The organism is Arthrobacter sp. Soil_C_49, assembly GCF_057656635.1.
In genome coordinates this window covers 172,079-228,399 of sequence record NZ_JBDGJZ010000001.1, presented here as the reverse complement: position 1 = coordinate 228,399, position 56,321 = coordinate 172,079, and the positions used below count along the sequence as shown (strand labels likewise).

General features: G+C 64.3%; 52 protein-coding genes, 7 tRNA genes and 1 riboswitch (2 of these 60 running past the window's edge). Of the genes, 18 read left to right on the top strand and 41 right to left on the bottom strand.

What is annotated here, in order from left to right; all coding sequences use genetic code 11:
- The 12 genes from AC3A4Z_RS01045 to AC3A4Z_RS00990 all read right to left on the bottom strand — a co-directional run.
- On the bottom strand, positions 1 to 260 hold the 5' end (the start) of the coding sequence (locus AC3A4Z_RS01045) for an enoyl-CoA hydratase/isomerase family protein (protein WP_104187857.1). Its footprint begins 556 nt before the window's first position; 260 of the gene's 816 nt are visible here — the first part of the coding sequence; it begins with the start codon at positions 258 to 260; the stop codon falls past the left edge of the window.
- 208 nt (positions 261 to 468) lie between these two features.
- Complete coding sequence (locus AC3A4Z_RS01040; RefSeq protein WP_498709452.1) at positions 469 to 2,091, bottom strand: FAD-dependent monooxygenase; 1,623 nt, start codon at positions 2,089 to 2,091, stop codon at positions 469 to 471.
- Positions 2,088 to 3,008 (bottom strand): SDR family NAD(P)-dependent oxidoreductase, encoded by a 921-nt coding sequence (locus AC3A4Z_RS01035; protein WP_498709451.1) that lies wholly within the window; start codon positions 3,006 to 3,008, stop codon positions 2,088 to 2,090. Before AC3A4Z_RS01035 ends, AC3A4Z_RS01040 begins: the two co-directional genes overlap by 4 nt.
- Complete coding sequence (locus tag AC3A4Z_RS01030; RefSeq protein ID WP_498709450.1) at positions 3,001 to 3,621, bottom strand: nuclear transport factor 2 family protein; 621 nt, start codon at positions 3,619 to 3,621, stop codon at positions 3,001 to 3,003. The genes AC3A4Z_RS01035 and AC3A4Z_RS01030 overlap by 8 nt, the downstream gene beginning before the upstream one ends.
- 9 nt (positions 3,622 to 3,630) lie before the next feature.
- Complete coding sequence (locus AC3A4Z_RS01025) at positions 3,631 to 4,824, bottom strand: acetyl-CoA C-acetyltransferase (RefSeq protein WP_498709448.1); 1,194 nt, start codon at positions 4,822 to 4,824, stop codon at positions 3,631 to 3,633.
- A gap of 40 nt (positions 4,825 to 4,864) precedes the next feature.
- Positions 4,865 to 5,608: an NADPH-dependent F420 reductase gene (locus AC3A4Z_RS01020; protein WP_498709447.1), complete on the bottom strand. Its 744-nt coding sequence runs from the start codon at positions 5,606 to 5,608 to the stop codon at positions 4,865 to 4,867.
- Between the two features lie 70 nt (positions 5,609 to 5,678).
- Complete coding sequence (locus AC3A4Z_RS01015; protein WP_498709446.1) at positions 5,679 to 6,602, bottom strand: SDR family NAD(P)-dependent oxidoreductase; 924 nt, start codon at positions 6,600 to 6,602, stop codon at positions 5,679 to 5,681.
- 42 nt (positions 6,603 to 6,644) lie between these two features.
- Positions 6,645 to 7,403, bottom strand: coding sequence for an SDR family NAD(P)-dependent oxidoreductase (locus AC3A4Z_RS01010; protein ID WP_498709445.1), 759 nt, complete (start codon positions 7,401 to 7,403; stop codon positions 6,645 to 6,647).
- A 17-nt stretch (positions 7,404 to 7,420) separates the two neighbouring features.
- On the bottom strand, positions 7,421 to 8,371 hold the full coding sequence (locus AC3A4Z_RS01005) for an isocitrate lyase/PEP mutase family protein (RefSeq protein WP_498709442.1): 951 nt from the start codon (positions 8,369 to 8,371) through the stop codon (positions 7,421 to 7,423).
- Positions 8,368 to 8,889, bottom strand: coding sequence for a cupin domain-containing protein (locus AC3A4Z_RS01000; RefSeq protein ID WP_498709441.1), 522 nt, complete (start codon positions 8,887 to 8,889; stop codon positions 8,368 to 8,370). Before AC3A4Z_RS01000 ends, AC3A4Z_RS01005 begins: the two co-directional genes overlap by 4 nt.
- Before the next feature lie 35 nt (positions 8,890 to 8,924).
- Complete coding sequence (locus AC3A4Z_RS00995; RefSeq protein WP_498709440.1) at positions 8,925 to 10,127, bottom strand: LLM class flavin-dependent oxidoreductase; 1,203 nt, start codon at positions 10,125 to 10,127, stop codon at positions 8,925 to 8,927.
- A gap of 72 nt (positions 10,128 to 10,199) precedes the next feature.
- Entirely contained in the window at positions 10,200 to 10,736 is a 537-nt protein-coding gene (locus AC3A4Z_RS00990; protein WP_498709439.1) for a flavin reductase family protein, read from the bottom strand.
- A gap of 262 nt (positions 10,737 to 10,998) precedes the next feature.
- Between AC3A4Z_RS00990 and AC3A4Z_RS00985 the strand changes: the two genes are divergently transcribed.
- A complete protein-coding gene (locus AC3A4Z_RS00985; protein ID WP_498709438.1) occupies positions 10,999 to 12,045 on the top strand; it encodes an AraC family transcriptional regulator in 1,047 nt (348 codons plus the stop codon).
- Here AC3A4Z_RS00985 and AC3A4Z_RS00980 read toward each other — a convergent pair.
- Positions 12,042 to 13,835, bottom strand: coding sequence for a glycoside hydrolase family 15 protein (locus AC3A4Z_RS00980; protein WP_498709437.1), 1,794 nt, complete (start codon positions 13,833 to 13,835; stop codon positions 12,042 to 12,044). The two genes, AC3A4Z_RS00985 and AC3A4Z_RS00980, sit on opposite strands and share 4 nt — an antisense overlap.
- 68 nt (positions 13,836 to 13,903) lie before the next feature.
- Entirely contained in the window at positions 13,904 to 14,053 is a 150-nt protein-coding gene (locus AC3A4Z_RS00975; RefSeq protein WP_498709436.1) for a hypothetical protein, read from the bottom strand.
- A 325-nt stretch (positions 14,054 to 14,378) separates the two neighbouring features.
- Here AC3A4Z_RS00975 and AC3A4Z_RS00970 point away from each other — a divergent pair, with 325 nt between their 5' ends.
- The 8 genes from AC3A4Z_RS00970 (at position 14,379) to AC3A4Z_RS00935 (ending at position 24,339) form a co-directional block, all read left to right on the top strand.
- Positions 14,379 to 15,425, top strand: a complete 1,047-nt coding sequence (locus AC3A4Z_RS00970; RefSeq protein ID WP_498709435.1) for an AraC family transcriptional regulator — start codon at positions 14,379 to 14,381, stop codon at positions 15,423 to 15,425.
- A gap of 281 nt (positions 15,426 to 15,706) precedes the next feature.
- On the top strand, positions 15,707 to 17,158 hold the full coding sequence (locus tag AC3A4Z_RS00965) for an MFS transporter (protein ID WP_498709434.1): 1,452 nt from the start codon (positions 15,707 to 15,709) through the stop codon (positions 17,156 to 17,158).
- A gap of 751 nt (positions 17,159 to 17,909) precedes the next feature.
- Positions 17,910 to 18,995, top strand: a complete 1,086-nt coding sequence (locus tag AC3A4Z_RS00960) for a sugar ABC transporter substrate-binding protein (RefSeq protein ID WP_498709433.1) — start codon at positions 17,910 to 17,912, stop codon at positions 18,993 to 18,995.
- A gap of 181 nt (positions 18,996 to 19,176) precedes the next feature.
- Positions 19,177 to 20,274 (top strand): sugar ABC transporter substrate-binding protein, encoded by a 1,098-nt coding sequence (locus AC3A4Z_RS00955; protein ID WP_498709431.1) that lies wholly within the window; start codon positions 19,177 to 19,179, stop codon positions 20,272 to 20,274.
- An 81-nt stretch (positions 20,275 to 20,355) separates the two neighbouring features.
- Positions 20,356 to 21,924, top strand: a complete 1,569-nt coding sequence (locus AC3A4Z_RS00950) for a sugar ABC transporter ATP-binding protein (RefSeq protein WP_498709429.1) — start codon at positions 20,356 to 20,358, stop codon at positions 21,922 to 21,924.
- Positions 21,921 to 22,937 (top strand): ABC transporter permease, encoded by a 1,017-nt coding sequence (locus AC3A4Z_RS00945; protein ID WP_498709428.1) that lies wholly within the window; start codon positions 21,921 to 21,923, stop codon positions 22,935 to 22,937. Before AC3A4Z_RS00950 ends, AC3A4Z_RS00945 begins: the two co-directional genes overlap by 4 nt.
- A gap of 58 nt (positions 22,938 to 22,995) precedes the next feature.
- A complete protein-coding gene (locus AC3A4Z_RS00940; RefSeq protein WP_498709427.1) occupies positions 22,996 to 23,760 on the top strand; it encodes an SDR family NAD(P)-dependent oxidoreductase in 765 nt (254 codons plus the stop codon).
- 141 nt (positions 23,761 to 23,901) lie between these two features.
- Entirely contained in the window at positions 23,902 to 24,339 is a 438-nt protein-coding gene (locus AC3A4Z_RS00935) for a nuclear transport factor 2 family protein (protein ID WP_498709426.1), read from the top strand.
- 132 nt (positions 24,340 to 24,471) lie between these two features.
- Here the strand turns inward: AC3A4Z_RS00935 and AC3A4Z_RS00930 are convergent, their stop codons facing one another.
- Together AC3A4Z_RS00930 and AC3A4Z_RS00925 are read right to left on the bottom strand one after the other, a co-directional pair.
- Positions 24,472 to 24,783 (bottom strand): hypothetical protein, encoded by a 312-nt coding sequence (locus AC3A4Z_RS00930; RefSeq protein WP_498709425.1) that lies wholly within the window; start codon positions 24,781 to 24,783, stop codon positions 24,472 to 24,474.
- Positions 24,784 to 25,739: 956 nt separating this feature from the next.
- Positions 25,740 to 25,821, bottom strand: a tRNA-Leu gene (locus AC3A4Z_RS00925).
- A gap of 204 nt (positions 25,822 to 26,025) precedes the next feature.
- Here AC3A4Z_RS00925 and AC3A4Z_RS00920 point away from each other — a divergent pair.
- A complete protein-coding gene (locus AC3A4Z_RS00920; protein ID WP_050055425.1) occupies positions 26,026 to 26,631 on the top strand; it encodes an ANTAR domain-containing response regulator in 606 nt (201 codons plus the stop codon).
- A 142-nt stretch (positions 26,632 to 26,773) separates the two neighbouring features.
- Here the strand turns inward: AC3A4Z_RS00920 and pyk are convergent, their stop codons facing one another.
- The 11 genes from pyk to hisI form a co-directional block, all read right to left on the bottom strand.
- A complete protein-coding gene (pyk, locus tag AC3A4Z_RS00915) occupies positions 26,774 to 28,264 on the bottom strand; it encodes a pyruvate kinase (RefSeq protein WP_493971504.1) in 1,491 nt (496 codons plus the stop codon).
- Positions 28,265 to 28,328: 64 nt separating this feature from the next.
- Positions 28,329 to 29,786: a glutamate synthase subunit beta gene (locus AC3A4Z_RS00910; RefSeq protein WP_498709423.1), complete on the bottom strand. Its 1,458-nt coding sequence runs from the start codon at positions 29,784 to 29,786 to the stop codon at positions 28,329 to 28,331.
- Complete coding sequence (gene gltB / locus AC3A4Z_RS00905; RefSeq protein ID WP_498709421.1) at positions 29,779 to 34,392, bottom strand: glutamate synthase large subunit; 4,614 nt, start codon at positions 34,390 to 34,392, stop codon at positions 29,779 to 29,781. Before gltB ends, AC3A4Z_RS00910 begins: the two co-directional genes overlap by 8 nt.
- Positions 34,393 to 34,656: 264 nt before the next feature.
- A complete protein-coding gene (lgt, locus tag AC3A4Z_RS00900) occupies positions 34,657 to 35,811 on the bottom strand; it encodes a prolipoprotein diacylglyceryl transferase (RefSeq protein ID WP_498709418.1) in 1,155 nt (384 codons plus the stop codon).
- 3 nt (positions 35,812 to 35,814) lie between these two features.
- A complete protein-coding gene (trpA, locus tag AC3A4Z_RS00895; RefSeq protein WP_498709417.1) occupies positions 35,815 to 36,642 on the bottom strand; it encodes a tryptophan synthase subunit alpha in 828 nt (275 codons plus the stop codon).
- Entirely contained in the window at positions 36,639 to 37,967 is a 1,329-nt protein-coding gene (gene trpB, locus AC3A4Z_RS00890) for a tryptophan synthase subunit beta (RefSeq protein WP_498709415.1), read from the bottom strand. Before trpB ends, trpA begins: the two co-directional genes overlap by 4 nt.
- A gap of 123 nt (positions 37,968 to 38,090) precedes the next feature.
- Complete coding sequence (gene trpC / locus AC3A4Z_RS00885; protein WP_498709414.1) at positions 38,091 to 38,912, bottom strand: indole-3-glycerol phosphate synthase TrpC; 822 nt, start codon at positions 38,910 to 38,912, stop codon at positions 38,091 to 38,093.
- Positions 38,912 to 39,199 (bottom strand): HGxxPAAW family protein, encoded by a 288-nt coding sequence (locus AC3A4Z_RS00880; protein WP_050055433.1) that lies wholly within the window; start codon positions 39,197 to 39,199, stop codon positions 38,912 to 38,914. The genes trpC and AC3A4Z_RS00880 overlap by 1 nt, the downstream gene beginning before the upstream one ends.
- A 105-nt stretch (positions 39,200 to 39,304) precedes the next feature.
- Positions 39,305 to 39,964 carry a Trp biosynthesis-associated membrane protein gene (locus AC3A4Z_RS00875; RefSeq protein ID WP_493971511.1) on the bottom strand — a complete coding sequence of 220 codons (660 nt, stop codon included), beginning with the start codon at positions 39,962 to 39,964 and terminating at the stop codon, positions 39,305 to 39,307.
- The gene (locus AC3A4Z_RS00870) at positions 39,964 to 41,526 is read right to left on the bottom strand and encodes an anthranilate synthase component I (protein WP_498709412.1); all 1,563 of its coding nucleotides are present in this window, start codon (positions 41,524 to 41,526) and stop codon (positions 39,964 to 39,966) included. The genes AC3A4Z_RS00875 and AC3A4Z_RS00870 overlap by 1 nt, the downstream gene beginning before the upstream one ends.
- 153 nt (positions 41,527 to 41,679) lie before the next feature.
- Positions 41,680 to 42,135, bottom strand: a complete 456-nt coding sequence (gene hisI, locus AC3A4Z_RS00865; protein WP_498709410.1) for a phosphoribosyl-AMP cyclohydrolase — start codon at positions 42,133 to 42,135, stop codon at positions 41,680 to 41,682.
- Positions 42,136 to 42,247: 112 nt separating this feature from the next.
- Between hisI and AC3A4Z_RS00860 the strand changes: the two genes are divergently transcribed.
- Entirely contained in the window at positions 42,248 to 42,892 is a 645-nt protein-coding gene (locus AC3A4Z_RS00860) for a TIGR03085 family metal-binding protein (protein ID WP_493971513.1), read from the top strand.
- Between the two features lie 2 nt (positions 42,893 to 42,894).
- On the opposite strand, the gene hisF is transcribed toward AC3A4Z_RS00860, so the two are convergent.
- From hisF to AC3A4Z_RS00790, 14 genes are all read right to left on the bottom strand, one after another.
- On the bottom strand, positions 42,895 to 43,671 hold the full coding sequence (hisF, locus tag AC3A4Z_RS00855) for an imidazole glycerol phosphate synthase subunit HisF (RefSeq protein ID WP_498709409.1): 777 nt from the start codon (positions 43,669 to 43,671) through the stop codon (positions 42,895 to 42,897).
- 54 nt (positions 43,672 to 43,725) lie between these two features.
- Complete coding sequence (gene hisG / locus AC3A4Z_RS00850) at positions 43,726 to 44,586, bottom strand: ATP phosphoribosyltransferase (protein ID WP_050055438.1); 861 nt, start codon at positions 44,584 to 44,586, stop codon at positions 43,726 to 43,728.
- A gap of 92 nt (positions 44,587 to 44,678) precedes the next feature.
- Positions 44,679 to 44,942 carry a phosphoribosyl-ATP diphosphatase gene (locus AC3A4Z_RS00845; RefSeq protein ID WP_050055439.1) on the bottom strand — a complete coding sequence of 88 codons (264 nt, stop codon included), beginning with the start codon at positions 44,940 to 44,942 and terminating at the stop codon, positions 44,679 to 44,681.
- Between the two features lie 102 nt (positions 44,943 to 45,044).
- Entirely contained in the window at positions 45,045 to 45,533 is a 489-nt protein-coding gene (ribH, locus tag AC3A4Z_RS00840) for a 6,7-dimethyl-8-ribityllumazine synthase (RefSeq protein ID WP_493971515.1), read from the bottom strand.
- A gap of 51 nt (positions 45,534 to 45,584) precedes the next feature.
- On the bottom strand, positions 45,585 to 46,358 hold the full coding sequence (gene ribA, locus AC3A4Z_RS00835; RefSeq protein WP_498709407.1) for a GTP cyclohydrolase II: 774 nt from the start codon (positions 46,356 to 46,358) through the stop codon (positions 45,585 to 45,587).
- The gene (gene ribB / locus AC3A4Z_RS00830; protein ID WP_498709406.1) at positions 46,355 to 47,095 is read right to left on the bottom strand and encodes a 3,4-dihydroxy-2-butanone-4-phosphate synthase; all 741 of its coding nucleotides are present in this window, start codon (positions 47,093 to 47,095) and stop codon (positions 46,355 to 46,357) included. The genes ribA and ribB overlap by 4 nt, the downstream gene beginning before the upstream one ends.
- Entirely contained in the window at positions 47,092 to 47,736 is a 645-nt protein-coding gene (locus AC3A4Z_RS00825; protein WP_498709405.1) for a riboflavin synthase, read from the bottom strand. Before AC3A4Z_RS00825 ends, ribB begins: the two co-directional genes overlap by 4 nt.
- A complete protein-coding gene (gene ribD / locus AC3A4Z_RS00820) occupies positions 47,736 to 48,803 on the bottom strand; it encodes a bifunctional diaminohydroxyphosphoribosylaminopyrimidine deaminase/5-amino-6-(5-phosphoribosylamino)uracil reductase RibD (protein WP_498709404.1) in 1,068 nt (355 codons plus the stop codon). The genes AC3A4Z_RS00825 and ribD overlap by 1 nt, the downstream gene beginning before the upstream one ends.
- Before the next feature lie 224 nt (positions 48,804 to 49,027).
- Positions 49,028 to 49,177, bottom strand: a riboswitch (FMN riboswitch).
- Positions 49,178 to 49,216: 39 nt separating this feature from the next.
- A complete protein-coding gene (rpe, locus tag AC3A4Z_RS00815) occupies positions 49,217 to 49,894 on the bottom strand; it encodes a ribulose-phosphate 3-epimerase (RefSeq protein ID WP_498709402.1) in 678 nt (225 codons plus the stop codon).
- A gap of 93 nt (positions 49,895 to 49,987) precedes the next feature.
- A complete protein-coding gene (locus tag AC3A4Z_RS00810) occupies positions 49,988 to 51,583 on the bottom strand; it encodes an RsmB/NOP family class I SAM-dependent RNA methyltransferase (protein ID WP_498709401.1) in 1,596 nt (531 codons plus the stop codon).
- Positions 51,580 to 52,500, bottom strand: a complete 921-nt coding sequence (fmt, locus tag AC3A4Z_RS00805; protein WP_498709397.1) for a methionyl-tRNA formyltransferase — start codon at positions 52,498 to 52,500, stop codon at positions 51,580 to 51,582. The genes AC3A4Z_RS00810 and fmt overlap by 4 nt, the downstream gene beginning before the upstream one ends.
- On the bottom strand, positions 52,497 to 53,111 hold the full coding sequence (def, locus tag AC3A4Z_RS00800) for a peptide deformylase (protein WP_498709395.1): 615 nt from the start codon (positions 53,109 to 53,111) through the stop codon (positions 52,497 to 52,499). The genes fmt and def overlap by 4 nt, the downstream gene beginning before the upstream one ends.
- Before the next feature lie 88 nt (positions 53,112 to 53,199).
- Positions 53,200 to 54,060, bottom strand: coding sequence for a cytochrome (locus tag AC3A4Z_RS00795; protein WP_498709393.1), 861 nt, complete (start codon positions 54,058 to 54,060; stop codon positions 53,200 to 53,202).
- 94 nt (positions 54,061 to 54,154) lie between these two features.
- Positions 54,155 to 54,226 (bottom strand) — tRNA-Val (locus tag AC3A4Z_RS00790).
- 352 nt (positions 54,227 to 54,578) lie between these two features.
- Here AC3A4Z_RS00790 and AC3A4Z_RS00785 point away from each other — a divergent pair.
- The 7 genes from AC3A4Z_RS00785 to AC3A4Z_RS00755 form a co-directional block, all read left to right on the top strand.
- Positions 54,579 to 54,651, top strand: a tRNA-Gly gene (locus AC3A4Z_RS00785).
- Positions 54,652 to 54,698: 47 nt separating this feature from the next.
- Positions 54,699 to 54,769, top strand: a tRNA-Cys gene (locus tag AC3A4Z_RS00780).
- Between the two features lie 42 nt (positions 54,770 to 54,811).
- Positions 54,812 to 54,883: transfer RNA gene (locus tag AC3A4Z_RS00775), tRNA-Val, on the top strand.
- A 54-nt stretch (positions 54,884 to 54,937) separates the two neighbouring features.
- Positions 54,938 to 55,010, top strand: a tRNA-Gly gene (locus AC3A4Z_RS00770).
- A gap of 41 nt (positions 55,011 to 55,051) precedes the next feature.
- Positions 55,052 to 55,123: transfer RNA gene (locus AC3A4Z_RS00765), tRNA-Val, on the top strand.
- Positions 55,124 to 55,295: 172 nt separating this feature from the next.
- Entirely contained in the window at positions 55,296 to 55,550 is a 255-nt protein-coding gene (locus AC3A4Z_RS00760; RefSeq protein WP_050055608.1) for an antitoxin, read from the top strand.
- A 159-nt stretch (positions 55,551 to 55,709) separates the two neighbouring features.
- A protein-coding gene (locus AC3A4Z_RS00755) for a benzoate/H(+) symporter BenE family transporter (protein WP_498709389.1) crosses the window boundary here: on the top strand, positions 55,710 to 56,321 show its beginning. It continues 612 nt past the right edge of the window; 612 of the gene's 1,224 nt are visible here — the first part of the coding sequence; the start codon lies at positions 55,710 to 55,712; its stop codon lies beyond the right edge, outside the window.

Sequence of the window (56,321 nt, the reverse complement as noted above, 5' to 3'; positions counted from 1 at the left end):
GGTGTGACCCAGTTCTTGTTTTCAATCGGGGCTTCCTTGTCGATGAAGGTGTCGCCCGCCCCGGTAATGATGACAACGCGGTTCCCCCTGTCCCTGCTGATGTCATCCCAGAGCGATGAAACGTTGTCATGGACTCCTACACCCCAGACCACGTCACTGCCATCCGTGTGGAACGTGACCAGCAGAATGCCGTCTTCATCACGCTCCAGTTTGATGTGCTGGTACTTGTCCTTGTAGTCATCAAACGTTATCCACGCCATCGTGAATCTCCTTATTTCTGTGATTGAGCAATGAGTTGCGGCTACATCACGACTTGTCCGGCTACCAACCGCACTCTCGTAATATGAACCTTATATACAAATAGCGCAAGTTCTCAATAGTAGAGATTGAAAAAGCGCCGGGAATAGCCATGTGTTCGGACCGCCTGTCATCAACTTCCCGGCGGTGGCAGGTCGAGTTCCGCCGGAATCATTGAGCTGTGGTCCGGCCTGCGTAAGCAAGAAGGGCGCGTTCCACGGCGTGGGGCTCGCTGCCGTCCAGGCGGGCAAGCACGTGACCGTCGGGCCGTACAAGGATGGCCTCGTCCCCGTTGACGCGGTAAGCGGCCGCCCACTCCGCCTCGGCAGCAACGAAGTCCCCCAAGTGCCCGAACGTCACCGAGCGGTGTGGAATGCCGTGGATCTCTGCTCGCCGGGCTGCCTCCCTTGCAGGCTCCGAACCGGAGCGCGAGAGGATGGTCAGTTCACGCCCGAACAGATCAAGCGTTGAGAGCGTGCCTTCAGCGTTGAGCCAGACGTGCGGGGCGCGCTCACCCACGGCGGCAGTCGGGGTGAAGGTTCCCACGGGCCAGCCGGCCTCCGGCGTTGTGGCTCCGACAACCGCACCGTGGTCGTAGCGGAATCCGATGTCCAAGCCGGGGTGCACAAAGTTTTCCGGGCGGAAGGAGCGCGGGCCTTCATCGGCGTTGCCCACAATGGACCGGAAGTTCCGCACAGCTTCAGCCATGTTGAACACCGCCACCGGCCGCCGCTCCACTTCATAGGTGTCCAGGAGGGCAGGATCCGCCCAGCCCTTGAGGACGGCAGCCAGCTTCCAGGCGACGTTATGGACGTCCTGGATGCCGGTGTTCTGGTTGAACCCGCCATAAGGAGGCATAACATGCACTGCGTCTCCAGCGAGCAGGACCCGGCCGGACTGGTAGCGGTCAGCCACCCAGGCGCCCACGGTCCAGGTCCGGGCGTCCATCAACTCCACCGACTCATCAGGATCGCCGATCGCGTCGCGTATTTGCGTCGTCCAGTCAATGTCTTCGAAGGCCATCCTGTCCATGACCAGCGGGCGGCCCAGCATCGCCACGCGGTCGGTTGCGTCCACGGGAGCGATCACCACAGCCCCGATCGTGTCCGGATTGTCGAGATAGATGAAGCTGGACGGGTCGCCCGTGCGCCGCTGGATGACAGGCGAACGGAACAGCACGCTCACCGCCGTCTGCAGGTCCTGATCCCCGGTGGTCCCGATCCCCAAGGCGGTGCGCACCTGGCTGGCGGCGCCGTCGGCTGCGATCACATACTTTGCTGCGACGACTTCGGGGCCCTTGTCACTGGTGACGGACACGAGGACCTCTGCCCCTGTGTCGTTCACCGTCGACACCGTCTTGCCGAACTGGAGGGTGACGCTGTCCTCGGCCTGCGCCGCGTCAACGAGGATGGGCTCAAGCGCGTCCTGCGAGCACAGAACTACGTCCAGCGTCTCCGGACCGAGGCTGGTGTCCGCGGGTCCACTCGCATGCGCGTTGCTGGTGACGACTGAGCGCCACGGCGATACGGCATCGCTTCCGAGCAGGCGGCGTGGTCCGCCGGGAAGCGCCGCTGCCCGAACTTCTTCGGTGAGGCCGAGTTCGCGAAACACCTCCATGGTGCGGCAACTGACCGCGCGTGACCTGGGGTGGCGCGACCGCTCGGTCCGTCGCTCGACCACGAGCGTGTCGACGCCGAACCGCCCCAGGAGGATCGCCGCCGAAAGCCCGACCGGACCGGCTCCGATGATCAGGACGTCGACGGTGCGCTTCGCGGGTTCGTTCCGCTGGTTCACTGGCTAACTCCTGCAAACTCCGTCAGTTCGGGCTCTGTGCTGCGGGAGTCCATGTACGTCAGTTGGCCGCACGGCTGCATCCTGGCGCGGAGCACGTCATCAAACGCCGCGCTGACATCAAGCGGTGTCCATGTCTCGCGGGTGAGGGCGGAGTCGACGATGGCGGGGTGTGACAGCAGCATCAGGTCATGCCCGTTCGCAAAGCGGACCACCTGGCCGTTTACTCCCTTGCTGAGGTCGGACAGGAGGTAGAGAACCACTGGAGCGTTCGTGGAAGGCGGCGGCGCAACAGGGTTTCCGCCAAAGAATTTCGTGTACGCCTCGGTTCCTGCCGTCATCATCGGTGTGTCGGCGTGGGGCGCCATGGCGTTGACCCGGATGTCTCCACCTTCGGCGCCGAACTCGGTGGCCCAGGCAAAGGTCAACGAGGCGATCGCCGCCTTGGCTGCAGCATAGGCGCTCATCATCCGAAGACCCACAACCGCGCCCGAGGTCACATTGACAATCGACCCCTGTCCCTCCATGGCTGCGAGACCGTGGACTGACATGAAGTAAGTACCGCAGACGTTGATGTCGACGTGGCGGCGAATGTGCTCGTGGGTCTCCTGTCCGGCAGTCACGGTCTCCAGGTAGCCGGCGTTGTTGACCAGGCCGTCCAGCTTCCCGAAGCGTTCCACCGCAGCAGCGACCAGCCGCTGGCAACTGTCCCAATCGGTGACGTCCGCCGCGACGGCTAATGCTTCCCCGCCCTCGCGGTTGATTGACTCCGCCACGGCCTCGGCGCTTTCAGCATTAATGTCGGAGACAACCACCCGGGCGCCTTCCGCTGCGGCTGCGCGCGCATACGCCTCGCCGAGGCCGCGGCCGGCGCCGGTAATGAGGACGTGCTTTCCAGCGAGGATTCGATCGCTAGTCATGGAGATGCTCCTTTGCATTCGTAGTCTGGACCGGGGATGCTTTTCCCCAATCCGTGGCATAGGTCGGATCGTGCGGATAGCGGTCACCGAAGTTGGAGGTGGGCGGGATGCCGAACAGCTCGGCGACGTCCGCTTCCGGGGCGAGTCGTTGCGCCCCATCCCAGACGCAAGTCCTCGCGAGCACCTTCCACTCCTCCTTACGCCGCTCGCACAGATCCCGGTAACGGCCAAACAGCAGGTCGGTAGGGCCGCCGTCGGCCGGCATGGCCAGGTAGATAAACGCCGTTTCACGCCTGGCCTGGTTGCCGTTCAGTTCAATGAGTATGTTGGTCACGTAGTGGCTGGCCTTGTGAGCGGACTCCCGCCGCATGGAATACACCCAGTCGCAGAAGTCATGGGACAGGCCCACGAACATGCCATGATCTTCAGTCGCTTCAGGCCAGTAGGTGGACTTCATCAGGTCAAGGTCTTTTCGGTCCATGCCCCGGCAATAGCGGATCATGTTCTCGTTCAAGTCCTGCTTGGCAACAAGGACACGCAGTTGCTGCAGTTCGGCGGCCCAGTCCACCGTGTTGCCGTTTTTCGACGCAGCCTCCTTCATCGGCTCAATCACTCCAGTCACCTACAAGCTCAGGGACAGGAGCAGCGCCTCGCCCTGCCCGCCTCCACCACAGAGGGCGACGGCGGCCTTGCCCCCTCCGCGGCGCTGGAGTTCATACACGGCCGAGACGACGACGCGTGCCCCGGAGGCGCCGATGGGGTGTCCGAGAGCAATGGCACCGCCGTTGACGTTGACCCTGTCCATCCCAATTCCGAGTTGCGCCGCAGAGTGGAGTCCAACGGAGGCGAACGCTTCGTTGATCTCCACGAAGTCCAGCTCCTCCACGGTCCAACCTGCGGTTCCGAGGGCCTTCTCAATGGCCTGGGCTGGTTTGTCCGGCAGTGATGTGTCCGGGCCGGCGATCTGTCCGTGTGCCCCGAGTACCGCCACGACGTCTAAACCGTGGGCTTCCGCATAGCCGCGTGTGGTCAGGACGACGGCGGCAGCGCCATCCGTGAGCGGCGAGGCGTTGCCTGCCGTCACGGTACCTGCGGGGGAAAACGCCGGCCGGAGTTTGCTGAGGGACTCGGAGTTGCTGTCCGGCCGGACACCCTCGTCGCTGCCTGCCAGTTCAGGCGCTCCCCGACGACGCGGCACCTTGACCGGAACTATCTCCGTATCGAAGTACCCTGCGTCCTGGGCCGCTGCTGCCCGCCGGTGGGAGTCTGCAGCGGCCTTGTCCTGCTCGGCCCGCCCGATGCCGAGTAAGTCATTGGCACGATCAGTGTTGAGGCCCATTGACTCGTGGTCGAAGGCATCGGTGAGTCCGTCGCGGGCAAGGGCGTCTGTCAGCGCGGCATCCCCGTAGAGATGCCCGGCGCGGGAACCGGGAAGCAGATGCGGGGCATTGCTCATCGATTCCTGTCCGCCTGCGATAACCACTTCCGCTTCCCCAAGCTGGAGCAGCCGGCTGGCTTCGATGATCGCGCTCAGCCCGGACAGGCACACCTTATTCACGGTGACGGCGTGGGCACTCAGCGGTATCCCCCCGGCTACCGCTGACTGCCGTGCGGGATTCTGGCCGGCCCCTGCCTGGATCACCTGGCCCATGACAACGGCGTCAACAGCATCAGCACTGATGCCTGCCCTGTCCAAAGCGGCAGCGATTGCAACACCGCCCAACTCGACGGCGGACACCGCGGCGAGCTGGCCCATCAACCTGCCCTGGGGAGTCCGGGCAGCCCCGACGATGACTACATCTTCCTTACGGTTCACTTCTGCTCCTTGGCCTGTGGCCACCGGGACTTTGGCACGGCTAGCTGTAGATGGCCCGGTTGAGCCGGACAAGGTACTCGAGGCTGACATCCGTGTAGCTCGTGAAGCGTTCTGTGATGGCCGAAATCACGATGTCGCGCCGTTGCGGGAGCCTGGCCCTCTCGGCGGCAGCAAGGGCCTCGGGTAATTTCTGGCGGGTGAGGTCGGTGCAGTAACTTGGCGCTCCGGGCTGCTGGCGCCAGGAGTCCGCCAGGGATCCGGCGTCGACGGCGTCAAACCCGGTCTCCTCGACGAGGGCCATCGCTACCGCCTTGTCGTGATCGCCGTCCGCGGCCACGGGGATGGCGATCCGATCGGGATCGCCCGCTTCCCGTCCCTTGACCTCGAAGGACCCCGCCGTGATAGCGTTCCAGGCCTTCGCCACCGGACGCCCGAGCTGTTCGGTAATCCAGACACTTTCGACCTGCCCGTCATCAAGGGCTTCCACCCGCCCATCACGCAGGGGGTAGTAGTTCGACGTATCGACAATTACTGCGCTGGCCGGGAGGTTCGTGATAAGGGTTTTCACCTCGGGCATCCGGCTGAGCGGTATGGACGTGATGAGGACATCGACGTCGGTGACAACGTCGCTGGCCTCGACTGGCCGAGCTCCTGCTGCCACAATGTCGGAGCTGATGGTTTCGGGGCCGCGGGAGTTTGCGACCTTAACATCGTGGCCGGCGCCACTCAGTTTGCGGGCGAGTGTCGCGCCTATCGAACCTGCTCCTAGAATGCCGATTTTCATGAAAGTCCTACTCGTTTGGTTGGCCGGTTATTGGTCCTGGCGTTGCTGCTCTTTACGGGTTCCAGCAGGCTCACCTGGAGACGTCTGCCGCGTTGGCAGGGAGGACCTCGTCCAGTTCCGGCGCCAAGTACACCATCTGGTCGCGGAACGACTCGCTCGCGTTGCGGAATGCCCGCAGCTCGCCGTCCTTCATGAGCGCCTCTCCGCTGTCGGCCCAGCTCTCGGGCGTGGGTGTTTCGACCTTCATGCGCGGCATGCCGGCAATGGCCACGCGGCCGGCTGCGACTCCGGCGATCTCAAACGTTTCGCCGAAAACTGTTGTGTCCTGGTGGGCCAGCCACGTTACGAAGGCAGACACCGAGCTGGCCGGCACCGTCGTGCGCATGGCGTCCTTGATGACGGGGTTGGGGAAGGCGTCCTCGGTCATCGGCGTCAAGGCAACCGGCATCAGGGTGGTGACTTGAACTCCGACCTCGCGGGCCTCTGCTGCGAGGGTGATGCCGAGTCCCCAGATGGCGGCCTTGGCGGCGTTGTAGGCTGAATCCGTCGGCACGCCCATGACCCCGTTTGACGAGATGTTGATAAGCCGGCCGCTGCCTGAGGCAATGAGGTGCGGCATGGCAGCACGGGAGACTCCGACAACGCCCTTGACGGCGACGTCGAAGATGCGCCACCACGTATCGGATTCCATCTCCCAGAAGCGTCCGAATGCGTTGATCCCGGCGTTGTTGACCACGATGTCGAGCTGCCGAAAGGAGTCGAGCGCGGTCTGGACGATCTCAGGCGCCTCGGTGACCACGTTATGGCTGTCAACCACTGCGGTTCCGCCTGCGTTGGTTATTTCGGCCACAGCTTCGGCCGCGTTCACCGCGTTGACGTCGTTGACGACGACGCGCGCGCCGCGGGAGGCGAGCATCTTTGCGTGCTCGCGCCCCATTCCCTGTCCTGCCCCGGTGACGATTGCCACTCGGCCCTTGAAATCAAGATTGTTCATTTTCAGTTGCTCCATTTCTTTTAAGCCGGATGACCGTGCCACTTACTTTCCGGCCAGCCAGCCGCCGTCGACTGCCAGGGAGATTCCGGTAACCATCCGGGCCTGCTCAGAGCAGAGCCACACAACCGCATCTGCCTGGTCCTCGGGTTCGGCCAGCCCGCGCATCGGGATTGCCGACAGAATCCTTTCCCGGAATTCGGGCGGGTTCTGCTCGAAGGCGTTTTTCATCATGGGACTCGTCGTCGACCCCGGGGTAAGGGCGTTGATGCGGATGCCAAGGGGGCCGTAGTCCATGGCCGCGTTCCTCGTGATCCCGACGACGCCGAACTTCGAGGCGGTGTACGGGGCATTGTTGGCGATTCCGACGAGGCCCGCCGCAGAAGCAGTGTTGACGATCGCACCGCCTCCGGTCTTCAGCATCGCGTTGACTTCGTGCTTCAGGCAGTAGAAGGTGCTGTACAGGTTCACCTTCATGACCCGGTCCCAGGTCGCGCTGTCGGTCTCCCCAATAGGTGCGAAGACCCCGTTCATCCCGGCATTGTTGAAAGCGAAGTCCAGCTGCCCGAAATTCGACACCGTCGCATCGACAAGGGCCTTGACCTGCTCCTCGTCGCTGACATCGCACTGGACCAAGACAGCCTTCCCACCAGATGCTGCGATGATCTCCACCGTTTCGCGCCCGGCTGCCTCATCAATATCGGACACCACTACGCGCGCGCCGTTCTTTGCGAACGCCAAGGCACCTGCCCGGCCAATGCCCGAGCCCGCGCCGGTAACGAGACCAGCTTTGTCCTGCATCATCAGTTTCTCCGCATTCACTAGTAGCTCTCCCCAACGTGCACGTTATTGTCATAATTACGGCGGGATTCCTGAGGGAGGAACCTGTCCTCGGTTTCACGCACATAGTCGGTGAGGGGACGACCAAACATTGCGCCCCAGCCGATGCTGTCGGGGCCATCGTTCAAGTGTTCGATGTAATCGCCGATGGGTGTTGCCTCGCCTGATTCCTTGACCTGCATCAGCAGGCGCCAGACCTCTTTTACCCCGGGAAGCACAAAAGCCACGGGCTGAATCGCCTGGCCAATCGCTGTCATCTGGGCAACGGTCTTACGTCCGATCAGCGGAACCCCGACGGCGTATGCCGGCCCGGGGGTCTCCTTCAACGCGAGTTCCGCCTGCTCCCAGGTATGGAATCCCTCGTAGAAGATGACGTCCGCACCGGTCTCGGCTTTGTAGAGCTGGGCGCGGCGGATCGCCTCGTCCACGCCGCCGCCGGCGGCACCGTAGCCGTCGGTACGGGACACGATAACGAAGTCGCTGTCCAACTTGTCCCGGGCATCGACGGCGGCGTTCAGTCGTCCGATCGCCTCGGCGTCCGAAACCAGTTCGATCCCGGCCACACCGCCCGATTTCTTGGGCTCCCGCTGGTCCTCAATGTGGATCCCGGCGACGCCCGCGTCGATGAACTCGGACACCGTGCGCTGCACGTTGATCGGCGCACCGAAGCCGGTGTCGGCGTCGCAATAGATGGGAATGTCAGCGGCGCGGGCAGTGCGCTTTGCATGCTCAACCACCTCGGTCAGGGTGAGCCATCCCGTGTCGGAGACACCCTGCCACCAGGCGGACATACCGCCGGAGAGCTGGAACGCGTCGAAGCCAGCGTGCTGCGCCATCTGCGCATGGAGCGGCAAGGCGCCGAACGGCACCAGCGCCGTCTCGGGACTGTCGAAGACTGCGCGAAGCGCTTTGCCGGGTGAGGTCAGGCTCACGACGCCGCCTCAGGGGTGTTGAATCCAACGGTGACGACGACATAGACGCAATCCTCGTCGTACGGGTTCTTCCAGGCATGCGGTACGCCGGCCATGACGAGCAAGTCTCCCGGAACGAGCGTGCGCTTCTTCCCGCCGGGGAGTACGAGGTCAACCTTGCCCGAGATGACCACCTCGTAGTCGATGGTGTCGCTCGCATGCATCCCGGCGTCGCCGTCGTCGTCGGTGGCGCTCATGCTTTCGTCCAAGGTAGCCGCGTCCACCTCGCCTGACGAGTGCGCCGGGAAACTGCTGATGCCGAAGGTGGATCCATTGGGTCCTGCCAGGGCGACTTTGCTTGGCGGGGCACCGAAGTTTGTTTTGCTGTGGCCCCCGTTCACGGCCCAGTAAAAGGCACCCGCTGCCACGCCGGGGAAGTCGAACTCGGCGGCCGGGCCGACGTCAAGGAAGTCGGCTTCGCCGGAGTCGTTCGTTCCCGCGACGACGAGCTGGAATTTTTTGGGATCAGGAAAACTCATCTGTGTTCACTCCTTTGTGGATGGACGATTCGTGGTCAGGCGCGGAGGCCTGCCTCGCGCATCAGCGGGAAGACCTGCTCGTTGAGCCGGTCGAGGCCCTCGTCATAGTCGACGAGGCCGGTGCAGATGCCGGTGATGCCTGAGGCCTGCAACTTCTGCAGCTCCTCGACCACCATCTCGGGGGTGCCCGTGATCGGCATGAGCGCCGCGCGGCCAAAGGCCCTCACGGACTCGTCACGCTTATAGTCCTCGGACTGCTTGTACTCATCCCAGTTGAAGCTCTGGGTGCCGCTGCGGATGATTTCGCGGTAGCGAAGCGCGCTCTCCCAGTCGGTGCTCTCTGTCACGTAATCGGCGTAGGCGCGTGCTTCCTTCTCGGTGTCCTTGACAATGATGTGCGCGCCCGCCCACAGGCCGAGGTCCTCGCGACCAGCCGCGTTGGCTTTCTGCCGGATTTTGGGCGTGAGCTCGCCGCTGTGCTCGACGCTGGCAACCGACGCGAACAGGACGTTTGCGTGCTTGAAGGCGAACTCCTGCCCTGCGGGGCTGGAACCGGCGCTCATCACCATCGGGCGGGGGGACTGCACGGGCTTCGGGTGCGCCTGCGCACCCTTCAGGTTGAAGAATTTACCGTCGAAGTCGAACTCCTGCTCCTCGTTGGCCCACAGGCGTTCGGCGATTTCAATCCACTCGTCGGCGAGCTCGTAGCGGACGTCGTGCTCCGGGAGCTCCACGCCGAAGATGTCGTATTCGGGCTTGAAGTAGCCCGCGGTTACGTTCAGCCCCATGCGGCCGCCGCTGATGTGGTCAATGGTGGTCACCATTTTGGCCCCCATCACTGGGTTGATGAACTGCACGTTGCAGGTGGCGATGATCTGGATGTTCTGCGTCACCGCGGCGAGTCCCGCCGCCCAGGTGAACGTCTCGAACTGGCGGCCCCAGGGCCGGTCCGGACCGGCGAGTCCCTGCCACCGGGCGATGGGAATGAAGCCGTCCACGCCGTACCGGTCCGCCTTCTGCGCGAGATGCTGCACTTCACCCCAGTTGCCAAGCTTGATGCTGTTGTCGGCGAAGTTCAGGCCGCCTTGCCCCGTGGACACGTTCGCCCCGAAGATCGCGACCTTGAAGGCGTTGTCGCCGCCAACCATTGGGCCATTGTCACGCTGGACTGTGTAATCCGCGACAAAGTCGCGGTCAACAAGGTGGTCGGTGGATGTTTCGTTGGATGCGATGCTCATAATCGCGGTCCTTTCGGGAAGAAGTGAAATTGGTGTTGATCGGGTTGGATTTCTTATACCGGCAGGCCCGGTTCAGATCTGGGATGCGTCCCCAAGGGTGTGCCAGCGCCGGTTGTGGTAAACAAGCGGACTTCCGGGTGCCACGTCGCCCGACAGTGCCGATGACGCCTGCAGTGCCTCGACGGCCACGATGGACGAACCGCCAGCGGCCATCGAGTTGATGATCCTGCCTCGGATCCAGGCTTGTGCCTGGACAAAGTAGGGCTCGCCTGTCTCCAGGCGCGACCAGAGAGAGGTGTCAGCAAAGCGGTCGATCCCGCTGGTGGCGCAGAGTTTGGCAATGTCCACTTGTTCAGCACTCAGTAGATGCACAACGACGGTGTCTGCGCCGAGAATGGTCGGAGTGCTGGACGAAAGTTCCGATACTGAGAATGCGAGGATCGCAGGTTCGGCACTGGCCGAAATGACAGACGTTGCTGTCAAGCCGACCGGCCCGTTGCCCGCATCAGCCGTGATGACAGCGACACCACCGGGATGGTTGCGGAATGCGGCCTTGAATTCGTTGGCAGTGATTGCCGGTTCAAGGCTTTGGGTGATGGATAAGCTCACCGGATCTCCTTTGATATCAGTGCGCCGGCTTCACTGCCGGCCCTTGCTCAGGGCTTCAACGTTAGGTGCGCAGGGAAGGTAAGTGGCATGGCAAGACATGCCAAACAGATGGGAAACTGCGTCATGCCGGGGCCGCTTGTAAATACATGGCGTGGGATGCAAAGCTGGTGACGTGCTTCACATGCCGAGCCGCTGCGACTGCTCGTCCTGAGTTCCTTTAGACGCCGGAGCGCCTCTTCGTCAACGGTGAAAGGGGGCAGCAGTGAAACTGAGCTCTTATCAGAATCTGCGATTACCCAACTTCAGCGTTCACGCACTATGCGAAGTGTTGAAGGACGCGGACCTTGATTGGCAAACTGCGCTCAGAAACGCGGAAATCGACCCCGATGCGATCGACCGCCACGGGGGCACTATTCCCGCGAAGAAGGAGTTGGCCTTCCAGCTGCAGTTCGTCGCTCTCACCAAAGATCGTGTCGACCTCTGGGTGAAGGCCGCGCAGGCCTACACGCTAGGGTCCTTCGGGGTTCGCGGATTGGCCCTTGCTACCGCGCCGACCATTGCCGCCTGGGTAGAAGCTGGCAGCTCAACGGACTATGCCCCCGGACTGATGGAAATTGCGCCGCTCCGGACGTTGGACGGCACGGTGACCGGCATGGAGTTCACCTATCCCGATACCCCTGCAGAGCTCATCCCGTTCAGCGTCTACCGCGATTTTTGCGTCATTGCCCGGACTTTTACGTGGATGTACGGGGCCCCTTTCCCCTTCACCAAGGTCGAATTCCCTCTTGCAGAAGCCTCCCCCGAGGTTTTTCCCTTCGTCCCGTGCGCCATCGACTGCGGATCCGACGCACTGCGCCTCTGGTGGGCTCCTGAAACATCGATGGAAGAACTCCCCTTCGGCAACACCTTTCAACACGAAGCGTGGCTCAAAGCGGATCACCAGATCCTTGACAATCTCAGGGCAACCGGCGACTGGCCGGACACTGTTATGAAGACCATCAGAGCCGCCCCAGAGCTGAACCGCAAACTGGCAAATGTGGCCGCAACACTGCGGGTCTCCCCCCGGACACTGCAACGCAAGCTCGAACTCACTGGAGACGACTTCGCCCAGCTCCGGGACAAAGCCCTGCGTGACCTCGCTGCCGATCTGCTTTCGAAAACGGATCACTCCATAGCACGAATATCCCGCACACTGGGCTACACAGACCCAACGAGCTTCACCATTGCCTTCAAACGATGGAATGGGATGCCACCGACGGTCTACAGGGAAGCATCCCGCTACAAGAACAACGCAAGGCCCAAGGCTTAGACGCCCTCGCTGATCATGGCGTCTGCGGCCCGTATCAGGGCAAGGTGGGAGAAGGCTTGTGGGAAGTTTCCCGCCATCCGTTTGTCGTACATGGAGTATTCTTCGCTGAGCAGGCCGAGGTCATTGCTAAGTCCCACCAGTGCGCCCATTAAATGCTTGGCGTCTTCCCGTCTGCCTGAGCGTGCGTACTGTTCCACCAGCCAGAAGGAGCAGGCAAGGAAGGGATGCTCCCCCGGCGCCAATCCGTCGACGCCGGTCTCGGTGCGGTAGCGCATCAGCAGACCCTCAGGAGTGAGTAGCTCCTTCTCCAGCTGGGCGACTGTTCCCAGCATCCGCACATCGTCGTAGGGGAGGAAACCGACCTGCGGCAGGACCAGCAAGGCCGCGTCCGTCTCCTCGCCGCCGTACGTCTGGGTGAAGGAGTTAAGGTCACGGTTGAATCCACGATCCGTTATTTCTGCGGCCAGGCGATCCCGATGCTGCTCCCAGTGTCCGATCGGCCCAGGAAGTCCGTGGTCCCGGACAGCCCGTACGCCGCTGTCATATGCTGCCCACATCATGACCCGGGAATGCGTGAAATACTGCGGAGCGCCCCGCATTTCCCACAATCCCAGGTCCTTGTCTTCGAAGTGTTTGTCCACTGATCCCAGGAGGGCACGCTGCAGGGCCCAGGAGAAATGGTCCTCCTTGCCCCCGGCCAGGCGGAGCCTCTCCAGTACCACCATCACCTCCCCCACAACATCGGCCTGATGCTGGAAGACGGCCGCGTTGCCGATTCGAACGGGTTTGGCGTCCTGGTAACCAGGCAGGTGCGGGAGTTCCTTTTCCGTCAGGTCGCGTTCGCCCCCTACGCCGTACATTATTTGCAGTTTTTCCGGATCCCCCGCGAGCGCACGCAGAAGCCAATTCCGCCATTTCAGGGCTTCGGATTCGTAGCCGTGTGTCAACATGGCTTCGAGTGTCAACGACGCATCGCGCAGCCAACAATAGCGGTAGTCCCAGTTGCGGGGTCCGCCAAACTCCTCCGGCAGGGAAGTGGTGGGAGCAGCAACAATGCCGCCCGTCTCATAGTGGGTTAGAGCACGCAAGACCAGAAGTGAACGTTTGACCGCACTGTGATAGGGCCCCTCGTAGCGGCAATTGCCTGCCCATGTGGTCCAGTAGTGGATGGCGTCGTCCAGGGCTGCGTCAATGTTGATGGCCGGCGGCACGTCCTGGTAGGAAGGGAACCATGTCAGGTGGAAGTCCACATTCCGTCCCTGCTGAACCGTGAACTCCCCTGCGTGCCGGTGGTCTTCGGCCTGCGGAAGAGGGGCGCCCCGCAAAGACAGAGCGTCCGGACCGGACATGGCGAGAAGTATTTCCGCTCCGGGGTCTGCACTGTCGCGGATCCTGCTCACCCACGGCAGGACGGTGGCGTACTGGGGCCGAATCCTTATCTCCTGATGCATAGGAACTGTCCCGCTGAGTCCGGTGACCCGGCGGACGAGTGATGGCTGGGCGCCACCTACTGGCATGAAGTCCGTCACCATCACCTTGCCCGAATTGGTCTGCCACTTCGTTTGCAGTACGAAGGTCGAGCCCACATAGTGACGATCCGTCACGACGGCCTCCGGCGACCCCGGGGCTAACAGCCACCGGCCATGGTCTTCATGCCCGAGCAGGGAGGCAAAGACAGAGGGCGAGTCAAAACGCGGGAAGCAGAGCCAGTCCACACTGCCCTGCCGGGAAACAAGGGGTCCGGTGTGGAGATCCGACAGCAGCGCATAATCCTCAATCGGGGCAGCCATGCTTCACTCAACCACAAGATGAAAGATCCCCATAGGCCTTGCGGCCAAAGCTACGAACGCAGGGTCAATTACCGTGCTTGCCCATTGCGTTGGCCCGGTGCGCAGACAAAGAACTGCGGCTGCGCGACCGGTGCAAACGGAACAATGAGCCACTGGTTGCCGTAGAGCTCCACGTAGGAGTCGGAAGGGCAAAGTGTGAAGGCTTCTTCGCGTGTCATCTCGTTCCCTCTCCTTTTTGCGTTGTTCGGCTCCACTGCGGAGCCTTGTTCAGCTTCAACGTTAAGAGCCTGCCGCGCTGGACCGGCATGACAAGGGACGCCAAGTAGATGGGAAACTGCGCCAAACGTGACCGCTTGTGTGTTGGTGGCCCGCCGGGGGTGCAAAGCTACTGACGTACTGCACGAGCCTTCTGATACTCGGATTGCCGTCGCGCTTTCGAGCAGGGGCCCGTCCCTCCACAAAGACGAGGAGAGCGATGCATCCCCGAACCGGTCCTGAACTTACTGAGGCGCTCCGCCATGCCTGCGCCAGAAGGTGGCAAGGGTGAAAGGCGGAACCTATCAGAACCTGCGGGTACCAAACTTCAGCGTTCACATACTGCGTGGACTGCTTGAGGATGCGGACCTGGATTGGCAGACCGCGCTGGCGAATGCGGAAATAGATCCCGATGCGGTGAACCGGCCCGGAGGCACTATTCCTGCGAGGAAGGAGCTGGCTTTCCAACTTCAGTTCGTTGGTCTCACACAAGACCGTGTCGATCTCTGGGTGCGGGCCGCGCGTGCCTACTCACTGGGCTCCTTTGGGGTTAGAGGATTGGCGCTGGCTACTGCGCCGACCATTGAGGCATGGGTAGACGTTGCAAGTACCACGGACTACGGCCCTGCCCTGTTCGAGCTGGCATCGCTGAGGACACCGGACGGCGCGGTAACCGGCATGGAGTTCACTTACCCAGATGCCCCGGAAGAGTTGGTCCCGTTCAGCGTTTACCGCGACCTTTGTTTCATTGCCCGGAATTTCACCTGGCTCTACGGCAGCCCCTTTCCCTTCACCCGGATTGAATTTCCTCTCGCAGAAGCTTCCCCCGAACTTTCGGCGAACGTCCCGGGCAGCATCGACTGCGGCGCCGAAACGCTGCGGTTATGGTGGGACCCGGCAACGTCAGCGCAGGAACTTCCGTTCGGTAACGCCTTTCAGCACGCGGCATGGATTAAAGCGGATACCCAGATTGTGGACACTCTCAAGGCGACAGGAGACTGGGCCGACACTGTAGCGAAAACCATAAGGGCGGCCCCCGAGCTCAACCGCAAACTGGCAAATGTGGCCGCAACACTTCGGGTTTCCCCCCGGACCCTGCAACGCAAGCTCGAACTCACTGGGGACGACTTCGCCCAGCTCCGGGACAAGGCTTTGAGCGACCTCGCCGCCGATTTGCTCTCGAACACGGATCTTTCGGTGGCGCGGATATCGCGCAAACTTGGTTACACAGAGCCGGCCAGCTTCACCATTGCATTTAAGCGGTGGAAGGGGATGCCGCCGTCGGCCTACCGGGAAGCTTCCCACTACAAAACCAACGCCAAATCCAGAGCTTAAGCCTGCCACCGCGTCCTCCCAACCCTGACGCACCTTGGCGTACTTTCCCATGTGAACGGCGTTGAATGCCGTGCCGGACGGGGGCCGGCCCAACTTAACGTTGAAGCCTGCACAAGCCCGGCAAAGAAGCCGGATTCTTCCGGGGAACACAACGTATGGCGTCGACGACGTCGGCACATCGACCCAATGATGCGCGCCGAGTCCCTCCGATCTCATGCACTGCTCTCCGCAGTCAGCAACGACCCCAGCGGCTGCTGGGTAAAAACAAAAGGTAGTCAAAGATGACACAAACAATAGCGGTCGAGTCCCGCACCGGCCGAAGCACACCGATAATTGCCCTGCTCCTGCTGAGCGGCATAACGCTCGACATCCAGTACGGAATCCTGGCTCCACTCATCGGAGTCATCGCGACTGAGTCAGGGCTGACGGGCTCGGAAATCGGTTGGGTCCTCAACGCGCTGATGATGGGCAGTGTGATTTCCGTCAGCCTGACCGCCCGTATGGGTGACATCTTCGGGCATCGCAAAGTCCTCATCGCGCTGATCGTCCTGGCACTGGTGGGATGCGCCCTGGGTGCAACCGCCAACGGCTTCTGGCCTCTGGTCGCGGGCCGATTCCTGATGGGCCTCGCGGTCACCATTCCCCTGAGCTGGGGGCTCCTGCGTCCACGCGCGACGGCCCGGCAGATCCGCCTGGTCTCGCTGGTGCTCTCGACGGTAATGGCAGTTCTCACACCGCTTGCACTTATTGCCGGCGGCCTCATCGTTGGACTGGGTCTGCCCTGGGAGACCGTCTTCTGGGTGACCTTCGCGTTGTACGGGCTCATGCTGATCCTCGCGCTGATCTCACCTGAGACGCCCCTTGCCGCCCGCGCTGTGGTGCAGCTGGACTGGTTCGGCGCATTGGGGCTCGGCGTGTGGGTCACGGCACTCCTGGTCGGAATTGCTGAAGGCCCCGGCCAAGGCTGGACCTCACCGCTGGTGCTCGGGACATTCATCGTCAGCGCCGTGACACTGGCTGCCTGGATCATTCAGCAGCGACGCACCCAGGAGCCCCTGGTGTCATTCCGCAACATGGATATCCGCCAAACGCTTATCGGCTACTCCGGAATCCTCCTGATAAGCCTGGTTGGCCAGGGTATCTTCATCGTGCTGCCGGCATGGCTGCAGACCCCGGCTTCGTCCGGGTACGGCCACGGCCTCTCTGCCCTGGACTCCTCTTACGTGCTCCTCGCCATGATTCCCGGGGCGGGACTGGGATATCTCTGGACCCGATGGGGCCTTCGGCGCCTGGGACCGAAGACCGTCCTGGTCATTTCCGGATCCGCTGCGGTCCTCGTCTTCCTCGGACTCGCCCTGGCCCACGGCCATGTGTGGCTGTCCTGGTTGTGGGTGTTCCTGTACGCGCTCACGATCCTCAGCTGCCTGACCACCGGGTACACCCTCGTTGCAGCCGCCGGACGCCAGGACAACATGGCGGTGACCGTTGGCATGCAAAACATCATCCAGTTCGTCGGAGCGATGATCGCCGTCGCAATTATCTTGAACGTGCTCGTCCCCGGCGCCGACGGATTCATCCCGCAGGCGACGTTTGCCGGCATCTACATCGCATCGGCGGTGATCATCGCTGTCTTCGTGATCGTCTGGGCGTTGCTGGCACCCAAGCGCATCACCGATCTTCATGCAGTCGACACAGAGACCGATCCCACGAAGGTCCATGTTGCCGGCCACTAGAAGGACCTAAGGCTGATCCTGGCGGCGTGCCTCCAGGAGGCGGGCCCTGTTGCCTGGGGCCGGTGAGCAGTTCGCGCATTCATAACCGCGGGTTGCTCACCGGCCTCGCGGGCGCGTGGGCAACCGATATTCAGGGCTCCGCCCGCCGCCCGCTGCTCTTTTGGGCGGGGGGCAGCCGCGGCAGAAAAACACGATCAAACGGACACCCAATGACCTACCACAAGCAGGATGACTGGCTTCCCCTAGTCGGGGAAGCAGTGCAAATAAGGCAATATGGCCAATTTGTCCGCACAGGGATTGTTGACGCTGTTACGGGCGACGACGGGATCCTTTGGCTTGCAGCGGACGGCGTGAACCAGCGTCGGCTGATCAGCAGAGCCGACGGTTTCGAGGTCTGGATGACCTATAAATGGGAGACCGCCGGAACCCGAAGGTGAAGTTCCCGCCGATCTAACAACGGGGGTGAGTACACGTCAAGGAGAGCGTCAGCAGCAGTAATGCATCACTGGCTTTTCCCCGATTGAATCGATCTAAAGTATCGCATCACGAGAGCTCTTCACAAATAGTGTAACTTTTCTATTGACGTGCTGCCTTGTGCACACGTACCGTCGGCATAGCACCCACCAAGATCGCCAAGCAAAGAAGCTGGCGGCGAGCACCCCGCATTCCGGTCGTCAACGGCGCCGGCCGGATACATGGGAGGCCAGGGGCGCACGCTTCACAGCATGCGAAAGAAACTCGAGGAGCAAAAATGCGAACAACGAAGTCGCGAATGATGTTGGCTGCTGGATCGACGGCGGTGCTGCTGGCTCTGGCTGGTTGCGCTGAAAGCGCGAACAGTCAAATAACCGCGGACACGGTTGCTATCGATGTCGGCAATAACATGAAGGTCAATCTGAAGACCAGCCCGAACCTCAAGGTCGCCGTATTCATCCCGGGCGTGGCCAATGCATACGGGCAGGCCCAGGAGCTTGCGGCGAAGGAGACAGCCAAGGAACTCGGCATGGAGATGACCTTGTTCGACGGGAGCTACGACCCGAGCCAACAGCTCAACCAGATGCAGACGGCGCTGGCATCCGGGGACTACGACGCCGCCGTGGTGCAGGCGCTCGACGGCACGGTGGTGTGCAAGACCATCACCGAGGATTACCCCAAGGCCAACATTCTGGTGGTCAACAACGTCACGCCGTTGTGCGAACAGGGCATCAATCAGACCGGTACATCGGTTGAGGAGGTCTGGGCGCCGGGCACCATGAACTTCGTCGGCAGCAACAACACCCGCGCCTACATCGATGGCTGGTTTGCCGCTGCGGCCGAGGCGAACCCCGGCAAGCAGAAGGTAGTTGCTGTTCTTGGTCCCGCAGTCGCCGCGCAAACGCGCGTCATTGAGGTTGCCCTGGCCAAGTTCGCGAAGGACAACCCTGACTACACGGTGGACAAGGTCTACACCGACTACACAACGACCGGCACGTTCAACGAGACCCAGACCTATCTACAAGGTCACCCGGACACCACCCTCCTCCTGTCCATGTACACGCCGGATATCTCTCGGGGCATCATTGAAGCCGTAGACGACGCCGGCCTTCTCGGCAAAATCCACATCGTGGACCAGGGTTTCGGCGAGTTTTCGATTGAACAGATCGAGGCGGGAAACATCCAGTTCTCAACGCTCTTTTTCCCTTACAACGGGATAAAGGTATCCCTCGAGGCCATCGCGGCAGCCCAACGCGGGGATGCCGGCCCTCGTTTTGTGGATGACTCGGTCATTGGCACTGCGAAGAATCCCTTCACCCTCACGAAGGACACGATCTCCGAACTTCCCCCCGGACTGCGCTAGCCCCACAGGGCCCATCGGAGGGGCGCTTGAACGACGTTCACGGCACGTTACCCCCGTCGGCGCGCTGCCACTCCCCAAGTAGCGTCGGCTATCCACTTCACGATCGCGAAGCAAAGAAGCCCGCGACACATCACCTACATCCGGACCGCCGACGGCACCGGAACGAGCACTCAGGAGAATTATGCGTACAACGAAGTCGCGGGCAATGCTGGCTGCGGGATCCACAGCAGTACTGCTCGCCTTGGCCGGCTGCGCGGGAAACAGCAGCGGCAACCCGGGCAATCAGGGTCCAGCCGGCACAGTCGCCATCGACGTCGGCAATGACACGAAGGTGAACCTGAAGACAGACCAGGGCCTCAAGGTCGCTGTTTTCATCCCGGGTGTCGCCAATGAGTTCGGGCTGGAGCAGGAGCGGGCGGCGAAGGAGACTGCGAAGGATCTCGGTATGGACCTGACCCTGTTCGACGCAGGCTATGACCCGAACAAACAGCTCAACCAAATGCAGACAGCGATGACATCCGGAAACTTCGACGCCGCGGTAGTAATGGCCCTCGACGGGGTGATGTCCTGCAAGCTCCTCACCGAGGATTTCGCGAAGGCCAATATCCTAACGTCGATTTCGGGCTCACCCCTGTGCGATGACGGCACAGATCAGAGCGGTAAGTCGGTTGACGAAGTCTGGGTTCCGGGCACGTTGAATTTCGTGGGCAGCAACACCACCCGCGATTACGTCGACGGATGGTTGGCAGCCGCGGCAAAGGCTAACCCGGGCAAGCAGAAAGTGGTGGCGGTTCTTGGCCCGGCGGTCAACACCCAGACGCGCGTCACAGAAGCCGCACTGGCAAAGCTCACGACGGACAACACCGACTATTCCGTGGACACGATTTACACCGACTGGGCGACGACTGACGCGTACAACAAGACCCAGACATACCTGCAGGGGCATCCGGACACCACCCTCATCCTGTCGGCGTCCTCTCCCGACCTCACCCAAGGCGTCATCCAGGCTGGAAAAGACGCCGGTCTTTCCGAAAAGATCCACGTCGCGGACGTCGGTTTCGGCAAATTCCAGCTCCAACAATTGGAAGCCGGCAACGTCCAGCTCTCCACAATGCTCTTCCCCTACAACCAGATGAAGGCAAACCTCAACTCCATCGCCGCCGCGCAACGCGGGGATGCCGGCTCCCGCTTTGTGGATGACTCCGTCATTGGCACCGCGAAGAATCCCTTTGTGGTCACGAAGGAAACCATCACAGAACTGCCCGCTGAGCTGCGCTAACACCGCAGTTCAGCCCGCCTTGGGCTGGGGCGGCGTTCCCCCGAACGCCGCCCCGGCCCAGTACAGAAAGTAGAACTGACAATGGAGCCTTCGCAGTCGGACCCGGCTATCGCCGTCGCGCTTAAAGCGGTATCGAAGACCTATGGCGCCACCCGTGCATTGATCGACGTGGACGTCGAGATCCACGAAGGAACAGTACATGCACTGATTGGCGAGAACGGAGCGGGAAAGTCCACGGCATTGGGTGCGATCGCCGGCCGCGTTGACTTTGACGGAGGTGTCGTCGAAGTCTTCGGTGAACCGCTTGAACCGGGAAACCTTCGCGCTGCACGCCGGAGCGGCGTCTCGGCCATCTATCAGGAACTGACGATCATCCCGCATCTGGATGCAACAGCGAATGTATTTCTTGGATCCGACCTGGCCCGGTTCGGCGTTCTCTCGAGCCGCGAAATGCGCCGCCGCTACGAACAGCTATGTACTGAGCTGGACGTCCGGGTCATACCTGCCGGCGTTCCCGTTGGCTCCCTCTCGGTGGCCGAGCAGCAGCTGCTTGAGATCATGCGGTCCCTGGTCATCGATCCGCGCGTCATCCTCTTTGATGAGCCCAGCGCCTCGCTTGCCGTCGAGGAACGGGAGGCGCTCTACAAGGCGATCGAAGGGTTACGCAAGCGCGGTGTCACCATCGTGATCGTGAGCCACAACTTCGACGAGATTGAACGGCTCGCCGACTGGATAACGGTCTTCCGGAACGGCCGTGCCATCACCACGAGCAGGCGTGCGGAGAAATCCCGGGCCGAACTCGTGCGCGCAATGCTCGGTGACCAGCGGGGTGACCAGACGCTGAGCCGGGTTCTCCTGGACAAGCCCGTGGAAATGCACTCGAGACCCGTCGAACCGGCCGTTGCCCCGATTCTTGAGGTGGTTGGGCTCACCGTTCCGGGAGCCATTGAAGATATCGATCTGGAAGTGAAGCCCGGGGAAATACTGGGCATCGCCGGTCTGGTGGGTTCTGGCCGCTCTACATTGCTGCGGGCGATCGCTGGCGCGGAACCCACCGCGCGGGGAACCATGCGCTTGGCTGGTGCCGGGTCCGCTTGGCCGCGGACTGTGCGGGCCGCGCGCAAACTCGGAATCGGTTTGATCCCCGAGGACCGCAAAGGAGAAGGGCTCGTCCTGCTCCGCAGCGCCGCGGACAACATCGCCCTCTCCAACCTTGGTTCCGCATCAACCGGCGGCGTGATCGGGCGAAGGAAACTCCGTGCCATGGTCGCCGAGGCAGCCTCCAGGCTGAACTTCCCGGTAGCCCGATTAGGTGAACGCAGCGACAGGTTCTCCGGCGGCAATCAGCAGAAGTTGCTGATGGCACGGTGGTTGTACGACCGACCCCGCGTGCTCCTCGCCGACGAGCCCACACGCGGCATCGACGTCGGCGCCAAGGGCGAGCTCCTGGAAACGTTACGCCTGATGGCGGCCGAAGGCGTTGCCGTGATCATGGTCTCGTCCGAGCTTGAAGAAGTGCTGGCGGTGTCCGATCGGGTGCTCGTCATTGCCAAGGGCCGCAGCATGGGGCTCCTTGAGCGGACCGGCGATCAGCAGATCGCCATGGAAGACGTACTGCAAGCAGCATTTGGATTGAAGGAGCACGCATGAGCGCCACCATCGACCGGGATACCACCCCGGAACGAACCGTTATTCCTGCTGTGACAGCAGGCAAAAAGGTCAACCTGCGGGAGAGAGCAGCAAGCCTCGGGATGGTCTGGGTGCTCATCATCCTCGTCATCACGGCAATCATCCTCAATCCCCGGTTCCTCAACCCGGGAAACCTGGTCAACATCCTGACCCAGAACGCCCCCGTCGGCATTATCGCGGTAGGGATGACGTTCATCATCATCGCAGGAGGCTTCGACCTTTCGGTCGCCGCCGTCCTGGCTATCGGTGGAGTGTCCTACGCAACGCTGTCCCACATGATGCCTGCGGGGCCGGCGATACTCATCACGCTGGCGATCGGATTCCTCCTCGGCCTGATCAATGCCCTCCTCATCACAAAAGCGAAAGTGAACGCGTTTATCGCAACTCTCGCGACCGCTTCATTATTCAGCGGCCTGACCTTGCTGTACACAAACTCCAAACCGGTTTCCATGGCAACGGGCGGCTACGATTTTCTGGCGGATCAGGACTTCCTCGGAGCCCCGCTCTCCGTCTGGCTTCTAGCGGTCCTCGTCGCAGCAGGATGGTTCGCACTTTCCAAAACCGTCTACGGCCGGGGAATCTACGCAATCGGCGGCAACAACGAAGCCGCCCGGCTGGCCGGACTGCCCGTAACCTCACTGCGCGCAAGTACCTACGTGCTGACCGCTATGCTCGCCGCACTCGCGGGAATCGTCCTGGGGTCGGTCATCGGCGTCGGACAGCCAGGCGTAGCCGTCGGAGTCACACTCAACTCCATCGCGATCGTTATCATCGGCGGAACTTCACTGCTCGGAGGAGAAGGCGCCATGTGGCGAACCCTCGTCGGCATCCTGATCTTCGGAACCATCAACAACGTCTTCGACATCCTCGCATTCCCGCAAGCAACACAAGAGGTCGCCCTCGGCGTGATCGTACTCGCCGCCGTATCCCTCGACGCCTACACCCGGTCACGGAAACGCTCAGGAGAAGCCTGACCTGCCGCGACAATGATGGCTTTGCTGAAGAATCCCCTATCAGAGAAGGAATAAGAATATGTCACGATTGGCCGGCAAGGTCGCCATCATTACGGGTGCAGCCAGCGGACTGGGGCTCTCCGCCCTCAAGCTCTTCGTGGCCGAAGGGGCCCGGGTAGCGGCTACGGACATCTCCGCGGAGGCACTGCAGCAGGCGGTCGATGAAGTTACGGCTGACGGTGGCGAGGCAATCGCCCGCACTCACGACGTCTCTTCCGTTGAGGACTGGAATCGTGTGGTTGATGACGTCCTGGCGGAGTGGGGCACGATCGACATCCTGATCAACAATGCTGGCATTGCCCTGCCAAAGGGTATTCTCGACGCCGGGCTGGAGGACTGGAACAAGGTCATGGCCATCAACGCCACCGGACCCTGGCTCGGGATGAAGAGTGTAATCCCCACCATGCAGGCCGCCGGCCACGGTTCCGTCGTGAACGTCTCGTCGATCGCCGGGATTATCGGTGGTGGCGCCGGGGACGGCGGCGGCGCGGCATATTCCGCCTCGAAGGGTGCGGTCCGGTCCCTGACAAAGCACGCTGCCCAGTGGTTCGCAAAGGACAGCATCCGGGTAAACTCGGTGCATCCCGGTCCGATCGACACCGGCCTGACCCGTGGTTACGGGTTCACCAGGGAAACGCTGGCCAACCCCGGAACTGTTCCTTTGCCGCCCCACGCCGGGGAGGCCTCCGACATCGCGTACGGCATGCTCTACCTTGCATCGGATGAGGCGAAGTTCATCACCGGAACTGAGCTGGTAATCGACGGCGGATTTATATCTCAGTGAGGCCACTTTCTCACTAAATCAGCGGGGCATCAGTCGATGACTCTCGCTTCGATTGCTCGATGACAATCGCAACGTTTACCGCTAACTCCCAGATACTACGGGACGCGCCTCCCCTATCCATAGCCTGACGAAGGACTTGATATGACATACGCTGACGACATGTGGGCGATTCACCGTCTCTGTTCCCGTTTCGCCTCGACCCGGGATCTGAATCAGCATGACGAGTGGGTGTCGCTGTTCACCCCGGACGGATCTTTCGAGATCCCCCGTCTCGGGCCGCGCAGCGGGCACCACGACCTTCGCATTCTGAGCGAAGAGCTGCAGCTTCCCAACGGCGTCGAAGCCAAGCACTACGTCTCAAACATCGACGTGGCGATTGACGGAGACAAAGCTTTCGGAACCGCCTACTTCCAGTTTTTCAAGATTGTCGACGGCGCTCCTATCCTCGCGGCGATTGGCACCTATGTCGATACGTTCCGCCGAGTCGAGGGAGAGTGGAAGTTTTCTTCGCGAGTGGCAAACTCCGAGACCAGCGCAAGTCCCAGGGTGAGCCTCAGGGCGTCTTCCAAACGATACTGAGACATCTTGGTAAGACGTAGTGCATGCAGGAACAAAAGCGACGAGTATTCTCCAAACTGACTATCACAGCAAGAAAACGAAGAGTTGCGCAGGGGCTACAGAACCGCCGGTTCGGTAGTCCCTGCGATTGTTTTACATGTCGATGTCGAGGATGGCGATGTCGGTGTTCTTGCGAAACTCGAGGATAAACATGGCTACCTCCATGTGGCTGGGGTCCTTTGAAAACACTTCGAGCGGGGGCGCAACTGGGGCCGACAGGTCTGGCTCCTCGGGAATGTTGTAAAGCTTCTGCTGCGGATTGGTGTGGCAGGCCGGGGACGATGGCCAAGACAACCCCAGTTGGCAGCTGTATGCCGTTTCACCTATAGAAATTGAGTTCTGGCAGGACGCCATGACCGCAAGCACATCCGACACATTTCGGCCGAAGCCAATGCGGATGCTCATGAGCGCATTGACGATGGATGCTCACGGCCGGGAAGAGATTCCCTGTTGCATGTATAGGAAGCCTCAACCGGCTCTAGCTCTAACCCTCGCCTACCGCACAAAGCTTGAAGCATCCGACTGATCCGGCAACTCGACGTATAGTACGGAACGCTTGTGCCACAGGGAGCGGTGCCGAGGGCACACGGGCGAATCCTAAAAGACGATGTAGAGCATTGGGTAGCATTCGCTCTGAGCAGCACTGGTCCAAGTCCACTTAGGGAACACCCAAAGCTGACATCTGCATGCGGCCATAGGATCGAAATCTAACACTTCTGTTTCGGCCCGAAACGGGAGCGAAGCTACACGTTTAACTGAGTCGGTTACGGGGCGGGAGCATTGCCACGATCCGCCACCTGTCCCAGCGGTTCACGGTGGCAGGTCGAGTTCACTCCAAGTGAAGGCGCCCCGCTCCCCACAATTTTGGGACGACCAAGGTCTTCTGTTCCTGGGACTTGCCCAGCGCAGTCAGAGCGCTACATACCGCTCGTGATTCTCAACGCCTTCCGCGCTCCAGCGCCACCATGGGACTCCTATAAAGCAGACGTAAGTGTGGACAGTGTCCACACCCCCTTTGGCAGGACAAAGCGTCCAGCCGCAGCTCCCGTAACGTCTTCGAGGAGCCCTTCAAGAAGAATTTCGTACCAAAGTCGGTGATGTCATGTTGTGTCCGCCACCCAGGACCATGAATAGGTGTTGGCCACCCCCGACCAACCCGACAGAACCGGAACGAGGAACCATATAGCCGCGCCATAGCAGGCGGAAGACCCCCAGCCAAGGTCCTGACCCCGCCACCCCACACACCTGAACAGGCTCAGCGCAAGCCAAGCCACAGGCTGCGCACCTAGCGTCAGAGGGACGCCACCACAAGCCATGTCAACACGTCAAAGCAAAAACCCCTCTGACGAGGGGATCTACTGTGCCCGAGGTGGGACTCGAACCCACACACCTTTCGATACCGCATTTTGAGTGCGGCGCGTCTGCCAATTCCGCCACTCGGGCGCGGATTACACGAAGCAAAGAGTACGCCCACAGCTGATTGTGAGCAACGCGATCGCTTCACGTACGCGGAATTACTCTACATGCAGATAGGCTGAATTCCAGAATCGCGCCGCCGACGCCGCAACCGACCATGCAGATCAAGTACTGGAGCGGGCGCACACCTAAGATAGTGATGTCCCCGCCGTACCTTTCCAAGGAGATCCCGTGACTGAACAGACGGAGTCAAAACCATCGTCCCAGCCGGCGCGCCGCGTCATTGTGGCCGAGGATGAAACCCTCATCCGCCTCGACATCATCGAAATCCTGCGCGGCGAAGGCTATGACGTCATCGGCGAAGCAGACAACGGCGAGAAGGCCGTCCAGCTGGCCGAGGAACTGAAGCCGGACCTGGTCCTGATGGACGTCAAGATGCCCGTCATGGACGGCATCTCCGCAGCCGAAAAGATCGTCAAGGCCCGTATCGCCCCTGTGGTCCTGCTGACCGCTTTCAGCCAGAAGGAACTCGTGGAGCGCGCCCGCGACGCCGGCGCCATGGCCTACGTAGTGAAGCCCTTCACCCCCGCGGACCTCATCCCGGCTCTGGAAATCGCGCTCTCCCGCCACGAGGAGATCAAGGCACTCGAAAGCGAAGTCTCCGACCTCCAGGAGCAGTTCGCCACCCGCAAGCTCGTCGAGCGCGCCAAGAGCCTGCTTACCACCAAGATGGGCCTCACCGAGCCCGAGGCCTTCCGCTGGATCCAGAAGACCTCCATGGACCGCCGCCTGAGCATGCGCGAAGTGGCCGAGACCATCATCAACCAGGTCAACTAACTTCGGCTGCCCGGCAGGTAACGTACGACGGCGACCTGCCGGGCTCCCGTCACCCGCCACCACCAGCAGGGCCAAACACCCGAAGAACAAGCAAAAGGACCCCCGCCAACCGGCGGGGGTCCTTTTGCGTATCTCAGAAAGCCTAGGCCTTCTTCTTCTTTTCCGGCCAGGGGCCGAGCTTTTCCTTGTTGCTCGTGACTTCACCGGCGCGGGTGGAGTCGGCGAGGTCGCCCACCTTGTGCACCTTCAGCGAGTTGGTGGAGCCGGCTTTTCCGGGAGGGGAACCGGCGGCGATGACCACCAGGTCACCGTCCTGGACCAGTTCCATCTCCATGAGGCTGCGGTCAACCTGCGCGGTCATGGCGTCAGTGTGGTCCACCATCTGCACCAGCACCGGCTGGATGCCCCAGGTCAGCGCGAGCTGGTTCCAGACCTGCTCCACCGGGGTGAACGCGAAGACGGGCTTGATCGGGCGCAGGCGGGACAGGCGGCGTGCCGAGTCGCCGGACTGGGTGAAAGCACAGATGTACTTGGCGTCCAGCTGGTCGGCGATTTCGACGGCGGCACGGGTGATGGCGCCGCCGCGGGTCTTGGGCTTGGTGCCCAGCGGGGGGACGCGCTCCAGGCCGTGAACCTCGGTGGATTCGATGATCCGGGCCATCACCTTAACGGTTTCGATCGGGTACTTGCCCACGCTGGTCTCACCCGACAGCATTACGGCGTCGGCACCATCAAGCACCGCGTTGGCGCAGTCGGATGCCTCGGCACGGGTGGGGCGCGGGTTGTCGATCATGGATTCCAGCACCTGGGTTGCCACGATGACTGGCTTAGCCCAGCGGCGGGCCAGTTCGATGGCGCGCTTCTGCACGATCGGCACTTCCTCGAGCGGGAGCTCCACACCAAGGTCGCCACGGGCCACCATGATGGCGTCGAACGCGTCGATGATCTCGGGCAGCTGCTCCACGGCCTGGGGCTTTTCGATCTTGGCGATCACCGGCACGCGGCGGCCTTCTTCGTCCATGATCTCGTGGACGCGCCGGATGTCGGAGGCGTCACGCACGAAGGACAGTGCCACCAGGTCAACGCCGCGGCGCATGGCCCAGCGGAGGTCGTCCTCATCCTTTTCGCTCAGTGCGGGGACGTTGACAGCCACACCCGGAAGGTTGATGCCCTTGTTGTTGGACACCATGCCACCGACGGTCACCTCGGCGACAACCTTGACGTCGTCGACGGCCGTGGCACGCAGGGCCACCTTGCCGTCGTCGATCAGCAGCGCGTCTCCCACATTGACGTCCTCGGTGAGGCTCTTCAGCGTGGTGGAGCAGATGTCCTTGGTGCCGGGAACGTCCTCGGTGGTGATGGTGAAGGTGTCACCGACGGCGAGGGCGTGCGGGCCGTCAACGAACCGGCCCAGGCGGATCTTCGGTCCCTGCAGGTCGGCCATGATGGCGACAGCTTTGCCAAGATCGGCGGCTGCCTTCCGGACGTTTTCGTAGGTGTTGTCATGCACGGTGTAGTCGCCGTGGCTCATGTTCATACGGGCAACGTCAACACCGGCTTCCAGCACCGCGAGGGTGTTTTCATAGCTGGCAATTGCCGGGCCGAACGTAGCCACAATTTTTGCGCGTCTCATATACCTACCCTATTGGTCTCTTGCATTGGTTAAGTTGTCGAAGAGGTGAACCCTTGGTGCAGCTCTACAGGACGGCGATGGCCCGGTCAGTCGGCGCCACGGGTGCGGGCAGGATGGTGCTGCCCATCAGGTACTTGTCCACGGCTGCGGCAGCGGCGCGTCCTTCGGCGATGGCCCACACAATCAGGGACTGTCCGCGGCCCGCGTCGCCGGCCACGAAGACACCCTCGGTGTTGGTCATGTAGTAGCCGTCGCGGGACACATTGCCGCGGCCGTCGAACTCGGCGTGCACCTGTTCGGTGATGCCCGCAGGCTCCGCACCGGTGAAGCCCAGGGACAGGAACACCAGGTCGGCAGGGATGATCCGCTCCGTCCCGGCCTTGGGCAGGCGCTTGCCGTCCACGAATTCCGTCTCGGCAACCTTGACGCCGGTCAGCTTGCCGTTTTCGCCCACGAACTCCACGGTGGAGGCGAGGTAGGTCCGCTCGCCGCCTTCCTCATGAGCGCTGGCAACTTCGAACAGCGTGGGGAATGTCGGCCAGGGCTGGTGGGTGGCGCGCTCCGCCGGCGGCTGCTTGCCGATGGCGAGGGTGGTCACCGAGGCAGCGCCGTGGCGGTGGGCGGTGCCGAGGCAGTCCGCTCCGGTGTCCCCGCCGCCCAGGATCACCACGTGCTTGCCCTGCGCGTGGATCTGGTCCTCAATCTGCTCCCCCGCAACCACGCGGTTGGCCGGCACCAGGTAATCCATGGCGAAGTGGACGCCGTTCAGGTCACGGCCCGGGATGGGCAAGTCGCGCGGCACGGTGGCACCGGTGCAGACCACGACGGCGTCGTAGCGCCTGCGCAGCTGCTCCCAGGTCACGTCCGTGCCCACGTTAACACCGGTGCGGAAGCGGGTACCTTCCGACTTCATCTGCTCGATGCGGCGGTCAACCTGCTCTTTTTCCATCTTGAAATCGGGGATGCCGTACCGCAGCAGGCCGCCGATCTTGTCGTCACGCTCGTACACGGCAACGGTGTGGCCCACGCGGGTCAGCTGCTGCGCCACGGCCAGGCCGGCAGGGCCGGAGCCGACGACGGCAACGGTCTTACCGGTCAGGCGTGCCGGCGGCAGGGGGTTGACCCAGCCGTTGTCCCACGCTTCGTCGATGATGGAGACTTCCACCTGCTTGATGGTGACGGCGGGCTGGTTGATGCCCAGCACGCAGGACGCCTCGCACGGAGCGGGGCACAGCCGGCCGGTGAACTCCGGGAAGTTGTTGGTGGCGTGGAGCCGCTCAATCGCTTCCTCGCCCTTGTCCCGCCACATGAGGTCGTTCCACTCGGGAATGAGGTTGCCCAGCGGGCAGCCCTGGTGGCAGAACGGGACGCCACAGTCCATGCAGCGGCCGGCCTGGGCCTTCAGCGTGCCCTTTTCCTGTGCCTCGTACACTTCCTTCCAGTCCATGATGCGGACGGGAACGGGACGGCGCGGCTGGGTTTCACGCTGACGTACTTTCAAAAATCCGCGTGGATCAGCCACCGGTTACCTCCAGGATTCGAGACCACACTTCTTCGCCGTCGGGGTCCAGGCCCTCTTCAATGGCGTCGAGGCGGGTTTGCAGCACAGCCGCGTAGTCCCGCGGCAGCACCTTGGTAATGCGGGCAGCGGTGTCATCGAAGTTCTCGAGGAGGCGCGCCGCCAGCTGGGAGTCAGTTTCTTCAACATGCTTGACCAGGAGGCCGTGCACGATGTCGCGGTCCTCGGCGTCCAGCTCGCGGAGCTGGAGTTCACCGGACTGCAGGGCGTCCTTGTTGACCTTGGCAGTGTCCAGGTCCAGGACGTAGGCGGTGCCGCCGGACATGCCGGCACCGAAGTTGCGCCCGGTGCGGCCGATGATCAGCGTCTGGCCGCCGGTCATGTACTCGCAGCCGTGGTCGCCGATGCCTTCGACGACGGCGGTGGCGCCGGAGTTGCGGACCAGGAAGCGTTCGCCCACCTGGCCGCGCAGGAACATCTCGCCGCTGGTGGCGCCGTAGCCGATCACGTTGCCGGCAATGACGTTCGTCTCGGCCTTGAACACGTTGGTGCGGTCCGGCCGGACGATGATGCGGCCGCCGGAGAGGCCCTTGCCCACGTAGTCGTTCGAGTCGCCGAACAGCCGCAGGGTGATGCCCGCAGGCAGGAAGGCGCCCAGGGACTGGCCGGCGGTACCGCTCAGGGTCACATCAATGGTGTCCGTGGCCAGGACGTCCGTGCCGAACGTCTTGGTGACCACGTGCCCCAGCATGGTGCCCACGGAACGGTCCGTGTTGATCACGTCAACGGAGATCTTCACCGGGCTGCGGTCCGTCAGGGCCTCGGTGGCCATGGTGATGAGCCGCTGGTCGAAGTGCTTGTCCAGCTCGTGGTTCTGGCCGGTCATGTTGCGCAACGGGGCGTCGTCGTCGAACTCCAGCCCGTGCAGGATGGGATCCAGGTCCAGGCCGTCGGCCTTCCAGTGGTTGACCGCCTCGCGGGCGTCGAGGACCTCGGCGTGGCCGATGGCCTCTTCAAGGCTGCGGAAGCCCAGCTCGGCCAGAATCTCGCGGACTTCCTCGGCAAGGAACTCGAAGAAGTTGACCACGAACTCGGGCTTGCCGCTGAAGCGTGCCCGCAGTTCCGGGTTCTGGGTGGCCACACCCACGGGGCAGGTGTCCAGGTGGCAGACGCGCATCATGATGCAGCCTTCCACCACCAGCGGCGCGGTGGCGAAACCGAACTCTTCACCGCCCAGCAGCGCGGCGATGACAACGTCGCGGCCGGTCTTGAGCTGGCCGTCCACCTGCACCACCACGCGGTCGCGCAGGCCGTTGAGCATCAGCGTCTGCTGGGTCTCGGCCAGGCCGAGCTCCCACGGGACACCGGCGTGCTTGAGCGAGTTCAGCGGCGAGGCGCCGGTTCCGCCGTCGTGGCCGGAAACGAGCACAACGTCGGCCTTCGCCTTGGTCACGCCCGACGCCACCGTGCCGATCCCCACCTCGGAGACGAGCTTGACGTGCACGCGTGCCGAGGGGTTGGCGCGCTTGGCATCGTAGATCAGCTGCGCCAGGTCCTCGATGGAGTAGATGTCGTGGTGCGGGGGCGGGGAGATGAGTCCGACGCCGGGCGTCGAGTGCCGCGTCCGGGCCACCCAGGGGTAGACCTTCTGCGCCATGAGCTGGCCGCCTTCGCCGGGCTTTGCGCCCTGCGCCATCTTGATCTGGATGTCGTCGGCGTTGGTCAGGTAGAGGCTGGTGACGCCGAAGCGGCCCGAGGCGATCTGCTTGACCGCGGAACGGCGCTTGGGGTCGAGGAGGCGGTCCACGTCCTCGCCGCCTTCACCCGTGTTGGACTTGCCGCCCAGCTGGTTCATGGCGATGGCCAGCGTCTCGTGGGCCTCCTGGGAGATGGAGCCGTAGCTCATGGCACCCGTGGAGAACCGCTTGACGATGCTGGAGACGGGCTCCACTTCCTCGAGCGGAACCGCGGGGCGCTCGTTCTTGAACTTGAGCAGACCGCGCAGGGTCATCAGGTTCTGGGACTGGTCGTCCACGCCCTTGGTGTACGCCTTGAAGATGTCGTAGCGGCGCTCACGCGTGGCGTGCTGCAGCCGAAACACGGTCTCCGGGTTGAACAGGTGCGGCTCGCCGTCGCGGCGCCACTGGTACTCACCGCCGCCCAGCAGGGGGCGGTGGGGCTGCTCGATGCCGCCCTCGGGGTAGGCCATCTGGTGCCGCGCGGAAACTTCGGCCGCGATGACGTCCAGGCCCACGCCGCCCAGCTGGGAGTGCGTGCCCGCGAAGAATTCGTCCACCAGCTCCTGTCCCAGGCCCAGCGCCTCGAACGTCTGCGCGCCGGTGTAGGACGCAACAGTGGAGATGCCCATCTTGGACATGATCTTCAGGACGCCCTTGCCCAGGCCCTTGATCAGGTTGTAGACGCCGTCCTGCGGGGTGACCCCGGTGACGTCGCCGGCAGCGATCAGCTGTTCCACGGATTCCATGGCCAGGTACGGGTTGACGGCGGATGCGCCGTAGCCGATGAGCACGGCCACGTGGTGCGTCTCGCGGACGTCGCCGGCCTCGACCACCAGGGCGGTTTTGGTGCGGTTGGCGCTGCGGAGCAGGTGGTGGTGGACGGCACTGACGAGCAGCAGTGACGGGATGGGGGCCCACTGTGCGTTGGAGTCGCGGTCGGACAGCACGATGTACTGCACGCCGCGGTTGATGGCGCCGGAAACCTGTTCGCAGATTTCGGTCAGCCGGGCACGGAGCGCGTTCTCGCCGCCTTCGGGGCGGTACAGGCCGCGGACCTTCATGGCCACGCGGTTGCCGTCGGCGTCCTCGATGTTGGCGATCTTGGCGAGCTGGTCGTTGTTGATCACCGGGAACGGCAGCTGGACCTGGGGCTGGCGGACCTGCTTGGTGTCCAGGAGGTTGCCGTTGGGTCCGATGGCACAGGTCAGCGACGTGACGAGTTCTTCACGGATGGCGTCCAGCGGCGGGTTGGTCACCTGCGCGAAGGACTGCACGAAGTAGTCGAAGAGCAGCCGGGGGCGCTTAGACAGCACGGCCACCGGGGTGTCCGAGCCCATGGCGCCGAGGGGCTCGGCACCGGTGCGGGCCATCGGGCCCAGCAGGATCTTCAGTTCCTCGGTGGTGTAGCCGAAGGTCCGCTGGCGGATGTTCACGGACGCGGCGGTGTGGACTACGTGCTCGCGCTCGGGAAGCTCGTTGAGGTCGATCAGGTTGTCCTTGACCCACTCCGCCCACGGGTTGGCGGCGGCAACTTCAGCCTTGACCTCTTCATCGTCGATGATGCGGCCGGCTTCGGTGTCCACCAGGAACATCTTGCCCGGGGACACACGGCCCTTCTTGACCACCTTGGAGGGCTCGACGTCGATCACGCCCACCTCGGAGGCGAAGACGATCAGGCCGTCCTCGGTGATCCAGAAACGCCCGGGGCGCAGGCCGTTGCGGTCCAGGGTGGCGCCCACGAGGTTGCCGTCCGTGAAGGAAACAGCTGCGGGGCCGTCCCACGGCTCCATCAGCAGGGAGTGGTACTCGTAGAACGCACGCCGTGCCGGATCCATGGTGGCGTGGTTTTCCCAGGCCTCGGGGATCATCATCATGATCGAGTGCGTGATGGGGCGGCCGGAGAGCCAGAGCAGCTCGGCTACCTCATCGAAGGAAGCGGAATCGGAGGCACCCGGGGTGCAGATCGGGTACAGCTCTTCCGGCGAGTCCCCCAGCAGCGGGTTGGCAAGCTGGGACTGGCGGGCGCGCATCCAGTTCCGGTTGCCCTTGACGGTGTTGATTTCACCGTTGTGGGCGATGGTGCGGAATGGCTGGGCCAGCGGCCAGGACGGGAAGGTGTTGGTGGAGAAGCGCGAGTGGACGATCGCCAGCTTGGTCTTGAACCGCTTGTCGGAGAGGTCCGGGTAGAACGGCTCCAGCTGCGCGGTGGTGAGCATGCCCTTGTAGACGATGGTCCGTGAGGACAGCGACGGGAAGTACACGCCGAACTTGTTCTGGGCACGCTTGCGGATCCGCCAGGCGCGCGAGTCCAGCTCGTTGCGGTCCAGTTCCTCGCCGGTGGCTGATGCCAGGAAGGGCTGGGAGAAGTAGGGCATGCAGGCGCGCGCCATGGCACCGACGAGGTCGGCCACGATGGGCACTTCGCGCCAGCCGAGGACCTTCAGGCCCTCGTCAGCCGCCAGGCCTTCGATGCCGGCCTTCGCGGCGTCGGCTTCGCGCTGCTCCGCGGGCAGGAACGCGGTACCCGCAACGTACTGCCCGGGGGCGGGAAGTTCGAACTCGGTGACAGCACGGAAGAACTCATCCGGGATCTGCATGAGGAGGCCTGCGCCGTCACCGGTGCCTTCGTCCGCACCCACGGCACCGCGGTGCTCGAGGTTGCGCAGGGCGGTGAGGGCGGCGTCGACGATGTCGTAGCCGGGTTCGCCGCGGAGGGTGGCGATAATCGCAAGACCGCAGGCGTCCTTCTCCTGCTCGGGGTTGTACAACCCGCTGGCCTCCGGCAAGGCCGCGAAGCGCTTGAACGGCGACATGGCAGTCTCAGGCTGATCCGGTTCAGACCAGCTGGGAGTGTGAAGAGTTTGGGTCATGGGAGACGTCCTTCCTCCTGATCGTGCGTATGGAAGGGACACCGTTGGCCCCACTCGTCGGGCGCCGCTCACATGGGCACAACAAAGTGTTACTTACTGGAAATTGTAGGTCAGCCCGGCCTGCTGAACTAACGGTTACGCAGGCCCCTGCCCAGGGCTTCACCTGACAGCAGCTCTATGCTGTACAGATTTGGCCCCATGCCACGACACTGTGGTTTTCGGGAGCTTCGAGCGGTGGCTCTGCTGCCCTTTTGGGCCGGCGGTTTACTTGCTGGTGCCGGCCTCCGGTGCGGCTCCTGTGGCTGTACTGCCGGAATGTCCGGCAGACGTTGCATCCTGTTCCGGCTTGACGCCGGCCGGTGCTGCCGAGGCCTTTTCCGCGGGGACGGAATCGGACCTGGAACCGCTCTGGTTATCAGGGAGATTATCACGCGATTCACTATCTGAGACAACAGGGTCCGTATCACGGACCGAATACTCGCTGCCTGTTACGGCTTCCCCGCCCTGTTTTTCCGCAGGTTCCCGGCCCGGCAGATACACCGTGTCCGGCTCGGTCCTCTTCTTCAATCCCAGCAGGATGAACGCCGCCAGTGCAGCGAGGAAAACGAAGATGCTGGTCCAGACATTCAGCCGGGTGGTGATGCCGAACAACGAGATCTGCTCCGCATCGTCGATGCGCATGGCTTCGATCCAAACGCGGCCCAGTGTGTAGTACATGGCGTAGAGCCAGAACAGCCTGCTGCGGCGGAAGTTGAACTTCCGGTCCAGGGCGAGCAGGATGGCGACGCCGGCCAGGTTCCACAGCGATTCGTACAGGAACGTGGGGTGGAACAGGGTGTCCGCGGCCACTCCGGCGGGGAAGTTGGGGTTGTCCGCGTCGATCTGCAGCCCCCAGGGCAGCGTGGTGGGCCCGCCGAAGAGTTCCTGGTTAAAGTAATTGCCCCACCGGCCCACGGCCTGGGCGAGCAGCAGCCCGGGGGCGGCGGCGTCCAGGAACGCACTGAGCTTGACGCCGGAACGGCGGCAGCCGATCCACGCACCCACCACGCCCAGGACCACGGCGCCCCAGATGCCCAGGCCGCCGCGCTGGATCTGCGGGATCAGGGAGAGGTCGCCGGTGCCGTCGAAGCCGGGGCCGAAGTAGGCGTCCGGCGAGGACACCACGTGGTAGAGCCGGCCGCCGATGATACCGAACGGGATGGCCCACACCACGATGTCCCAGACACTGCCTTCAGGCGCGCCGCGCTTGGCCCAGCGGACCGACGTGAGCCACAGGCCCACCACGATGCCCGCCAGGATGCACAGGGCGTAGGCGTGGATGCGCAGCGCTCCCCAGGGCAGGGGAATATCGAACCCGGACCAGTCCGGGCTGGGAATGCTCGCCGGCACCAGGGCCGCCGCCTGAAGGAGCGTCTGCATGGATTAGGCTTCTTCCCTGGTCAGGCCGGTTTCCCGGGTCAGGCCAGTGCTGAGGTCCTTGGTGAGAGCGGCAACGGCGTCCACGCCGCCGTCGCGGATGGCGGCCACCAGCGCGGTGCCCACGATCACGCCTTCCGCGTAGGCGGCGATCTCGCGGACCTGTTCGGCATTGGAGACGCCCAGTCCCACGCACACTCGCTCGGCGCCGGCGGCATGCGCTGCGGCCACCACGTCCTTGGCAGCAGTGCTGACGGAGGTCCGGGCGCCGGTGACACCCATGATGGATACGGCGTAGACAAAGCCGCGGCTGGCATCCACGGTGCGCTGCATCCGCTCGGTGGTGGAGGACGGCGCCACGAGGAACACCCGGTCCAGGCCGTACTTGTCTGAGGCTTCCATCCACTCGGCAGCCTCGTCAGGGATGAGGTCCGGGGTGATGAGGCCGGCGCCGCCCGCTTCGGACAGGCGCCGGGAGAACTCGTCCACGCCCATCCGGACTACGGGGTTCCAGTAGGTCATCACCAGGACGGCGGCATCGGTTTTGCTGGTGATGCCGGCCACCACGTCAAAGACCTGACGGACGTGGAAGCCGTTGGCCAGGGCCTCGGTGGTGGCAGCCTGTATGACCTGGCCGTCCATCACGGGGTCCGAGTACGGGATGCCGATTTCGATCAGGTCGGCGCCGTTCTCGGCCAGGGCGATACCTGCGGCGATGGTCTCCTCCACGCTCGGGTATCCGGCGGGAAGGTAGCCGATCAGGGCGGAGCGGCCTTCGGCGCGTGCCTTGTCGATGGCCGCGGCCGACTTGCTGGTGGTCTGTGCGGTGCTCACAGCTGCTCCCCCTCTTTGCCGATTTCAGACTCGGCGGAATTCTTATCCAACAGATCGAACCATTCAGCGGCGGTGGCCACATCCTTGTCCCCGCGGCCCGAGAGGTTCACGATCACGATCTTGTCCTGCGCGGTCCCACCGGCCTCGGCGGCTTCAGCAGCAAGCCGCTGCCCCACCTTGATGGCGCCGGCCAGGGCGTGCGCGGATTCGATGGCGGGGATGATTCCTTCGGTGCGGCAGAGAAGGCGGAACGCTTCCATGGCTTCGCTGTCGGTGATGGGTTCGTAGCTGACCCGGCCGATGTCCGACAGGTAGGAGTGCTCCGGACCGACGCCGGGGTAGTCGAGGCCGGCGGAGATGGAGTGGGACTCGATGGTCTGGCCGTCGTCGTCCTGCATGAGGTACGAGCGGGCGCCGTGCAGGACGCCCGGCTTGCCCAGCGTGATGGTGGCCGCGTGGCGGCCTGTTTCCACGCCGTCGCCGCCTGCTTCGAACCCGTAGATCTTCACGGACGGGTCGTCCAGGAAGCCGTGGAAGATGCCGATGGCGTTGGAGCCGCCGCCGATGCAGGCGCAGACGGCGTCCGGGAGCCGGCCTTCCTGGTCCAGGATCTGGGCGCGTGCTTCCTCGCCGATCACCTCGTGGAAGTAGCGGACCATCGCCGGGAACGGGTGGGCGCCGGCGGCGGTGCCCAGGAGGTAGTGGGTGTTGTCCACGTTGGCCACCCAGTCCCGCAAGGCCTCGTTGATGGCGTCCTTGAGGGTCTGCGAGCCGCTGGTCACGGGGATGACGGTGGCGCCCAGGAGCTCCATCCGGGCAACGTTCAGCGCCTGGCGGCGGCAGTCTTCGGCGCCCATGTACACCACGCACTCCAGGCCCATCAGGGCGGCGGCGGTGGCGCTGGCCACGCCGTGCTGGCCCGCGCCGGTCTCGGCAATCACGCGGGTCTTGCCCATGCGCTTGGCGAGCAGCGCCTGGCCCAGGACGTTGTTGATCTTGTGCGAACCGGTGTGGTTCAGGTCCTCGCGCTTGAGGAAGATCCGGACTCCCCCTGCGTGCTGGGAGAAGCGCTTGGCCTCGGTCAGCAACGATGGACGGCCGGAGTAGTTTTTGTTCAGGTCAGCGACCTGGGCCCGGAAGTCGGGATCGTCCTTGGCCTTGTCGAACGTCTCTTCGAGCTCGTCCAGGGCGGCGATGAGGGACTCGGGCATCCAGCGCCCCCCGTAGCTGCCGAAGTACGGCCCCGGGGCGTGTTTCAGGGAGCCGCCCTGCAGGAATGCTTCCGCGGCCTTGTTGTCAGCGTTTCCTGAGGGTGCGTCGGCCATCAGTCCCGTCCTGTTCCAGTTGATCGTTCGGTAAGTTGTGGTGTTCCCGCCGGTGGGCCGGAACAAAACCGCCTCAGGCGGCAGGCAGCCCCTGTCCGCGCTGCCGCGGCCAGGGGCGCTGCGTCAGCTGCGGGCGGCGATGGCGGCGGCGCCTGCCGCCGTGAACTCGGCAATGCGTTCGCGTGGGGTGGAGTGGCTCACCAGGGCCTCCCCCACCAGGATCGCGTTGGCGCCGCTGGCGGCATAGTGCGTCACGTCATCCACGCCGCGGACGCCGGATTCGGCGACCACGAGGGCCTCAGCCGGAATCAGGCCCGCCAGGGACGCGAAAACGGAACGGTCGACGTCGAGCGTCTTCAGGTTGCGCACGTTCACTCCGATGATGCGCGCCTGGGCGGCGACCGCCCGCTCGATCTCCTCTTCGGTGTGCGTTTCGACGAGGACGTTCATGCCCAGTTCCCGGCTCAGCGCCGAGAACTCGTTCAGCTGGGCATCGGACAACGCGGCCACGATCAGCAGGATCAGGTCCGCGCCGTGGGCCCGGGCCTCCCAGATCTGGTACTCGTCGAGGGTGAAGTCCTTGCGCAGCAAGGGCACGTCCACCGCGGCGCGCACGGCGTCGAGGTCCGCCAGGGACCCGTTGAAGCGGCGCTGTTCGGTGAGGACGCTGATGACGGAGGCACCGCCGTCGGCATACTGCCGGGCGAGGGAAGCGGGATCGCCGATGGCCGCGAGGTCCCCTTTGGAAGGGCTGCGCCGCTTGATTTCCGCGATGACTTTCAGCTGGTCACGCGACGGGGAGGTGCCGCCGAGCGCGGCCCAGGCGTCGCGGGCGGGTGCCGCGCCCTGGGCCAGGTCCTTCAGTTCAGCCAGGGAAACGAGGCGTTTCCGGGCGTCCATATCCTCCCTGACACCGGCGTTGATGTCATCGAGAACAGTTGCCATCAGTGGCCGGAGTTCTTCAGCTTGCTGCCTTCGACGCCGTAGCCTGCCTTGCGCATGATGTAGCCGAGGATGAGGCCGAGGACCATCACGCCGGCGCCCGCAATGAAGATGGGGGTGCTGGCGATCACGAAGGCGATTGACGCGATGAGGGCGCCCACGAGCATCACAATGACGCAGGTCCAGGCCGCGGGGCTGTTGCCGTGGCCGAGTTCCTGGCTGTGGTCAATGGCGCCGGGGGCAACCGTGCGGGTGCCTGACTTGGAAACGGATGCAGGTGCTTTGCTCATGGAAAATCTCCTCAGGGTGGATACTGCTTACATTCTGCCATTTTTTGGCCGCGGCCCGCGTATCGGCGGCATGGCAGCCAGGGCTTGTCCGGCGCCGGCGGTCAATCAGGTGGGATCGTCGCCCCGTGAGAGCCTGTCCCAGCTGTCGATCTCGTCGACCGGTCCTGATGTTGCGGCGCTGCCGCCGAGGGCGGGCGCGTCATATTTGGTCCGGGTTTTCCAGTGCCGGCTGGCCGGAATGATGAGCAGGCCGGCGATGGCCAGCAGGCAACCGGCGACGACGGCGAGGGCTGGGAACGCGGTGACGGCCACCTGCGCCTGACTGCCGGTGATGCCCGTGGCGGCCGCGATGGCGCCCTGGGCTGCCGCCAGCGGGTCGGCCAGGACGGTGGCCGCGGCGGCGACGATTCCCGCTGAGGCCAGGACGATGATGGCGGTGATGATCCACCGGGCGATGCGGCCGGCGATCGCGGCCGCGAGGCCCCCGGCAAGGGCCACGAGCGCCAAAGCCGTGACGGCTGTGGCGGCTTTACTGCCCTGGACGTCCAGCGCCGACTGCGCGGCACCGGCCTGGCCCACCTGGTTCGGGTCCAGCGTGACAGTCATCCAGGTCTGGGTGGTGGTGCCGAAGACGGCCAGTGCCAGGACGGCCACCAGCAGTATCAGCGTGGACTTGCGGGCCCAGGCCGGCGTTGCACGCTTTGTTGGTGTCCCGGGCTGTCCGGCCGCGGGTCCAGCCCTGCCGGGGACAACAGGACCGGACATCAGGAGTCCGTCCGGCCGGGCAGTGAGTCCGCAGAAATGTTTTGCAGCGAACCTGCCGTGTGCACGGCGCGGAGCGGGGCGGCTGCCTTGTTCACGGTTTCGAGCGCTTCGGCGGGGTTGACGGAATCGGCCACAATGCCGCCGCCGGCCTGGACGTATGCCCGGCCTTCGCGCAGCAGCGCGGAGCGGATGGCGATGGCCATGTCCATGTCGCCGGCGAAGTCGAGGTATCCCACCACTCCGCCATAGATGCCGCGGCGGTGCGGTTCCAGCTCGTCGAGGAGCCGCAGGGCGCGGGGTTTCGGGGCGCCGGACAGGGTGCCTGCCGGGAAGGTGGCCTTCAGCACGTCGTAGGCCTTGGCCCGGGGCGAGAGCTGGCCCACCACGGTGGACACAAGGTGCATGATGTGGCTGAAGCGCTCCACCTCCATGAACTGCGTAACATCCACCGTTCCCGCCACGCAGACCTTGGACAGGTCGTTGCGGGACAGGTCCACCAGCATCAGGTGCTCGGCGCGTTCCTTCTGGTCCGCGAGCAGCTCCTCGGCCAGGGCCTTGTCCGCTTCCACCGTTTTGCCGCGCGGGCGGGACCCGGCGATGGGGTGGGTGATGACCTCTTCGCCGGTCACGGTGACCAGGGCCTCGGGCGAGGAGCCCACGATCGAGTACTCCCGGCCTTCGGCGTCCTCCAGGCTGAAGATGTACATGTAGGGGCTGGGGTTGGTGTTGCGCAGCACCCGGTAGACGTCCAGGGCCGAGGCCTTGCACTCCATTTCGAAGCGGCGGGAAATAACCACCTGGAACACTTCGCCGTCCACGATGGCTTCCTTGCCGCGGTCCAGTGCGGCCAGGTACTCGGCTTCGTCCCAGCGTTCCTGGACGCTGGAGGCAAAGTCCAGCGCGGCCGGGGCCAGCACCGAGACGGGCTGGGCCACCGGAGTGCTGACCTTGGTGAGAAGGGCCTTGACCCGGGCGACGGCGTCGTGCCAGGCCTCGTCCACGCGTTCGGAACTGTCATCAAAGTTGATCGCGTTGGCGATCAGCAGCACGGTGCCGTCCACGTTGTCGTGGACCGCCATGTCCGTGACGAGGTTCAGCGCCATCTCCGGCAGCTGCAGGTCGTCCTCGGGCGGGCTGACCAGGCGTTCCCAGTGCCGCACGGTTTCCCAGCCGAGGAAACCCACGAGGCCGGAGGTGAAGGGCGGCAGGCCCTCGAACCGGTCGGTGCGCAGGGCTTCGATGGTGTCGCGGATGGCGTCCACCGGGCTGCCGCCCACCGGGACTCCCACGGGCGGCTCTCCCAGCCAGTGGGCGTTGCCGTCCTTGGTGGTCAGGGTTGCCCGGGACCGGGCGCCGATGAAGGAGTAGCGGGACCAGGCCCCGCCCACGGCTGCCGACTCCATCAGGAATGTTCCGGGCTGCCCCTGGGCGAGCTTGCGGTACAAGCCAATGGGCGTTTCAGCGTCGGCGAGTACTTTGAGCCGGACGGGGATGACGCGGCTGTGGCCGGCCAGTTCCCGGAACTCCTCGAGGCTTGGGCTGATGGTTCCAAGGTCCTGCATGGCTATGCTGTTCCGCCTGTTCTCGTCGGGGCCGGTCTGGTTCTGGTGGCCGGCGCCTCATTGGGCCTGCGCCGGTACCTGTTGCTCGATGGTTGCAGGGGTGGCCAACCCTCCCCTGCCTGCCGCAGGTGGCCTGCGGTCAGTGGAAGTAATTCAGAGTGCCTGGCCTGTGGTGACAGCCAGGTCCCTGCCGTCGAAGCAGGTGCGGGTGCCGGTGTGGCAGGCGGCACCAACCTGGTCCACGCGCACCAGGAGGGCGTCGCCGTCGCAGTCCATGGCTACGGACTTGACCCACTGCACGTGCCCGGATGTGTCTCCCTTGCGCCAGTACTCCTGGCGGGAACGTGAGTAGAACGTGACTCGCCCGGTGGTCATGGTGCGGTGCAGTGCTTCGTCATCCATCCAGCCAAGCATCAGCACCTCATTGGTATCGAACTGCTGTACGACGGCGGCCACCAGCCCTGCGCTGTCCCGCTTCAGCGCGGCGGCCAGATCGGACGGCAGGGGGCTGGCCGCAGGGGCGCCTTCGGAAGTTCCGGCCGGGCCCGGCAAGGGTGCTGCGGGCAGGGCGGAAGCAGGGGCGGGGACGGGGGCGGGCTGCTCAGACATCAAATCAAGTCTAGTGCCTTTGCCATGCCCGGATCCGTGTGTGAACAACGGCACGCCAGCACCGGTGGCCGCGCTGCCCAACTGCTGGGCTGTCGTGCTAGTTTCACAAGTGATGCATTTCGTCGATCCGTCCCGAGAAGTCCTGGCCGAAACCCTGCTTGCGGCCGGTCCTGACGCGCCCACGCTCTGCAAGGGCTGGCGCACCAGGGACCTTGCCGCACACCTGTACCTGCGTGAGCGCAAGGCCGCTGTGGGCCTGGGGCTGATCATCAAACGCCTGGCCAAGGCCTCGGACCAGGCCACGGCCAAGCTGGCAGCAAAGCTGACCACACCGGAGGCGTACTCGCGGCTGGTGAATACGTTCCGGGCGGGACCGCCAACGCTGTCCCCCATGAAGATCAAGGCCTTGGACGAAAGCTCCAACCTGATCGAGTACTTCGTGCACACCGAGGACGTCCGCCGCGCCGTGGACCGCTGGGCGCCCAGGGCTCTGGACGAGGCGTACTCGGAGGCGCTGTGGGATGAGCTGGTGAAGCGTGCCGCCATCCTGTACCGGGGCGTCGATCTGGGCATTGTGCTGGTGCGGCCCTCCGGTCCCCGGCACGTGGCCAAGCGGGCCCCTGTTTCGGTGGCCATCGTGGGCGAGCCGGGCGAGCTGCTGATGCACGCCCACGGCCGCACGCGCCATGCCCTGGTCACCTTCGAAGGCCAGCCCGACGCCGTCGCCCTCCTCCAGTCAGCCGAAGTAGGGCTTTAACCTCAGCGGACTTCGAAGCCTGCTTCGCGGATCGCCTTCTTGACCTGGGACATCATGTCGTCCGGGCCCCAGTGGAAGATCGATGCGGCCAGGACCGCGTCAGCACCGGCGGCGACGGCCAGCGGGAAGTGCGCCGGCTCCCCCGCACCGCCGGAGGCAATGATGGGCACTTTGACGGCGGCGCGGACCAGTTTGATGAGTTCGAGGTCGAACCCGTCTTTAGTGCCGTCGGCGTCGATGGAGTTCAGCAGGATCTCCCCGACGCCGCGGTCCGCGGCTTCCTTGGCCCAGGCGATGGCGTCGATCCCTGTGCCGGTCCGCCCGCCGTGGGTGGTGACTTCAAAGCCCGACGGCGTGGGGTGGGATCCGGGGCGGGTCCGGCGTGCGTCCACGGACAGGACGAGGACCTGGGAACCGAAGTGCCGGGTGATCTCGTCTATGACGTCGGGCCGGGCAACGGCTGCGGTGTTAATGGAGGCTTTGTCCGCGCCGAAGCGCAGCAGCTTGTCCACCTCGGCCACACCGCGCACACCGCCGCCGACGCACAGCGGGATGAACACTTCCTCGGCGGTCCTGCGGACCACGTCGAAGGTGGTTTCGCGGTTGCCGGAGGAGGCGGTGACGTCAAGGAAGGTCAGTTCGTCGGCACCGGCGTTGTCGTACCGGTGGGCGAGCTCCACAGGGTCGCCGGCGTCGCGGAGGCCCTCGAAGTTAACGCCTTTGACGACGCGCCCGGCGTCCACGTCGAGGCAGGGAATGACGCGTACGGCTACTGCCATGGGAAACTCCTGGAAATTCTGTGGTGGATGTCGCGCTGGATCCGCTGGGTGGAATCAGATGCGGCAGGCGTGGATGCTGCTGACCAGGATGGCGCGGGCCCCGAGGTCGTACAGCTCATCCATGATCCGGTTGGTTTCGCGCTTGGGCACCATGGAGCGGACGGCCACCCAGTCCGAGTCGCGCAGCGGCGAGACCGTGGGCGATTCCAGTCCGGGTGTCAGCGATGCGGCCTGTTCCACGAGTTCCTTGCGGATGTCGTAGTCCATGAGGACGTACTGGCGCGCCACGAGCACACCCTGCAGGCGCCGGATCAGTACCTCGATCTCCTTGGCTGTGCCGTTCGCGGCACCGCCGGCGCCGGTGCGCCGGATCAGGACGGCCTCGGATTTGAGGATGGGCTCGCCGAAGATTTCCATCCCGGCAGCCTTGAGGGTGTTGCCGGTTTCCACGACGTCGGCGATGGCATCAGCAACACCGAGCCGGACCGAGGACTCCACGGCGCCGTCCAGCCGGACCACCTTGGCGTTGATGCCGCGTTCGGCGAGGTAGCCGCGCAGCAGGCCGTCGTAGCTGGTGGCCAGGCGCTTGCCTTCCAGCTCCTCAACCTTGCCGAAATCCCCGACGGGACCGGCGAACCGGAACGTGGAGGCGGCGAATCCCAGCGGAAGCAGCTCCTCTGCCTCCACCTCCGCGTCCAGCAGCAGGTCGCGTCCGGTGATGCCGACGTCAAGCGTTCCCTGGCCCACGTACACGGCGATGTCGCGGGGACGGAGGAAGAAGAACTCGATGTCGTTGTCCGGGTCCACCATCACCAGCTCACGGGTATCACGCCGCTGGCGGTATCCGGCTTCGGACAACATCGCGGAGGCGGCTTCGGACAGGGAACCCTTATTGGGGACGGCTACTCGCAGCATGGGGAAATCTTTCTAAATGTGGAAATGTCCAGGTGTTCAAGCAGTGCAGGCCACGGCAGGCACCGGCGGCACAAGGCGCGCCGGACTGGTGGCTACAGATGCTTGTAGACGTCTTCCAGGGTCAGGCCTTTGGCGAGCATCAGAACCTGCAGGTGGTACAGCAGCTGGGAGATTTCCTCGGCCGCCGCTTCATCGGATTCATATTCGGCAGCCATCCACACTTCGGCTGCTTCTTCAACGACTTTTTTGCCGATGCCATGGACACCGGAGTCCAATTCAGCGACGGTGCGGGAGCCTTCCGGGCGGGCGGCTGCCTTCTCGCTGAGCTCAGCGAACAGCGTCTCGAAATTCTTCACGCCCTCCAGCCTACTTGCTGCGGCCCAAAGGGCGCTTGTCGGGCCGTTGCATGACGGGCGCTATGTGAGTGAACACACACGCGCCCGCCATCTGCCCCGGTGCTAGCTGCGGTACTGCTTCAGCACCACGGCGGTGGCGAGGGCCGCGGTCACAGCCTCGTGGCCCTTGTCTTCCTTCGAGCCGGGGAGGCCGGCACGGTCCAGGCCCTGCTGCTCGGTGTCGCAGGTCAGGACGCCGAAGCCCACGGGGACGCCGGTGCGAACGCTCACGTCGGTGAGTCCCGACGTCGCGGCCTGGCAGACATACTCGAAGTGGGGCGTGCCGCCGCGGATCACGACGCCGAGGGCCACCACGGCGTCGAAGTGCGGCGCGAGGCGCGCGGCTGCCACCGGCAACTCAAAGCTGCCGGGCACCCGCAGGACGGTGGGCTCGGCGATGCCGGCGTCCTTGGCCGCGCGCAGGGCACCGTCCAGGAGGCCGTCCATGATCTGGGTGTGCCAGCTGGCCGCGACGATGGCCAGCTTCAGCTGGGACGTTTCGGCCGGGTTGAGGGTGGAGAGGTCGATGTCGGGGGCGCCGTGTCCGCTCATAGGTCAGTACTGTTCCGTTCGTTGTGTTGGGTCAGCAGCGAAATGTGCTGTTCAGTCTTGTTCGTGCTCGAAGCCGGCGCCGGGACTGGCTACCGGCACCGGGCCCACGTGGGAGCCAAGCACCAGGCGGTGCTCCATGCGGTCCTTCTTGGTCTGCAGGTACCGGATGTTCTGGTCGCGCGAGGGCACCTCGGTGGGGACCATTTCCACCACCTTGACGCCGGCCTTCGCCAGCCTGTTCTGCTTGTCCGGGTTGTTGCTCAGCAGTCGCACCTCGTGCAGCCCCATTTCGGCCAGCACCTGGGCGGCGGCCTTGTAGCACCGGGCGTCCACAGGCAGGCCAAGCTGTTCATTGGCCTCCACTGTGTCGAAGCCGGCCTCCTGCAGGGCGTAGGCCTTGATCTTGTTGGCGAGGCCGATGCCCCTGCCTTCCTGCCCGCGCAGGTACAGCAGCGTGCCGCCGTGTTCGCGGATCATTTCCAGGGCGTAGGCAAGCTGCTCGCCGCAGTCGCAGCGGTACGAACCAAAAACATCTCCGGTGAGGCATTCGGAGTGCAGCCGGACCAGGGGCGCTTTTCCATCCTTGGGCGGGTTCGGAGAGCTGACCGCCAGGTGCTCATGGCCAGTGACCAGATCGGTCCACGCCTGGGCCACGAAGTCGCCGAAGGCTGTGGGCAGCTGCACGATGGGCCCGCCGCTGACCGGATGGGGTACCCGGCTGCTGGCCGATTCCGCCTGGGGATGGCTGTGTGCCGGTTCGGCCTTGTGGTGGCCGTTGCCTGAGTCAGGCAGGTGACCGTTGCCCGAAGCTCCGGAAGCCGTCATCGTATCTCCTCTTCTCCGCCCGTGCGTCCTGCCCGGGTGTTGCCGTCAGCCGTGGTGCCCGCCGTGCCGAGGTAGGTCACCAGGTCCTGGATCGAAATCAGGGGGCATCCGTGTTCAGCAGCGAAGGCACGGAGCCCGTCCAGCCGCATCATTTCGCCGTCGTCGTAGACAACTTCGGCGATCACAGCCACAGGTTCCAGGCCGGCCAGGCGGCACAGGTCCACTGCGGCCTCGGTGTGGCCGGGACGTTCCCGCACACCACCGTCAACCGCTCGCAGCGGGAAAATATGCCCGGGCCGGGTCACGGACGACGGCCCGGACTGCGGATCCGCGAGCACCCTCGCAGTGAGCGCCCGGTCCGTAGCGGAAATCCCTGTGCTGACACCGGTAGCGGCATCGCAGGACACGGTGTAGGCGGTGCCCTTGGCGTCTTCATTCACTTCCACCATGGGAGGCAGTGCCAGGGCATCGGCACGGTCACCGGACAGCGGGACGCAGATGACGCCGGAGCTGTACCGGATGGTCCAGCCCATCAGTGCCGGTGTGGCGAACTGGGCCGCGAAAATGATGTCGCCCTCGTTTTCCCGGTCCTCGTTGTCCACGGCCAGCACGGGTTTGCCCGCGGCGAAGGCCCGGACGGCTTCCTCGATGGTGCTCAGCCGTAGTGTGGGGTTCTGCTGAGGGCGGGAGTGGTCAGCAGTGGCCACCTCGGGTTCGACTCGTACGGCGGCGTTCATCGTGTTCCTCCTTCAACAGCGGCGGGCGCCGCCGTGTTGAACGCCAGCAGGCGTTCGGTGTACTTGGCCAGCACGTCAACTTCCAGGTTCACCCTGCTGCCGGTGGTCTTGGTACCGAGGCCGGTTTCAGCCAAAGTGGTGGGGATCAGCCCCACTTCGAACCAGGGTTCCTGCTCCGCGGCAGGGCTGACGGCCGTTACGGTGAGGGATACGCCGTCGATGGCAATCGAGCCCTTTTCCGCAATGTAGCGGGCCAGGTTCGCGGGGACGCCGAAGCGGAGCCGGTCCCAGTTGCCCAGCGGCTCGCGCTCCAGCAGCACGCCGACGCCGTCCACATGGCCCTGCACCACGTGTCCGTCGAGCCGTCCGCCGGCGGGAACGCAGCGTTCAAGGTTGACGGGATCGCCCGGTGCAAGTTGGCCGATGGTGCTGCGGACCAGGGTCTCGCCCATCACGTCAACGCTGAACTCCTTGCCGTCGATTTCAGTGGCAGTAAGGCAAACGCCGTTGACGGCGATGGATCCGCCCAGGGCGAGCCCCTCGGTGGTGCCGGGTGCGTGCAGCCGGAGGGTGGCGCTGGCGTCGCCGTCCTTTTCCACGGACAGGACCTGCCCCTGCTCGGCAATAATTCCGGTAAACATCAGTAGCCTCCCTGGGCTTGCTCCGCGGTGGCGCGGGACGGTTGTGGGTCGAGGGCAACAGTGCGTTGCGGTCGGAGATGGAGTCTTAGGTCACGGCCCAGTGTCCGGACGGCACCGCCGTCGGATGCGTCCCACTCCCAGTGCTGTGCGTCAGCGAGGGTGCTGATGCCCAGGCCGGTGAGGGCAGGGGTTCCGGAGCCGAGCAGTGTGGGCGCCAGGTAGACAATGAGTTCGTCCACCAGCCCGGCCGCGAGGAAGGCGCTGAGGATGCGGGATCCTCCTTCGACCATCAAATGGCGGGTTCCCGTCTCATACAGGCGGCTCAAGGCCTCGCGGGGATCGCGGGTGGCGAGATGCACTACACGGCCATCGGTCCCGTGGACGGCGGCGTCCGCGGGAATGTCGCGCAGCCCCATAACAGCGCGCACGGGTTGTTTGGTGGCCGGGGTGCCGGCAGCGTCCCTGGCGGTGAGGCGCGGGTTGTCCACCAGCACGGTCTGCGTGCCGACGAGGATGGCATCGATGCGCCCCCGGACGGCGTGGTTGTCGGCGAGGGATTCCGGGCAGGAAATCCACTGGCTGGTGCCGTCTTCGGCAGCGATGCGGCTGTCCAGGGTCTGGGCGATGTGCAGGGTGACGAACGGGCGTTTTGCCGCCACCGCCTCGAACCATTGGCGGTTCAGGTCCAGCGCTTCACCGGCACCAAGGCCGGCGCGGACACGGACACCCGCCTGCCGAAGGGTGGCAGCGCCGCCCGCTGCCGGATCATGCGGATCGTCCACGGCGTACACGACGTCGGTGATGCCGGCGTCAATGATCGCCTGCGCGCAGGGGCCCGTGCGCCCGATGTGGTTGCAGGGCTCCAGGGTGACCAGCATGGTGCAGCCCGAGAGATCGATTCCGGCAGCCGCTGCCTGCGCTATCGCGTCCACTTCGGCGTGGGCGGTGCCGGCACCGCGGTGGAACCCGCTCACCAGTTCGCGCCCTTCAGGATCGACGACGACGGCACCCACCAGGGGATTCGCGCCGCGGGGACCGTTGAGGGCCGCCTTCAGGGCGGTTGCCATGGCGGTGGTTTCAGCAGCGGTAAAAGCCGTGACCACCCCCGCCGTCACGCGGCGGCCCCGCTGGTTGGGCCGGCAGGCATGCCGGCAGCAGGAATAGTGGCCTCAAAGAGCCATCGCAAACGGTTCATGATGCTTGTGTCGTTCCTTCCCTCTCGAACCGCGATGGCTCCGGGGGTATACGACAGCAGAACGCCGCGGCGTCACAGGACGCCGCAGAAACAGCTGTACGTGCTTCTCTCATCCAGACTTTAACTGTCGGTACCGGAATTCCACCGGTTCAACCGTCTGCCGGTGTCCTCCCGAAGGAAGCACCGGCTCGCGGGTCGCGGACTGTCACCGCCGGTTCGGACTTACACCGACCCCGGAGCACGTATGTGTGTTGCTATTGTGCCACAACGACAGAGGACTCCCTGTTATTCCGCCGCGGAACGTAACGTTTCGCTGCCTGACTGCCGCAGCCGGTCAATTGCGGCCGCCGGATCATCGGCACCGTAGACGGCAGAGCCGGCCACAAAGACGTTGGCACCGGCCTCGGCCGCGCGGGTGATGGTGTCCTCGGTAATGCCGCCGTCCACCTGGATGGCCACTCCGATTCCGGAACCGTCGATCGCTTTCCTGGCGCGCCGGATTTTCGGCAGGGTCACATCCAGGAAGGCCTGCCCGCCGAAGCCGGGCTCCACCGTCATGATCAACAGCACGTCCAGCTCTGACAGCATGTCCAGATACGGCTCCACCGGGGTGCCCGGCCGCAGGGCCATGCCTGCCTTGGCGCCCCTGGCCCGCAGTTCGCGTGCAAGTTTGATGGGGGCAATGGCGGCCTCAGCGTGGAACGTGACGGACGCCAGCCCGGCATCCGCGAAGCCGGGCGCCCAGCGGTCGGCGTCGGCAATCATCAGGTGGGCATCGAGGGGCACAGGGCTGACTGCCTGGATCCGTTGCACCACCGGCAGGCCGATGGTGAGGTTGGGCACGAAGTGGTTGTCCATCACGTCCACGTGCACCGCGTCCGCATTGCTGATGCGCTTGAGCTCAGCCTCAAGGTTGACGAAGTCGGCAGAGAGGATGCTCGGGTTGATGCAGCATTGCGTCACGGGGGTACCTTTCACGGGCAGGACTCCGGGGAGCCGGTGCTTGTTGCGGATCAGTGCTAAAGATCAGGGCTTTACTGGTCAGTGCTTCACAGATCAGGGCTTTTTGCGGATCAGGGCAAGGAACATGGCGTCGGTGCCGTGGACGTGCGGCCACAGCTGGGCGGTGGACTCGTGCCCTGCGCCAAGGTTCCCGGTCAGGCTCACACTGTCCAGGACCTGTCCGGCCTCCAGCAGCTCCAGGTCATCGCGCTTGCGGAGGGCGTCGCTGACCACGGCGGTGGTTTCGGCCGGGTGGGGCGAGCAGGTCACGTAGGCCACCACGCCGCCGGGGCGGACAGCAGCCAGTGCGGAGGCGAGCAGTTCACGCTGGAGCGGGCCGAGGTCGGCCAGGTCCTTGGGCGTGCGGCGCCAGCGGGACTCCGGCCGCCGCCGAAGCGCGCCCAGGCCACTGCAGGGGACGTCGACCAGGACGCGGTCAAACGACTCGGGCTTTTCGGTACCCACGTCGCGGCCGTCGCCGGTCCTGACCTGCCAGGTTTCCCGGGGCACGGCCGACAGCGCCTGGCTGACCAGCTTGGCACGGTGGGGTGCAGGTTCATTGGCCAGCAGCGTGGCGCCCCTCTGGCTTGCCAGCGCACCGAGCAAAGCAGCCTTGCCGCCCGGGCCTGCGCACAAATCCAGCCAGGCCTCGCCGTCGTGCTTTGCGTCAGCCCCATCAGCATCGCCGGCGCCGCGATCCGGGCGCAGGTCAACGGCCGCCATGGCCCGTGCCACCAGCTGCGAGCCGACGTCCTGGACCCTGGTGCTGCCCTCCCTCACTGAGGCAAGCCGGCCCAGGTCACCGCCGCTGGACAGTGCGGAACCTTCCACCAGTTCACCCGGAGCGGCGCCGTTTTCAAGGGCCTCGTCAAGGCTTCCGATGCCCGGCAGTGCCACGAGGTTGACCACCGGTGCGGCGTTATCCGCTTCGAGGAGGTCGTTGATTTCCGAGGCCGGGCGCCCGTGCGCCGCCAGCGACTGGCGCATGGCGCGGACAATCCACTCGGGGTGCGCGTGGCGGAGGGACGCTACCTTGGTCTCATCCGTTTCGCCGGCGGTCAGGAGCTCCAGCCATTCCTCGAGGGTGTGCGCAGCGACTTTGCGGAGGACGGCGTTGATGAGGGCTGAGGGTCCCGCGCCGATGACGGCGCGGGCCAGTCCCACGGTCTGGTCCAGCGCTGCGTGTGCGGGAACCCGCATGGCCAGCAGCTGGTGGACTCCGAGCCGGAGGGCGTCGAGGATGGCCGGGTCCAGCTGGTCCAGCGGACGGTCCACGCAGCGGGCCAGGATGGCGTCGTAGGTTCCCTGGCCGCGAAGGGCCCCGTAGCTGAGTTCGGTGGCGAACCCGGCGTCCCGCTTGTCCAGTCCGTGGTGCCGGATCCGTGCCGGCAGCACCAGGTTGGCATAAGCGTCCTCGGCGGCCACAGCCCGCAGGACTTCGAACGCCACCAGCCGGGCGGGATCTGCCCGGCGTGTCCGCTGGGACGGCGCGTTTTCAGTGAAACTGCGCTGGGAAGCCCGGTTCCGTTCCCGGCCCTTGGCGTTGCGGTTGCTGGAATCGCGCGGCCCGCCGTTGCCGCGGCCGCTTCCTCCGCGCTGGCCGCCGCCGGTTCTTCCGCGGCCGCCCTGATTGTCGCCGGAACCGCTCATTCGAACACCACGCTTTCAAGGGAAGCCATGCCGCGTGCCCAGTCGGCAGCGGCCATCATTTTTTTGCCGGCGGGCTGGATCCGGGTCAGCTCCACGGCGTGCGAACCGGTTCCCACCAACACGCTCTTACCGTCGACGGACACGGCGCCGGGCGCCAGCTGTGAAACGTCAGGCCGCAGCCGCACCGGCTCCAGCTTGACGCGCTGGCCCGCCAGGACCGTCCAGGCTCCCGGCTCCGGAGTGACTCCCCGCGCCTGCCGTCCGATCGCCAGGGCCGGGTGTTTCCAGTCCAGGCGGCCGTCGTCGAGGGTCAGCTTGGGCGCCAGGGAGACCTCACCGGTCTGCGGCACAGCGGCGGCCTTGCCGGCGTCGATGGCCGAGAGGGTTTGGGCGAGCAGCACGGCGCCGCTGTGCGACAGCCGTTCCAGGAGCTCCCCCGCGGTGTCCTCGGGCCCCACCGTTTCCGTCAGGGTTCCGAACACCGGCCCGGTGTCCAGGCCCTCCTCCAGCTGGAAGGTCACAGCGCCGGTGATGTCGTCGCCCGCCATCACGGCCCGCTGCACGGGGGCAGCACCGCGCCAAGCGGGAAGGAGGGAGAAGTGCAGGTTGATCCATCCGTGCCCCGGGATGCCCAGTGCCGGCGGCGGAACCAGCCCGCCGTAGGCCACAATGGCGGCGACATCGGGATTGGCCGCGGAAATCCGGGCAGTGGTTTCATCGTTGATCCGGGACGCGTGGATCACCTCGATCCCCAGCTCGGCTGCCCGGGCGGCCACCGGCGAAGGGGTCAGCACACGCTTCCGGCCAATCGGCGCGTCCGGCCGGGTAAGGACGGCAACGACGTCGAAGCCTGCTTCGACGAGCGCATCAAGGGACGGGACGGCGACGGCGGGGGTTCCCGCGAAAAGGACCCTCACCCGTTGGTACCGGCCGCGCCTGCACCGAAGCTGGACCCGGAAACTCCGCTGCCAAAGCTCGCGCCCCCGAAGCTGGAGCCGACTGTCTTGGCGCGTTTCGCCGTCGTCTTTTCCGTGATGGAGTCGTAGTTGGCGTTGCGGATGGAACGCAGGGCAGCTTTGCGGTCCTCCCCTTCCAGCCTGTCCGTGTAGAGGATGCCGTCCAGGTGGTCGTTCTCGTGCTGGAAGCAGCGTGCCAGCATTCCTTCGCCCTCGAGGGTGACGGGGTTGCCGTGCATATCTACGCCAGTGACGCGGGTGGCGCGGTATCGCTTGACCGGGAAGCCCAGGCCCGGGATGGAGAGGCAGCCTTCCACGTGGTCCGGCTGGAAGTCCTCGCTGTTTTCGAGCACGGGGTTGATGATGTGCCCTTCCACGCCGTCGATGCGGTAGGTGAAGACGCGCTTGCTGACGCCGATCTGAGGGGCGGCGAGGCCGGCGCCGTCCACGTCCTCCATGGTTTCGGTCATATCCGCCACCAGCTTGGCCAGCTCAGGCCCGAAATCCGTCACAGGATCGGCAACTGTGCGGAGCACAGGATCACCGATGATGCGGATATTCAGAATAGCCATGCGCTGTTTGTCCTTACGGTAGGCGGCAAAGGGGACCAATCCAGTTTAGGCGCAGAGAACTCCGGGGCTGTCCGTGCGCCGGGCATTCCTAGGCGGGCTGTACCTGGGCCAGCGGAGGAGGGGCGATGGGCAGGAGCGCCGTGCCAGCTGAAATGGTGTCCGCGGACAGCTCCCAGACACGCCGCAGGGCGCAGAACTTCCACCAGTGGTGCTTGAGGACGTCGGGGTTGGCTCGGACGGGACGGACCTCGGTCTCGCCAATGGCCACGGCCAGCAGAACCGGGTTTTCGCCGTATTTCCAGGGCTCCCAGGTCCCGGCTTCCGGGTCCACAAGGCTTTCCTCGGCTTTCATGCCGGCCACCAGCTGCATCACTACTTTGTCATCCAGCGGCTTGACCAGGCCGTCGCGGGTGGTGCCCTTGGTTTTGTAGTCGATGAGGCAGATGCGGCCGTTGATCCTGGCCACGAGGTCCAGGGTTCCGGCATACCCCACGGAGTTGTTCCAGACGGTGATCTCGGGGGCGATGGGCTCAACCTGGAAAAGCTCCCACCATTCGTCGAACCGGACGGCGAAGGCTTCTTCGCCGTTGTCTGCCAAGGCCGCGCGCGCCTCCTTCATGCCGTGCGGGCGGCCCAGGGCCCGCAGGGCCACCTGCTCGCAGTAGAAATGCACGCGGTCCCCGCGCTTGGCGGCCTCGTCCCGGTAGGTCTCCGCTGCCTTGGCCGCACGGTTGACCGCCTGCTTGATTTTGGCCGGACTCCCCAGGCAGTCGGCCAGCAGCGGATCCTTGGCCAGGCTGCTGGCGCCCATATATCCGAACCAGCCGTCAAGCCCGTGCGGCTGCTGGCCGATCACTGTGGTGATGGACGGCACCGAGAACTGCTCGGAGGTGGACCGGGCGTACATCCGCCCGTATTCCGTGACGTGGGCAAGAAGTGGAGCTGTCATAAGAAAAACTCTTTCACAAGGGGCTGACAGAATGTCCGCACGCACAAAAAAGGTCCGTTTCCGCTACTGATGAGCGGAAACGGACCATGTGCGGTGGGCGATACTGGGTTCGAACCAGTGACCTCTTCGGTGTGAACGAAGCGCGCTACCACTGCGCCAATCGCCCTGATGCATTTGAATGTTAGCGGACCTTGCGGCCATTTCGGAAATCGGCCGGATCCGGCACCAGATCAGCCACTTCACCGCGCAGCCAAGCCGGCCTACGGGAGAGACCGACCCAGGCGCCGCTCCCCCGCCCCGGGCCCTCCGCAACAGGAACCCGCGCGCACAGCCCAGGTACCGCCGTCGGGAATTACATGCCTGTAACTTGCCAAAAACCGCGCTATCACTGGGAAGCAGCGCCACTGCGTCTTCCCCGCCGGGCGCCGATTTGGAGAATCCCCGAACCTCCTATATTGTTTTTACTCGTTGGAAAGCGAGGAAATGCCGGGAACGGCAGCGAATCAGCCCTCCAAAATGCGGACGTAGCTCAGCTGGTAGAGCACCACCTTGCCAAGGTGGATGTCGCGAGTTCGAATCTCGTCGTCCGCTCGCAGGACACTGTCACGGCAAAGGTTCTTATGAATCTGAGCTAACACGGTGGGTTGGCCGAGAGGCGAGGCAGCGGCCTGCAAAGCCGTATACACGGGTTCGAATCCCGTACCCACCTCGGTGAAAACCATGGTTTTTCGGATTATCTCCGAATGGACATGGGCGATTGGCGCAGCGGTAGCGCGCTTCCCTGACACGGAAGAGGTCACTGGTTCGATCCCAGTATCGCCCACTGGCAAGGCAACTTGCCCGCAGTAACTCCGGTTTACCGGTTCATCCTGCACACGCGGACGTAGCTCAGCTGGTAGAGCACCACCTTGCCAAGGTGGATGTCGCGAGTTCGAATCTCGTCGTCCGCTCTCTTACTTCCCCTAAACCCATCCGCCGGTCTTCCGGTTCCGGGCGATTGGCGCAGCGGTAGCGCGCTTCCCTGACACGGAAGAGGTCACTGGTTCGATCCCAGTATCGCCCACATTCAGCAGCTCTCCGGAGCTGCTTTTTTCATGCCTGCCTGGTGGCCGATGTTCCTGCATCCGCTCCGGGCGAACGCCCAAAGCCCCTGATTTCCTTGGCACGCCTCCCCGGCAGGGCTAGGATCGAAGGCGCAAGGAGCGACCTGGCTCCGCGATTGAAGGGAGGTGCTCGTGGGACTGATTGACGATCTAAAGGGCAAGGCTCAAGGTCTCATCCATGGCAACGAGCAGGCCATCAAGGACGGCCTCACCAAGGCCGGCGATTTCGTCGACACCAAGACCGGGGGCAAGTACTCGGGTCACGTCGACAAAATCCAGAATGGCGCTTCCAAGCTCATTGACAAGAACGGAACCCCAGGCGCGGCACCTGCCGCCGAGCAGGTTCCGCCGGTCAACCCGGTTCCGCCGGTTGACAAGGCTCCGTAAACAGGATTTGGCCAGGGCTTTGCCCTAGTACGTCAACGGGGTGCGGGTCCCGCCGGGAGGCGACACCCGCACCTTTGGCGTTTAAGGACAACCCCATCGCGGGCTGGTCCGCCCCGGCCCGATTGAAGGCTGGTGGAACAGTCCCGATAACCTGCCCGTATGGCGAAGTCCCCCGCATCCCTCAAAGCCCACCGGCGCGGCAGGCAATCCACCCTGGATTCCAGGCCGGTTGTGGCAGGAATTGTCACCGCATTAGTGGGCTTCACCTCGTCTTTCGCCGTGGTCCTGGCCGGGCTGAAGGCAGTCGGGGCCGACCCCGCGCAGGCTGCCTCCGGCCTGTTGGCGCTCACCGTGGTGGTGGGGGTGGGCGTGTTGTGGCTTTCCTGGCGGTCCAAAGTGCCGGTGACCCTCGCGTGGTCCACTCCCGGGGCTGCGTTGCTGGCAACGTCAGGAACGGTCGACGGCGGGTGGCCGGCCGCCGTCGGCGCCTTCCTTGCCGCAGGGATACTGATCGCCATGACCGGCCTGGTCCCCGCCCTGGGGCGGCTGATGGCCAAGATCCCGGCAACACTGGCGCAGGCGATGCTGGCCGGCGTCCTGCTGCAGCTCTGCCTCGCCCCGTTCAAAGCCTTGGGCAGCGTCCCGCTGTTCATAGCCCCTGTCATCGCCTGCTGGCTGCTGATGATGAAGTTCGCGCCCCGCTGGTCGGTGCCGGCAGCGCTGCTGGTGGCCTTGGCAGTGATTGGGGTTTCCCTGGCCACGGGTGGAACA

Bases quoted from the DNA above. Each gene is read 5' to 3' on its own strand.
- AC3A4Z_RS00945 (WP_498709428.1), top strand. From the start codon at position 21,921: ATGAGCGCCACCATCGACCGGGATACCACCCCGGAACGAACCGTTATT.
- AC3A4Z_RS00940 (WP_498709427.1), top strand. From the start codon at position 22,996: ATGTCACGATTGGCCGGCAAGGTCGCCATCATTACGGGTGCAGCCAGC.
- lgt (WP_498709418.1), bottom strand. From the start codon at position 35,811: ATGCAGACGCTCCTTCAGGCGGCGGCCCTGGTGCCGGCGAGCATTCCC.
- AC3A4Z_RS01020 (WP_498709447.1), bottom strand. From the start codon at position 5,608: ATGAAAATCGGCATTCTAGGAGCAGGTTCGATAGGCGCGACACTCGCC.
- def (WP_498709395.1), bottom strand. From the start codon at position 53,111: ATGGCTATTCTGAATATCCGCATCATCGGTGATCCTGTGCTCCGCACA.
- AC3A4Z_RS00810 (WP_498709401.1), bottom strand. From the start codon at position 51,583: ATGAGCGGTTCCGGCGACAATCAGGGCGGCCGCGGAAGAACCGGCGGC.
- AC3A4Z_RS00995 (WP_498709440.1), bottom strand. From the start codon at position 10,127: ATGAGCATCGCATCCAACGAAACATCCACCGACCACCTTGTTGACCGC.
- ribD (WP_498709404.1), bottom strand. From the start codon at position 48,803: ATGGCAACCGCCCTGAAGGCGGCCCTCAACGGTCCCCGCGGCGCGAAT.
- AC3A4Z_RS00825 (WP_498709405.1), bottom strand. From the start codon at position 47,736: ATGTTTACCGGAATTATTGCCGAGCAGGGGCAGGTCCTGTCCGTGGAA.
- AC3A4Z_RS00965 (WP_498709434.1), top strand. From the start codon at position 15,707: ATGACACAAACAATAGCGGTCGAGTCCCGCACCGGCCGAAGCACACCG.
- AC3A4Z_RS00795 (WP_498709393.1), bottom strand. From the start codon at position 54,060: ATGACAGCTCCACTTCTTGCCCACGTCACGGAATACGGGCGGATGTAC.
- AC3A4Z_RS00930 (WP_498709425.1), bottom strand. From the start codon at position 24,783: ATGAGCATCCGCATTGGCTTCGGCCGAAATGTGTCGGATGTGCTTGCG.
- AC3A4Z_RS00955 (WP_498709431.1), top strand. From the start codon at position 19,177: ATGCGTACAACGAAGTCGCGGGCAATGCTGGCTGCGGGATCCACAGCA.
- pyk (WP_493971504.1), bottom strand. From the start codon at position 28,264: ATGAGACGCGCAAAAATTGTGGCTACGTTCGGCCCGGCAATTGCCAGC.
- AC3A4Z_RS01000 (WP_498709441.1), bottom strand. From the start codon at position 8,889: ATGAGTTTTCCTGATCCCAAAAAATTCCAGCTCGTCGTCGCGGGAACG.
- AC3A4Z_RS01015 (WP_498709446.1), bottom strand. From the start codon at position 6,602: ATGAACAATCTTGATTTCAAGGGCCGAGTGGCAATCGTCACCGGGGCA.
- AC3A4Z_RS00875 (WP_493971511.1), bottom strand. From the start codon at position 39,964: ATGTCCGGTCCTGTTGTCCCCGGCAGGGCTGGACCCGCGGCCGGACAG.
- ribH (WP_493971515.1), bottom strand. From the start codon at position 45,533: ATGAGCGGACACGGCGCCCCCGACATCGACCTCTCCACCCTCAACCCG.
- AC3A4Z_RS00950 (WP_498709429.1), top strand. From the start codon at position 20,356: ATGGAGCCTTCGCAGTCGGACCCGGCTATCGCCGTCGCGCTTAAAGCG.
- AC3A4Z_RS01010 (WP_498709445.1), bottom strand. From the start codon at position 7,403: ATGATGCAGGACAAAGCTGGTCTCGTTACCGGCGCGGGCTCGGGCATT.
- AC3A4Z_RS00870 (WP_498709412.1), bottom strand. From the start codon at position 41,526: ATGCAGGACCTTGGAACCATCAGCCCAAGCCTCGAGGAGTTCCGGGAA.
- AC3A4Z_RS00880 (WP_050055433.1), bottom strand. From the start codon at position 39,199: ATGAGCAAAGCACCTGCATCCGTTTCCAAGTCAGGCACCCGCACGGTT.
- hisG (WP_050055438.1), bottom strand. From the start codon at position 44,586: ATGCTGCGAGTAGCCGTCCCCAATAAGGGTTCCCTGTCCGAAGCCGCC.
- ribB (WP_498709406.1), bottom strand. From the start codon at position 47,095: ATGAACGCCGCCGTACGAGTCGAACCCGAGGTGGCCACTGCTGACCAC.
- trpB (WP_498709415.1), bottom strand. From the start codon at position 37,967: ATGGCCGACGCACCCTCAGGAAACGCTGACAACAAGGCCGCGGAAGCA.
- AC3A4Z_RS00975 (WP_498709436.1), bottom strand. From the start codon at position 14,053: ATGACACGCGAAGAAGCCTTCACACTTTGCCCTTCCGACTCCTACGTG.
- AC3A4Z_RS01035 (WP_498709451.1), bottom strand. From the start codon at position 3,008: ATGACTAGCGATCGAATCCTCGCTGGAAAGCACGTCCTCATTACCGGC.
- AC3A4Z_RS00980 (WP_498709437.1), bottom strand. From the start codon at position 13,835: ATGGCTGCCCCGATTGAGGATTATGCGCTGCTGTCGGATCTCCACACC.
- AC3A4Z_RS00860 (WP_493971513.1), top strand. From the start codon at position 42,248: ATGCATTTCGTCGATCCGTCCCGAGAAGTCCTGGCCGAAACCCTGCTT.
- AC3A4Z_RS00960 (WP_498709433.1), top strand. From the start codon at position 17,910: ATGCGAACAACGAAGTCGCGAATGATGTTGGCTGCTGGATCGACGGCG.
- ribA (WP_498709407.1), bottom strand. From the start codon at position 46,358: ATGACGGCTTCCGGAGCTTCGGGCAACGGTCACCTGCCTGACTCAGGC.
- hisF (WP_498709409.1), bottom strand. From the start codon at position 43,671: ATGGCAGTAGCCGTACGCGTCATTCCCTGCCTCGACGTGGACGCCGGG.
- AC3A4Z_RS00935 (WP_498709426.1), top strand. From the start codon at position 23,902: ATGACATACGCTGACGACATGTGGGCGATTCACCGTCTCTGTTCCCGT.
- hisI (WP_498709410.1), bottom strand. From the start codon at position 42,135: ATGTCTGAGCAGCCCGCCCCCGTCCCCGCCCCTGCTTCCGCCCTGCCC.
- gltB (WP_498709421.1), bottom strand. From the start codon at position 34,392: ATGACCCAAACTCTTCACACTCCCAGCTGGTCTGAACCGGATCAGCCT.
- trpC (WP_498709414.1), bottom strand. From the start codon at position 38,912: ATGGCAACTGTTCTCGATGACATCAACGCCGGTGTCAGGGAGGATATG.